46 protein-coding genes (2 of these 46 only partly in view) are annotated in these 57,671 nt (G+C 62.1%); 28 read left to right on the forward strand and 18 right to left on the reverse strand.

Annotated elements, in window-relative coordinates; translation table 11 throughout:
- Positions 1-714, reverse strand: partial view of an NAD-dependent epimerase gene (locus C8N35_RS11510; RefSeq protein ID WP_107989834.1) — the 5' portion only. The gene continues 297 nt to the left of window position 1, outside the view; the window shows 714 of its 1,011 coding nt (coding positions 1-714); the start codon lies at positions 712-714; its stop codon lies beyond the left edge, outside the window.
- A gap of 149 nt (positions 715-863) precedes the next feature.
- Positions 864-1,691 carry an ABC transporter permease gene (locus C8N35_RS11515; protein ID WP_107989835.1) on the reverse strand — a complete coding sequence of 276 codons (828 nt, stop codon included), beginning with the start codon at positions 1,689-1,691 and terminating at the stop codon, positions 864-866.
- 141 nt (positions 1,692-1,832) lie between these two features.
- Between C8N35_RS11515 and kdsA the strand changes: the two genes are divergently transcribed.
- From kdsA to eno, 3 genes are all read left to right on the forward strand, one after another.
- Positions 1,833-2,684 carry a 3-deoxy-8-phosphooctulonate synthase gene (gene kdsA / locus C8N35_RS11520; protein ID WP_107989836.1) on the forward strand — a complete coding sequence of 284 codons (852 nt, stop codon included), beginning with the start codon at positions 1,833-1,835 and terminating at the stop codon, positions 2,682-2,684.
- 101 nt (positions 2,685-2,785) lie between these two features.
- The gene (locus C8N35_RS11525) at positions 2,786-4,099 is read left to right on the forward strand and encodes a UDP-glucose dehydrogenase family protein (RefSeq protein WP_107989837.1); all 1,314 of its coding nucleotides are present in this window, start codon (positions 2,786-2,788) and stop codon (positions 4,097-4,099) included.
- 125 nt (positions 4,100-4,224) lie between these two features.
- Positions 4,225-5,499, forward strand: coding sequence for a phosphopyruvate hydratase (eno, locus tag C8N35_RS11530; protein WP_107989838.1), 1,275 nt, complete (start codon positions 4,225-4,227; stop codon positions 5,497-5,499).
- A 41-nt stretch (positions 5,500-5,540) separates the two neighbouring features.
- On the opposite strand, the gene C8N35_RS11535 is transcribed toward eno, so the two are convergent.
- The 4 genes from C8N35_RS11535 to C8N35_RS11555 form a co-directional block, all read right to left on the reverse strand.
- Complete coding sequence (locus tag C8N35_RS11535) at positions 5,541-6,215, reverse strand: DsbA family oxidoreductase (protein ID WP_107989839.1); 675 nt, start codon at positions 6,213-6,215, stop codon at positions 5,541-5,543.
- 263 nt (positions 6,216-6,478) lie between these two features.
- The gene (locus C8N35_RS23650) at positions 6,479-7,765 is read right to left on the reverse strand and encodes a DNA-binding transcriptional response regulator (protein WP_146177383.1); all 1,287 of its coding nucleotides are present in this window, start codon (positions 7,763-7,765) and stop codon (positions 6,479-6,481) included.
- A 313-nt stretch (positions 7,766-8,078) separates the two neighbouring features.
- Positions 8,079-9,725 carry an AMP-binding protein gene (locus C8N35_RS11550; protein WP_170122080.1) on the reverse strand — a complete coding sequence of 549 codons (1,647 nt, stop codon included), beginning with the start codon at positions 9,723-9,725 and terminating at the stop codon, positions 8,079-8,081.
- A 28-nt stretch (positions 9,726-9,753) separates the two neighbouring features.
- Positions 9,754-11,598, reverse strand: coding sequence for an extracellular solute-binding protein (locus C8N35_RS11555; protein ID WP_170122081.1), 1,845 nt, complete (start codon positions 11,596-11,598; stop codon positions 9,754-9,756).
- A gap of 408 nt (positions 11,599-12,006) precedes the next feature.
- On the opposite strand from C8N35_RS11555, the gene C8N35_RS11560 reads away from it, so the two are divergent.
- Positions 12,007-12,624 (forward strand): invasion associated locus B family protein, encoded by a 618-nt coding sequence (locus tag C8N35_RS11560; protein WP_245926763.1) that lies wholly within the window; start codon positions 12,007-12,009, stop codon positions 12,622-12,624.
- 208 nt (positions 12,625-12,832) lie between these two features.
- Here the strand turns inward: C8N35_RS11560 and metC are convergent, their stop codons facing one another.
- On the reverse strand, positions 12,833-14,017 hold the full coding sequence (gene metC, locus C8N35_RS11565) for a cystathionine beta-lyase (protein WP_107989845.1): 1,185 nt from the start codon (positions 14,015-14,017) through the stop codon (positions 12,833-12,835).
- Positions 14,018-14,316: 299 nt separating this feature from the next.
- Here metC and C8N35_RS11570 point away from each other — a divergent pair, with 299 nt between their 5' ends.
- From C8N35_RS11570 to C8N35_RS11630, 13 genes are all read left to right on the forward strand, one after another.
- Entirely contained in the window at positions 14,317-15,288 is a 972-nt protein-coding gene (locus tag C8N35_RS11570; protein WP_245926764.1) for an amino acid ABC transporter substrate-binding protein, read from the forward strand.
- Positions 15,289-15,588: 300 nt separating this feature from the next.
- Positions 15,589-16,779 (forward strand): amino acid ABC transporter permease, encoded by a 1,191-nt coding sequence (locus C8N35_RS11575; protein WP_107989847.1) that lies wholly within the window; start codon positions 15,589-15,591, stop codon positions 16,777-16,779.
- A 9-nt stretch (positions 16,780-16,788) separates the two neighbouring features.
- Positions 16,789-17,913 (forward strand): amino acid ABC transporter permease, encoded by a 1,125-nt coding sequence (locus C8N35_RS11580; protein ID WP_107989848.1) that lies wholly within the window; start codon positions 16,789-16,791, stop codon positions 17,911-17,913.
- 38 nt (positions 17,914-17,951) lie between these two features.
- Entirely contained in the window at positions 17,952-18,743 is a 792-nt protein-coding gene (locus C8N35_RS11585) for an amino acid ABC transporter ATP-binding protein (protein ID WP_107989984.1), read from the forward strand.
- Positions 18,744-18,889: 146 nt separating this feature from the next.
- Positions 18,890-19,189, forward strand: coding sequence for a hypothetical protein (locus C8N35_RS11590; protein ID WP_146177384.1), 300 nt, complete (start codon positions 18,890-18,892; stop codon positions 19,187-19,189).
- A gap of 409 nt (positions 19,190-19,598) precedes the next feature.
- Positions 19,599-20,585, forward strand: a complete 987-nt coding sequence (locus C8N35_RS11595) for an ABC transporter permease (protein WP_107989850.1) — start codon at positions 19,599-19,601, stop codon at positions 20,583-20,585.
- Between the two features lie 95 nt (positions 20,586-20,680).
- Positions 20,681-21,703: a sugar ABC transporter substrate-binding protein gene (locus C8N35_RS11600; protein ID WP_107989851.1), complete on the forward strand. Its 1,023-nt coding sequence runs from the start codon at positions 20,681-20,683 to the stop codon at positions 21,701-21,703.
- 147 nt (positions 21,704-21,850) lie between these two features.
- A complete protein-coding gene (locus C8N35_RS11605) occupies positions 21,851-23,974 on the forward strand; it encodes an ABC transporter permease (protein WP_107989985.1) in 2,124 nt (707 codons plus the stop codon).
- Positions 23,971-25,047 (forward strand): NHL repeat-containing protein, encoded by a 1,077-nt coding sequence (locus tag C8N35_RS11610; RefSeq protein WP_107989852.1) that lies wholly within the window; start codon positions 23,971-23,973, stop codon positions 25,045-25,047. The genes C8N35_RS11605 and C8N35_RS11610 overlap by 4 nt, the downstream gene beginning before the upstream one ends.
- Positions 25,044-26,549, forward strand: coding sequence for a sugar ABC transporter ATP-binding protein (locus tag C8N35_RS11615; RefSeq protein ID WP_107989853.1), 1,506 nt, complete (start codon positions 25,044-25,046; stop codon positions 26,547-26,549). Before C8N35_RS11610 ends, C8N35_RS11615 begins: the two co-directional genes overlap by 4 nt.
- 26 nt (positions 26,550-26,575) lie before the next feature.
- Positions 26,576-27,703, forward strand: coding sequence for a zinc-dependent alcohol dehydrogenase family protein (locus C8N35_RS11620; protein ID WP_107989854.1), 1,128 nt, complete (start codon positions 26,576-26,578; stop codon positions 27,701-27,703).
- 30 nt (positions 27,704-27,733) lie between these two features.
- Complete coding sequence (locus tag C8N35_RS11625) at positions 27,734-29,230, forward strand: aldehyde dehydrogenase (protein ID WP_107989855.1); 1,497 nt, start codon at positions 27,734-27,736, stop codon at positions 29,228-29,230.
- A 361-nt stretch (positions 29,231-29,591) separates the two neighbouring features.
- A complete protein-coding gene (locus C8N35_RS11630) occupies positions 29,592-30,536 on the forward strand; it encodes a LysR family transcriptional regulator (RefSeq protein ID WP_107989856.1) in 945 nt (314 codons plus the stop codon).
- Between the two features lie 8 nt (positions 30,537-30,544).
- On the opposite strand, the gene C8N35_RS11635 is transcribed toward C8N35_RS11630, so the two are convergent.
- The 4 genes from C8N35_RS11635 to C8N35_RS11650 all read right to left on the reverse strand — a co-directional run bounded on the left by C8N35_RS11635 (position 30,545) and on the right by C8N35_RS11650 (position 39,579).
- Entirely contained in the window at positions 30,545-31,366 is an 822-nt protein-coding gene (locus C8N35_RS11635) for an HTD2 family dehydratase (RefSeq protein WP_107989857.1), read from the reverse strand.
- Positions 31,363-32,694 (reverse strand): MmgE/PrpD family protein, encoded by a 1,332-nt coding sequence (locus C8N35_RS11640; RefSeq protein WP_107989986.1) that lies wholly within the window; start codon positions 32,692-32,694, stop codon positions 31,363-31,365. The genes C8N35_RS11635 and C8N35_RS11640 overlap by 4 nt, the downstream gene beginning before the upstream one ends.
- A gap of 386 nt (positions 32,695-33,080) precedes the next feature.
- A complete protein-coding gene (locus C8N35_RS11645; protein WP_107989858.1) occupies positions 33,081-37,358 on the reverse strand; it encodes a translocation/assembly module TamB domain-containing protein in 4,278 nt (1,425 codons plus the stop codon).
- Between the two features lie 253 nt (positions 37,359-37,611).
- On the reverse strand, positions 37,612-39,579 hold the full coding sequence (locus C8N35_RS11650) for an autotransporter assembly complex protein TamA (RefSeq protein ID WP_107989859.1): 1,968 nt from the start codon (positions 39,577-39,579) through the stop codon (positions 37,612-37,614).
- 304 nt (positions 39,580-39,883) lie between these two features.
- Here C8N35_RS11650 and C8N35_RS11655 point away from each other — a divergent pair, with 304 nt between their 5' ends.
- Both C8N35_RS11655 and C8N35_RS11660 read left to right on the forward strand, forming a co-directional pair.
- On the forward strand, positions 39,884-40,357 hold the full coding sequence (locus tag C8N35_RS11655) for an Rrf2 family transcriptional regulator (RefSeq protein WP_107989860.1): 474 nt from the start codon (positions 39,884-39,886) through the stop codon (positions 40,355-40,357).
- 405 nt (positions 40,358-40,762) lie between these two features.
- Positions 40,763-41,665: a methylenetetrahydrofolate reductase gene (locus C8N35_RS11660; protein ID WP_107989861.1), complete on the forward strand. Its 903-nt coding sequence runs from the start codon at positions 40,763-40,765 to the stop codon at positions 41,663-41,665.
- 83 nt (positions 41,666-41,748) lie between these two features.
- On the opposite strand, the gene C8N35_RS11665 is transcribed toward C8N35_RS11660, so the two are convergent.
- The 3 genes from C8N35_RS11665 to C8N35_RS11675 all read right to left on the reverse strand — a co-directional run bounded on the left by C8N35_RS11665 (position 41,749) and on the right by C8N35_RS11675 (position 46,283).
- The gene (locus C8N35_RS11665) at positions 41,749-42,777 is read right to left on the reverse strand and encodes a calcium-binding protein (RefSeq protein WP_107989862.1); all 1,029 of its coding nucleotides are present in this window, start codon (positions 42,775-42,777) and stop codon (positions 41,749-41,751) included.
- Between the two features lie 252 nt (positions 42,778-43,029).
- Positions 43,030-45,285 (reverse strand): type II secretion system secretin GspD, encoded by a 2,256-nt coding sequence (gene gspD / locus C8N35_RS11670; RefSeq protein ID WP_170122082.1) that lies wholly within the window; start codon positions 45,283-45,285, stop codon positions 43,030-43,032.
- Positions 45,286-45,503: 218 nt separating this feature from the next.
- The gene (locus tag C8N35_RS11675; protein ID WP_146177385.1) at positions 45,504-46,283 is read right to left on the reverse strand and encodes a type II secretion system protein GspK; all 780 of its coding nucleotides are present in this window, start codon (positions 46,281-46,283) and stop codon (positions 45,504-45,506) included.
- Positions 46,284-46,507: 224 nt separating this feature from the next.
- On the opposite strand from C8N35_RS11675, the gene C8N35_RS11680 reads away from it, so the two are divergent.
- Both C8N35_RS11680 and gspG read left to right on the forward strand, forming a co-directional pair.
- A complete protein-coding gene (locus C8N35_RS11680; RefSeq protein ID WP_170122083.1) occupies positions 46,508-47,053 on the forward strand; it encodes a prepilin peptidase in 546 nt (181 codons plus the stop codon).
- 64 nt (positions 47,054-47,117) lie between these two features.
- Positions 47,118-47,570, forward strand: a complete 453-nt coding sequence (gene gspG / locus C8N35_RS11685) for a type II secretion system major pseudopilin GspG (RefSeq protein ID WP_107989987.1) — start codon at positions 47,118-47,120, stop codon at positions 47,568-47,570.
- 31 nt (positions 47,571-47,601) lie between these two features.
- On the opposite strand, the gene C8N35_RS11690 is transcribed toward gspG, so the two are convergent.
- From C8N35_RS11690 to C8N35_RS11705, 4 genes are read right to left on the reverse strand one after another with little or no spacing between them, the layout of a single operon-like run.
- Positions 47,602-48,195, reverse strand: coding sequence for a type II secretion system protein GspJ (locus tag C8N35_RS11690; RefSeq protein ID WP_107989866.1), 594 nt, complete (start codon positions 48,193-48,195; stop codon positions 47,602-47,604).
- Positions 48,192-48,620, reverse strand: a complete 429-nt coding sequence (locus tag C8N35_RS11695; RefSeq protein WP_107989867.1) for a PulJ/GspJ family protein — start codon at positions 48,618-48,620, stop codon at positions 48,192-48,194. Before C8N35_RS11695 ends, C8N35_RS11690 begins: the two co-directional genes overlap by 4 nt.
- A gap of 2 nt (positions 48,621-48,622) precedes the next feature.
- Positions 48,623-49,831, reverse strand: a complete 1,209-nt coding sequence (locus C8N35_RS11700; protein WP_107989868.1) for a type II secretion system F family protein — start codon at positions 49,829-49,831, stop codon at positions 48,623-48,625.
- 14 nt (positions 49,832-49,845) lie between these two features.
- Complete coding sequence (locus tag C8N35_RS11705) at positions 49,846-51,549, reverse strand: GspE/PulE family protein (protein WP_170122084.1); 1,704 nt, start codon at positions 51,547-51,549, stop codon at positions 49,846-49,848.
- Positions 51,550-51,673: 124 nt separating this feature from the next.
- Between C8N35_RS11705 and C8N35_RS11710 the strand changes: the two genes are divergently transcribed.
- The 7 genes from C8N35_RS11710 to C8N35_RS11740 all read left to right on the forward strand — a co-directional run.
- Complete coding sequence (locus C8N35_RS11710) at positions 51,674-52,810, forward strand: PilN domain-containing protein (protein ID WP_107989988.1); 1,137 nt, start codon at positions 51,674-51,676, stop codon at positions 52,808-52,810.
- Positions 52,803-53,372: a type II secretion system protein GspM gene (gene gspM, locus C8N35_RS11715; protein ID WP_107989870.1), complete on the forward strand. Its 570-nt coding sequence runs from the start codon at positions 52,803-52,805 to the stop codon at positions 53,370-53,372. The genes C8N35_RS11710 and gspM overlap by 8 nt, the downstream gene beginning before the upstream one ends.
- Complete coding sequence (locus C8N35_RS11720; protein ID WP_107989871.1) at positions 53,369-53,890, forward strand: hypothetical protein; 522 nt, start codon at positions 53,369-53,371, stop codon at positions 53,888-53,890. The genes gspM and C8N35_RS11720 overlap by 4 nt, the downstream gene beginning before the upstream one ends.
- A 266-nt stretch (positions 53,891-54,156) precedes the next feature.
- Positions 54,157-55,074, forward strand: a complete 918-nt coding sequence (locus tag C8N35_RS11725) for a LysR family transcriptional regulator (RefSeq protein WP_107989989.1) — start codon at positions 54,157-54,159, stop codon at positions 55,072-55,074.
- Positions 55,075-55,436: 362 nt separating this feature from the next.
- Positions 55,437-56,423 carry an isopenicillin N synthase family dioxygenase gene (locus tag C8N35_RS11730; RefSeq protein ID WP_107989872.1) on the forward strand — a complete coding sequence of 329 codons (987 nt, stop codon included), beginning with the start codon at positions 55,437-55,439 and terminating at the stop codon, positions 56,421-56,423.
- Positions 56,420-57,250: an alpha/beta fold hydrolase gene (locus C8N35_RS11735; protein WP_210203492.1), complete on the forward strand. Its 831-nt coding sequence runs from the start codon at positions 56,420-56,422 to the stop codon at positions 57,248-57,250. Before C8N35_RS11730 ends, C8N35_RS11735 begins: the two co-directional genes overlap by 4 nt.
- On the forward strand, positions 57,247-57,671 hold the 5' end (the start) of the coding sequence (locus C8N35_RS11740) for an ABC transporter substrate-binding protein (RefSeq protein WP_107989873.1). The gene runs 568 nt beyond the window's last position; only the first 425 of its 993 coding nucleotides appear in the window; the start codon lies at positions 57,247-57,249; its stop codon lies off the right edge, out of view. The genes C8N35_RS11735 and C8N35_RS11740 overlap by 4 nt, the downstream gene beginning before the upstream one ends.

The following is a 57,671-nucleotide window of genomic DNA, read 5'->3' on the forward strand; positions in this document are numbered from 1 at the left end:
CGCGGCCGGCTTTTGCGAAATGCGGACGATGCCCTCGACGATGTCGTCGACGAAGGTGAAGTCCCGCACCATGTCGCCGTTGTTGTAGAGGTCGACCGGCTCGCCAGCGAGTATCGCCTTGGTGAACTTGAAAAGCGCCATGTCCGGCCGGCCCCATGGGCCATAGACGGTGAAGAAGCGCAATCCGGTCACCGGAATCCGGAAGAGGTGGGCGTAGGAATGCGCCATCGCCTCGTTGGCCTTCTTAGTCGCCGCGTAAAAGGAAACCGGATGGTTCCCGCCCCGATGCTCCGACAGCGGCATGGCGCCATCGAGCCCGTAGACCGAAGAGGTGGAGGCGAAGACGACATGCTCCGGCTTGAAGGCGCGGGCCGCCTCGAGGATCGAAAGAAAGCCGGTTATGTTTGAATCGACATATGCCTGGGGCGCTTCCAACGAATAGCGCACGCCAGCCTGTGCTGCGAGATGGATGACGCGGTCCGGCTTGTGGCGTTCGAAGATCGAGAACACCTTGTCGCGTTCTTCCAGCGAGATCCGTTCCTCGATGAACCTGTCGCTGGCCTTGAGCCGCGCCAGCCGGGCTTCCTTCAGCGCCGGATCGTAGTAGCCGTTGAGATTGTCGAGGCCGATAACGCTATCGCCCATCGAAAGCAGTCTCTCTGCCACGTGAAAGCCAATGAAACCGGCCGAACCGGTTACCAGTACGCTCGCCATTCGTTTGAAGCTCCCGTCGCACGAGGCAGAGAAATCGGAGTAACCTGCATTCGCGCATGAACGCGCTCGGGCAAGCCCTACTCCTGTTGGCTCCGACCTATCCCGAGACTCGTTGAAAAATCAACGTCCGATGGAGGCGTCGTGGTTCACTATTCGAGGATCTTGTTGCGGAAGACCCGCTCCAGCACGAGAGCCAGGAACAGACCGCCGAAGGTGAATGACAGGACATATCCGACATCCACCACCGTGCTGTGAAATTCGGGAAAGAAGCCGCTGCGCAGCCATTCGATGCAATGCATCATCGGGTTCCAGGAGAGGACGTATCGCGCTTCAGGAGGCAGCGTATCTGCGACGAAAAAAATCCCTGACAAGATGAACAGCGGTCGTGAAATGATGCCCCAGATCTGCTCCCAGGCATGAAAATGCGCCGTGATAACGCAGTTCAGGATGCCCACATTGAAACCCATGATCGCCAATAGCGCGAACGGGATGATCACGTTGATCCAGTCCGCACGCGGTATCGACCCGTATACGAAGCTGTGGGTACCAACGATGATCGCAAAAACCGTGATCTGCGTCAGTGTTTCCAGAACGGCGCGCGAGACGAAGGCGTCGATCGGCTTGATGATCGGGAAGAACAGCAGCGGCTTGTTCTGCTTGACCGCATTGCGCACGACATTGCCCGTGTCCTTGAAAGCCGAGAAGGGTACAAGGCCCGTCGAAAAGAACATGACGAAGCTGTCGCCCACCGGCGGCACATGGGACCCCATCGCCAGGAAGATGGTGGACATCATCAAGATCCAGCCGAGCGGTTCGACGAGCGCCCAGACGTAACTGAGCTTCTGTTCGCCAAACTTTGAGCGCATTTCGCGCAAGACCATTGAGGAGGTGTTGCGAATGAAGATCTGAAGGGGGGAGCCCAGATTGTTCATCGGTTCCGTGCGTTCGATCGATTTTGCAAAGCCGGTCTGGTCCATGCTGGCGGACCTCAGTCTACACCATGCCGCGCGGCGAAATGGAAACCCTTTTCGTCAAGCCGCATTAGCCACGCCATTGCGTCGTCGCTGGTCGCGCGGTATCAGTCCGGGCGTCGCGACGCGCGCGCACGATACGCAGTCATGAAAGGCAGACTTGTGACGCACTGCAATGCCACTGTCGAGATCGGATCGACCCGTTTTTCGAACACTCTTCCGCTCTCGCTGATCTGCGGCCCGTGTCAGATGGAAAGCCGCGAACACGCTCTGGAAATGGCATCCGCGATCAAGGAAATCGCCGACAGCCTCAACATGGGTGTGGTCTTCAAAACGTCCTTCGACAAGGCCAACCGTACAAGCCTGACGAGTGCCCGCGGCCTGGGCATGGAAAAAGCCCTCCCGGTTTTCGCCGAGATCAAGGAAACGCTCGGTATGCCGGTTCTGACGGATGTCCACGAGCCTGACCAGTGCGCGGCGATCGCGGAAGTCGTCGACGTGCTTCAGATCCCCGCATTTCTGTGCCGTCAGACCGACCTTCTTGTCGCCGCGGCGAAGACCGGCCGGGTGGTCAACGTCAAGAAGGGGCAGTTCCTTGCGCCGTGGGACATGCGCAACGTGGTGGCGAAGCTTGTCAATTCCGGCAATGCGAACGTGCTGCAAACCGAGCGGGGGGCGAGTTTCGGCTACAATACCCTCGTGTCGGACATGCGCGCACTTCCGATCATGGCGCAGAACGGCGCGCCGGTGATTTTTGACGCGACGCATTCCGTACAGCAGCCAGGTGGGCAGGGGACGTCGTCGGGGGGGCAGCGTGAATTCGTTCCCGTGCTCGCGCGTGCCGCAGCGGCCGTGGGCGTCGCCGGTGTCTTCATCGAAACCCATCAGGATCCCGACAAGGCGCCGTCCGACGGCCCCAACATGGTGCCGCTTCACGCGCTGAAGGATCTGCTCAAGACGTTGCAGGCGCTCGACGGGATCGCCAAGGCGGCGGTCTAGCAATTCGCGAAAGCCCGCCAAAACAGGCCGGCGAGTAACGCTGTCCCTTTCCCGCCTCCGTTGAGAGGCACTGTAATCGACCCAATCCCCTGGGGGTTCTTATGCGCGTGACAATGATTGGAACCGGCTATGTGGGTCTGGTTTCCGGCGTGTGCTTCTCCGAATTCGGTTTCGATGTGACCTGCGTCGATATTGACGAAGCGAAGATCGCAACGCTCAACGAGCTCAAGTCGCCGATCTACGAGCCCGGCCTCGATGAACTGATCGAACGCAACCACACAGCCGGCCGGCTGACTTTCACGACCGATTTCGAGAATGCGGTCGCCGAGGCGGATGTGGTCTTCGTCGCTGTCGGGACGCCTTCGCGCCGTGGAGACGGTGAGGCCGATCTCAGCTACGTCTTCGAGGCGGCCAAGCGCATCGCTCATGCCATGCGGCCCGAAACGGTCATCGTCATCAAGTCGACGGTCGTCGTGGGAACGTGCCGCAAGGTGCATGACATTATCGCCGCCGAGCGTCCCGGCGTTGCCTTCTCCATCGCCTCGAACCCGGAATTCCTGCGTGAAGGGTCCGCGATCGAGGATTTCATGCGCCCCGACCGGGTCATCGTCGGTGTCGAGGATGAGCGTGGCGAGAAGGCTCTGCGCCATCTCTACCGGCCGCTCTATCTGCGCGAGACGCCGATCCTGATAACGACGCTGGAAAACGCCGAGATCACCAAGTACGCGGCGAACGCCTTTCTGGCGATGAAGATCACCTTCATCAACGAGATCGCCGACCTGTGTGAAAAGGTGGGCGGCGATGTGCAGCAGATCGCAACGGGAATCGGTCTCGACAAGCGTATCGGTTCCAAGTTTCTTCACGCTGGTCCTGGCTATGGTGGATCCTGCTTCCCAAAGGACACCAATGCCTTTGCCGCCACCGGCCGCAAGTCGGGCGCACCGCAACTGCTCGTGGAGACGACGATCGCGGTCAACGAAGCGCGCAAGCGCGCCATGGCCGATCGTATTCTGGAGGCTCTCGGTCCCAATCCGGCAGGCAAGACTGTCGGCGTTCTCGGCATCGCCTTCAAACCCAACACCGATGACGTGCGCGATGCGCCGTCGCTGGTCATCGTGCCGCGGCTTGTCGGGGCCGGCGTCAAGGTCCGCGCGCATGATCCTGAAGCGCGCGAACAGGCCGCGCCGCTGCTGCCAGGAATGGAATGGTGCGAGCAACCCTATGATGTTGCCAAGGATGCGGACGTCATCGCGGTTCTGACCGAATGGAACGTGTATCGCGGCCTCGACCTCAAGCGTATCGGCGAGGCGATGGCGGGCAAGACGATTGTCGATCTGCGCAACATATATCGGCCCCAGGATGTTGAAGATGCTGGGCTCGGCTACGTGAGTGTCGGTAAGAAAGGAATGTTCTGACCTGCTTTGAGCGGGTCAGCTGATCAGCGATCATCCAGTGTGCGGCCGGGTATCGTCCGGCTGTCGCAATCGAATGAAATGCCGGCGACGCCACCGCGTCGAGGCTTTTGGAACGGGAGTGCTCCATGACCGCCATCATCGATATCATCGGCCGCGAAATCCTCGATAGCCGGGGCAACCCGACGGTCGAGGTCGACGTCACGTTGGAAGACGGCAGCAAAGGCCGCGCGGCGGTTCCTTCGGGCGCTTCCACCGGCGTACACGAGGCCGTGGAACTGCGTGACGGCGAGGCGCGCTATGGCGGCAAGGGTGTGCGCAATGCGGTCGATGCCGTGGATGGCGAGCTTTTCGAGGCGCTGGTCGGCATGGACGCCGAATTTCAGATCGGTATCGACGAGACCATGCTGGAACTTGACGGCACACCCAACAAGAGCCGCCTCGGCGCGAACGCCATCCTGGGCGTTTCCCTGGCGGTCGCCAAGGCCGCGGCCGAGGCGAGCGGCCTGTCCCTCTATCGCTACGTTGGCGGCACAGGTGCCCGGATCCTGCCCGTGCCGATGATGAACATCATCAATGGCGGCGTGCATGCCGACAATCCGATCGACTTTCAGGAATTCATGATCATGCCGATCGGCGCCGACAATATCGCGGAAGCCGTGCGCATGGGGTCGGAGGTCTTTCACACGCTGAAGAAGGCGCTGAAGGATGCCGGCCACAACACCAATGTGGGCGATGAAGGCGGCTTCGCACCGGGGCTCGGCTCGGCAGACGAGGCGATCGGCTTCATTCTGAAGGCAATCGAGACTGCTGGCTACACACCCGGCGATGACATCTGCCTGGCGCTCGATCCCGCTTCCAGCGAGTTCTTCAAGGACGGCAAGTATCATCTCGACGGCGAGGGCAAGGTTCTGGCGCCCGAGGAGATGGCCCAGTATTATGCCGATCTCGTCAAGCGGTATCCGATCATCTCGATCGAGGACGGCATGGCCGAGGACGACTGGACGGGCTGGAAGGCCGTCACCGATCTCATCGGCGACAAGGTCCAGCTGGTTGGCGACGATCTCTTCGTCACGAATTCCGAGCGTCTGCGGAAGGGGATCGAGATGGGGGTGGCCAACTCCATCCTGATCAAGGTCAACCAGATCGGCACGCTGACCGAGACGCTCGACGCGGTTCATACGGCTCACACGGCCGGCTATACCGCCGTGATGTCGCATCGTTCCGGCGAGACGGAGGATTCCACCATCGCCGATCTCGCGGTCGCCACCAATTGCGGGCAGATCAAGACCGGTTCGCTGGCCCGTTCCGACCGGTTGGCGAAATACAACCAGCTTATCCGCATCGAGGAAGACCTCGGTCCCCAGGCGCGCTTTGCCGGTCGTTCGGTGCGCAAGGCCTGACAGACGGGCCTTGCGGCGCATCGTTGCGCGGATGCCGGCCCTCACATCGCGTGTGCGGCCGGCTCCCTCGCGGCGCCTGCCTCTGCCGCGGCCTTGCGGATAGCGGCAGCAAGGTTTTCGGGTGTTTGTGCGCCCATCAGCGCGTATTTTCCGTCGATGATGAAGCAGGGCACGCCGGTCACGCCGATGCGCTGCGCGGTTTCGATCTCGGCCTGTGTCTCGGCCACGTCCGCGTCGCTGTCCAGCAGTTCGGCCACGAGCCTTGCATCCATCCCGACATCGCCGGCGAGCGCGATCAGGTTGTCGCGCAGGGTCAGGTCGACCCCTTCAAGGAAATAGGCCGCGAACAGCCGTTCCACCAGCGCATCCTGGGCTCCGTCATGTTGCGCCCAGCGCACCAGCCTGTGACAGTCGAGCGTGTTCGGCGAGCGGGTGATGCTGTCGAACGCGAACTCAATGCCGCTTTCCCTGCCGACGGACGAGATGCGGGCGCATATCGCTTTCGCGCGTTCCGCTCCGCCGAACTTTTCGTGGAGATAGAGGGTCCGATCCTTGCCGTCGGCCGGCAGGTTCGCGTCGAGTTGGAAAGGACGCCAGCGGATGTCCACAGGCACGCCGGTCAGCGCACATGCCTCCTCCAGTCGTCGTTTCCCGATAAAGCACCAGGGACACATGATGTCCGAGATGACGTCGATCGTAAGCGCATGTCCGTGCACGCCGGGTCTCCCTTGGCATGGCTCTGGGCCGTTGCTTGCAGTCTCCTCCCGGCGTCACGTCTCGTTCTTTGCGTGCGAGAACATCTGTCCTTACCGAACAATCTAGTGACTCACGGCAATCTGCCAATCCGGTTTAACGCAGTGTCGCAGCACGAATGTTTGATGGGACTGAGTCCTATCGCCGCGCACGATCGGCAATTGACCGGTCACGTGCTCCGAAAAGCGGCGCAATCGACCTCTAACTCACTCATCTTCAAGAAATTTCAGGCGGCGGTATGGACTTCTGCGATTTTGGCAGAGGCATCAAGTCGCAGTGGCGAGGCGCCGATTTCGAGCGTCACCTGCGTGTTGCGCAAAACGCCGCGAATACGCGCGAGCGAAAGCTCCGCGCTTGCCTTATCCGTGTCGGGGAAGACGGTAACGATCCCGGTTCCCTCGACGATCACGGCCAGATCTTCCATACGAACGAGCCGCCGGATCAGCCTGAGCGCGGGCCTGTCGACCTGAAGTGCCTGCGTTTCGGTCAGTGGCTCGCAAACCGGTTCGATCGACAACCGCATGACCGTAAGCGGCTTGTTCTGATGATGAGCGGCATTCTTGGCATTGTGGAGATAGAACCGGAATGACTTGGCGGAGATCGCTCCGTTCGCACCTTCAAGCGCGTCCTGGCTGCGCAGCAGCATTTCCTGTGTCTGGCGATCGAGACGACGGGCTCGAATGCTCGTGGTGAGACGCAGGAACAGGTCCGCTTGTGTGGAGCGAAGCGTGAGCACATCGTTGGCTTGGGACCGGTACGCCTCTTCCGCTGTCTCCTTGTCGAGACCTTCCGTTAACAGGATCACGGGCAGGTCATGATGAACAGGGTTATTCCGCAACAACATAAGCGTGTCGATCGCGTCGGCGTTTTCCTGGTCGAGGACCACAGCGTCGAAGAATTTCCAACTCAGGTAGAGGTTCGCCATATCGGCGCTAAGTGCGGCAACAAGCTGGATCTTCACACCCAACACGGATTCGATTTGCGCGAAATTGCCGCGCGTTCCGACGACGAGCAGGGATGGGCGATTGTCCGCCTGGCCACCCGAGACAGACATCGAGGGGCGTGGAACGTCATTTCCCAGCTGCTTCAACGTGTCGATGCGAACGCCGGCTTCGCGCTTCCTGGTATTGAGGCGGATGAGCGAATGGATCTGGCTTGCGACCGCTACGGGAGGAATTGGGTGCGTGAGTATAGCGTCGGGCCTGAGCGTCTCGGCCCCATGGAACGGACCCGCCGCCAGGCAGACGAGCGGAATGTCTTTATCTCCAAGGACGCGTTCTGTCGCATGAGCGAGCCGAACGAAATCCTCGATCGGCATGCCGAGGCCATCGACCACCACTGCCTCGACGGCTCCGTCGCTCTGAAGGAGTTCGTTCAATTGCTCAGGGCGCGTGAAACGATGAAGTCGGCCGATCATATGGCCGAGATCGTCCCAAAATTCATCATTGCCGCGGCCCGGCTCACACAAGGCGGCAACTGTGCCAGTCAGCGGCATTTTGCGATCAACCTTCAAGGAGCATCCTGACAACACGATGTCACGAGGCACTTAAGGGGAGGCTAACGCAGAAGTAAAAACACGAAGGCAAGATAGGGAGTTAAGTCGTCTCGCATATTGTATTGGTCGATTGCTTATTTTGGCGTGCGCTCAGCTGGTTCGGCACGAGCATCGCCCATTCGCCGCCGCACCGTTCGCACTTCCTCAGTAGAGAATTTCGGCTCAGTGGAGACGGCCGGAGAGGGATCCCCGGCCTCGGGCCACAGGTGGCAATTGCAAGTGAAGGAAAGCCCGTCGGTGGGGGGCCGAATGCGCTCCGGGGCCGCGGGTCTCAAACGGCTTTTCGAACGTCTTGCAGCAAGGCTTCCAGAGCTTTTCTGTTGACGAAACCGCTCTCGGAACGCGGGATCGCATCAACCATGACGAAATCCGCCGGCCGTCCCTGAAGCCCGATCTTGCGTCCATCGAGAAAGGCGTCGAAGGCGACGCGGTCGAAGGGTTTTCCAGATCCGCGCACCAGCGCTGCGTAGAGGCGCGTGCCAAGGATGGGATCGCGGCCGAGAAATGCCGCGGCATCCAGAACCCCGTCGAATTCCTTGTAGAGCGTATCGAGGGAAACGAGATCCAGGCTGATGCCACCGATCAGACCGGAATTGCCGAGGAACGGATTGACGTCGAGATGCGTGACGTGGTCACTGTCGCCAAGACCCATCAATCGGGTGCGCAGGTAACCGTCCGCGGCATCGGGCCAATCCACGCTCGGAGCGCCGGGCCATGCGCATTCGGGCACCATGGCCCCGCGCACGAGAAGGCTGGCTGCGCCGCCGCCCCTGGTGGCTCCGCCATCAGCCGTGTCGAGCTTCAATTCGACAACCGAGATCCCGTTACTTCCTTCACGCACCCTCAAGGGGAGTGCCTGGGAATAGGTGCCGTCTTCCCGTCGCTGGGTTATCGCAGCGAATTCCTGGATAAGCGTGACGTCGACGACCGTGTGGCCGGAAATCGGGTCGCCCTCGCGCTCCGTTCCCGATTGCCAGATTGCTGCCAGCGTCGTTGCCTCTTTCAGGTGTCGGGCGGTGCGCGAGGCCAGTTGCCCGGGCACCACAACCAGATCTGCCTCCACCGCCTTTGCGTGACGCGCGATGCCCGACAGATCTTCTGGATGGTGCAAGTGCAGCGTGCCCCCCGAAAGAAGCCACGGTACGATGCCGCAGCCCAGCCCCGCGAGGCCTGTCATCGAGTAGGGCAGGACGATTTTCGCCCCGTCCGCGATCCGGCTTTCCAGTATGGTGGCCAGCCCGGCGGCGACCCAGTGATTGTGTGTGCGCGGAACGGGAAGGGGGCGGCCGGATGCCCCGACCGTCCAGGTGAGGGTCGCGAGATGATCCGCCGCCCTGTCGCCACGGATGATGTCGGCCGGCGGAATCTCGTCGCCGACTTCGGCGAGGACCGTCGAGAGCGAGATCAGGCCATCGGGAAGGTTGTCGCCCAGGCCCAGAACGTAGCGCAGTCCGAACACCTCCACCGCCGCATCGCGCATCCAGTCCGCCGCCGCCGCACCTTCCAGCCGGTCGGTGGTGATGACGGCCTTCGCACTGGCCATCGAGAGCGCATCCGCGATTTCCCGGCCGCGCCAGACCAGCGGGATGGGCGTGACGATGAGGCCAGCGCGCAGCGCCGCGAGTATGATCACGGCGGCATCGGTCGTATTGGGAAGCTGCAGGCCGATCACGCTGTCGGGCGTCAGTCCAAGCGCCTTGAAGAGCCCGGCGAGGCGGGAGATTTCCCGATCCGCCTCCTCGTAGGTGAGGCTGCGGGCATCACCGCTCGTCCAAGAGGCGCGGTTTGGCTCGTCCACGAGCGCGAGGCGCTCGGGATGCTTCTTCGCGGTCTTGCGAAACAATGCGTCGAGTGCCACCCGGCCCCAGACGCCGGATGCATAGTTGCGCTCGATTGTGGACGCGGGCGAAAGGATCATGCGCCCCTCCTCGACAATGGGGTTGGGCTCATTGAACCGTGTCATCATACCACCAGGTGTCCAAGCGATAGCCCGTGAGCGGGGTGGTTTCGGTCGGCACGACGTGGCGCCATCTGGCAATCCAGTCTGCGGGCAGGTGAAAGAGCGGCACGACATAGAAGCCGGAAATCAGGACCCGGTCGAAAGCGCGCACGGCCGTGACGAAGTCCTTCCGGCTGCGAGCCTTCAGCATGGCTTCGATCATTGCATCGAGAGCGGGTTCGCGCGCGCCCGCGAAATTGAACGAGCCTTCCTGATCGGCGCTTGCCACCGACCAGCGCAACGTCTGCTCGTTTCCCGGCGAAAGCGATGCCGTCCAGGTCGCGACCGTCATATCGTAGTCAAAGGCGATGCGCCTTCGCTCGTACTGAGCGGAATCGACCGTGCGCACGGAAACCTCGATACCGATCCGCTTCAGCGTTCGGGCATAGGCGAGGGCCAGCCGCTCCTCGTCGGACGAACGTGTCAGGATCTCGAAGGCCAGCGGTTCTCCGGTCTTCGCGTCGACCATCTTGCTGTTTCTGATCGTCCACCCTGCCTCGCGCAGCATGGCGACGGCGTTGGCGAGGGGCGCGCGGTCCGTTCCGCTTCCGTCCGTGTGAGGAGGGCGCCAGGTGCCGGACATGACTTGTGGGTCGACGGCCTTCGGGAACGGGGCAAGCAGAACCTTTTCTGCGTCCGATGCTGGCCGGTCGATCGAGGAAAGGTCCGATCCGTCGAAATAGCCTCGGGTGCGCTCGTAGAGACCGTAGTAGAGATTCTTGTTCACCCATTCGAAATCGAACAGCTGAACGAGCGCCCGGCGGACGCGTATATCGGAAAAGATCGGCCGGCGCACGTTGAACACGAAACCGGTCATTCCGGCGGGCTGGTTGTTCTCGAAGCTCTGCTTGATCACGTCGCCCTTTTTCACGGCCGGAAAATTGTAGCTTTGTGCCCAACGCTTCGGGTCGGTCTCGATCAGAAGGTCGATGATGCCCTTCTTGAAGGCCTCGAAGAGCGAGTTACGGTCGCGGAAGTATTCAATTCGGATTTCATCGAAATTGTCGTGTCCCACCTTTACCGGCGCGTTGGCGCCCCAGTAGTCGGGGTTGCGCTTCAGTACGATGGAATTGCCGGGATCGACCTTGTCGACCGTATACGGTCCGGACCCGATCGGAAGGGCGAGCGAGGACTTGTCGAAATCGGCAGGGTCAAGCGCATGTTCGGGCAAGATCGGCGCGAGGCCGATCAGGAGTGGCAACTCGCGATCCTTGCCGTCTTCGAAAATCAGCCGCACGGTGCGTGCATCGCGACTTTCCATGCGCACGATCTTCTTGAACCAGGTACGGTAGTGCGGACGGCCGGACTTGCGCAGGAGCGCAAGGGAAAAGATCACGTCTTCCGCCGTGACCGGCGTGCCGTCTGAGAATTTGGCCTCCTTGCGCAGACGAAACTCGACCCAGTCGCGCTCCGGCGGCGTCTCGACGCTTTCGGCAAGCAGGCCGTAGAGAGAGAACGGTTCGTCCCGATTACGTACAAGCAGGCTCTCGTAGACGTTGTTGCCGAATTGATAGTCCCACAAGCCCCGCGCCGCCACGCCCTTGATGATAAAAGGATTGAGGCTGTCGAACGTGCCCTGGACGCCTAAGGTTATGGTGCCCCCTTTGGGCGCGTCCGGATTGACGTAGGGGAGGTACTTGAAGCCTGCGGGCAGGGTCGGGTCGCCATGCATCGCAATGCCGGCAGCGGGGTCTGCCCGGCTGGGCGTTGCGGCGAGGCCGAAGGCCATCGCGCCTGCGATCACAAGGGTGGCAAGTGAAGCCAGGAGAGGGGCCTGTCGCAGTCCTCGCATCGACGCACCCAGCAACGCCTGGCCCGGACGTGACTGCCGCACCCTGCACACGAAAGCATTTACCATAAACAGCGTCGCCGTCATGTCTAACGCCCGGCCACGTGCCCGGTTTACCCTGCATGTGACCGGCGAACTGCGAAAAAACCGTTGATTCTGATGCGCATCCTATCACACAAGAGGGCCGCTCGGTCCTTCGTAGTAGTCGGAATGACTGGCATTTGAGGAATTGAGCCGTTATTCATGCGGCGCAACACGAAGGCAGTCACCGTCTCGCCGCAATTGGCGGCGATGGAGGACCCGAGATATCGGGGCGGTAACGCAAGGCGGGGCCTGAACGGGGCCAGCTGCCGGGAAACAGGGAAGCAAGGACGAATTCGTATGGCCAATAGGTACTCCGGAGTTCGAGCCGTGGCGCAGGGAGCGCTCGCCGCGCTGGCCGTGCTCGGCTACACCAGCATAGCATCCGCGCAGTCCTCGGACGCGCCCGCCGCTCAACCCGGGGCCGAGTCCGCTTGGACCAAGGTTTGCAACACCGATCCCAAGAGCAAGAAAAAGATCTGCATGACCTTGCAGAACAAGGCGACCGATACGGGGCAGCTTCTGGCCCAGGTCGCCATTCGCGAGATCGAGGGAGAGGACCGCAAGTCCATGGCGGTTATCGTGCCGCCGGGAATGCTCATCCAGCCGGGTCTGCGCGTCCAGATCGACGGCGGCCAGCAGAAGGCAGGCAAGTACAACATCTGCTTCTCCAACGGCTGCGTTGGCGAATTTCTGATCGACGATGCCTTCATCGCAGCTCTGAAGAAGGGCAGCAACCTCGTGCTGACCACGCTGAACCAGCAGAACAAACCGGTACAGCTTGAGCTGACGCTGATCGGCTTCACCAAGGTCTTCGAGGGTGAGGGGCTGAGCCCGCAGGATCTGCAGGCCAAGCAGCAGAAGCTCCAGCAGGAGCTGCAAAAGCGTGCCGAGGATGCCCGCGAAAAGCTGATCGAGCAGCAGAAGAAGGCGACGCAGTCCGAGTGATTGCCGCCGAGCGTCACCGCTAGAGCAAATTTCGACCGGATCGAATCGGTCCGGTCGATGAGAAACCGCTCCAAGATCTGCGCGGGCGACTTCTGTAGCGAGAATGCGGGTCTCAACGGCTCGTACGGAACAAGAAAACGGCGGCGCCTCGATGAGACGCCGCCTTTTTGTCTGCTGCCGGGGGCGCTGCCTGCCGCTCGCGCCGTGATCAGGTACGTGCCGCATTGAAGGCGGCGAACCCGCCTTCCAGATCGGCGATCAGATCGGCGGGATCTTCAAGGCCGATATGAAGCCGCAGCAGCGGGCCTGCGGCATCCCAGGAGGTGGCCGTGCGGATGGCCTTCGGCCGCGGCCAGGTGAGCAGGCTTTCGAAGCCACCCCAGGAATAGCCAAGGCCAAATATCTCGAGGGCGTTGATAAACGCCTTCACAGCATCGTCCGATGCGGGCGCGAGTTCCACGGAGAAGAGGCCGCTGGCGCCAGCGAAGTCGCGCTTCCAGATCTCGTGACCGGGCGCACCGGGCAGTGCCGGGTAGAATACCTGTGCAACCTCTTCTCGTCCGGAAAGCCAGCCGGCGACTTCCAGCGCGTTTTTCATGTGCCGTTCCAGCCGTACGCCCATCGTGCGCAGGCCGCGCAAAGCCAGGTAGATGTCGTCCGGTCCCGCGCACATGCCCATGTCGCCATGCGTCTTTTCAAGCGCTTTCCACGCCCGCTCGCTCGCAGCAACCGTTCCGAGCATCACGTCGGAATGTCCGACGATGTATTTCGTACCTGCCTGGATCGAAAGGTCCACGCCATGTTCGATCGGCTTGAAGTAGAGCGGTGACGCCCAGGTGTTGTCGTTGAGCACGATCGCATCGCGCTTGTGCGCCATCTCCGCGATCGCGGGAATGTCCTGCATTTCGAAGGTGAGAGAGCCCGGCGCCTCGGTGAAAACGGCCCGCGTCTCCGGTCGGAAGGCGGCTTCGAGGGCGTCGAGATCAAGCGGATCGTAGTAGCTGACGGAGACGCCGAAGCGGTTCAGCACGGAATTGCAGAAGTTGCGGCACGGGCCGTAGACGGAATCCGCCACCAGCAAATGGTCGCCCGCCGACAGGCACGATTGCAGGGCGACCGCGATGGCGGCGAGGCCGGAAGGAGCGAGCCGCGTTCCCGCCGCGCCTTCCAGTGCGCTGACCGCCTCTTCAAGCGCATCGGAAGTTGGGGTGCCGCGCCGGGCGTAAGTGTAGCGCTGTCCGCCTTCGATCATCGTCTCGATGTCGGGAAACAAAACCGTAGAGGCATGTATGACAGGCGGATTGACGAAACCGTGATTATCTTGCGGGTGTCGCCCGATATGGGCGAGCAGGGTATCGGGGTGAGTTGTAGTGTCTGGCTTTTTCTTGGTCATGTTCACGATCTGTGCAATTGCAAATGGGTGATGTTTGAGCAGATGTAACGCATCTGGGTCGCAGGCTAGAGGATGCTCTTGACCCGACTTTCCAAATGTCCTCGAATAAGTCCATGGGGCGACCATGGATAGCCGCGCCGGTTGGGCGGAGAAAAACGTACTGGCAGGCGGTCTCTTTCTCATTATACGAGTTTGTACTTAGTCGCCCCCAATACGCTAATGCATCAACCGGGCAACAGAAAAGGCTTCAATCGATGACAATTAAATTATTGCCGCTCGCATTGGGAGCAGCGCTTGGAATGGCCGTTACGGCTGCAAGCGGCGCGACGTTGGACGATGTCAAGGCAAAGGGGTTTGTTCAGTGCGGCGTGAGCCAGGGGCTGCCGGGATTTTCTAACCCGGATTCCGCCGGCAATTGGTCCGGCCTTGACGTGGACTTCTGCAAGGCGATGGCAGCCGCCATTTTCGGCGACCCTTCAGCCGCGAAGTACACGCCGCTTTCCGCCAAGGAGCGATTTACGGCGCTGCAGTCCGGCGAAATCGATGTGTTGCCGCGCAATACCACCTGGACGATGACGCGTGACACCACACTCGGGCTCAATTTCGTTGGCGTGAACTATTATGACGGCCAGGGCTTCATGGTCCGCAAGGCGCTTGGTGTTTCCTCCGCGCTGGAACTCTCGGGAGCCTCCATATGCACCAATACCGGCACGACAACGGAACTCAACGTGGCCGACTATTTCCGCGCCAACAACATGCCCTACGAAATCGTCGCCTTCGAGAAGTCCGATGAGGTCGTTCAGGCCTACGATTCCGGGCGTTGCGATGTCTACACGACCGATGCGTCCGGTCTTTATGCCCAGCGCCTCAAGCTCACCAATCCGGACGACCACATGGTTCTGCCCGAGATCATCTCCAAGGAGCCGCTCGGACCGGTCGTGCGCCAGGGCGACGACCAGTGGTTCAATGTCGCGAAGTGGACCCTTTTCGCGATGATCAATGCCGAAGAGCTTGGCGTGACCAAGGCCAATGTCGAGGACATGAAGTCGTCCGACAATCCCGCGGTCAAGCGGCTTCTCGGCCTTGAAGGATCGTACGGGGAGGCCATCGGTCTTTCGAACGACTGGGCACTGAACCTTATCAAGGCTGTCGGCAATTATGGCGAGGTCTTCGACAATAATGTCGGTCCGGATACCCCGCTCGGCATCTCCCGCGGCCTCAACGCCCTGTGGTCGAAGGGCGGCATCATGTACGCCCCGCCGATCCGGTAAGGATCTGCTTCGCCCGGCCGGATGTGATCCGGCCGGGCGTTTCATATGCGGACCGGGCTGACTGATACGAAGTTGATTGCAGGGGCCTCCTGCCGCGAAGGCGGTCGGGAGCGAGCTTCAGGCATCTGCGTTCCGAAATTTCAATTGGAACGCGGCCTTTGGCGACTGTCCCGCGCTCGGGATCCGGCAATGAAGACCCGGCAATGAAGACATGGTGCGGGCCGGTCGGGCGGTGCCCGACGGAGCTTTGTGCACTCAAGACATCCGAGGGGCGGCTGTCGCAGGAAATGGGCGAGAACAATGGCTGTTCAGGAGCATTCTTCGGCGGATGAACCGCCGCGCGGATCGATTTTGAATGATCCCCGGGTCCGCAGCGTATTCTACCAGTTGGTTGTGGTGGCGATCATCGTCATCCTGGGATGGGAGATCGTCTCCAACACCATGGCCAATCTGAAGAGGCAGGAAATCGCCTCGGGATTTGGCTTTCTCGAGAATACTGCCGGTTTCGGCATCATTCAGACGCTGGTCCACTACACCGAGACATCCAACTACGGCAGGGCCCTGCTTGTCGGCCTGCTGAACACGATGCTCGTTGCGGTCATCGGTGTGGCGATGGCGACGATCATCGGCTTCATTGTCGGCGTGGGGCGGCTTTCAAGTAACTGGATCATTGCCAAGCTCGCCTATCTCTATGTCGAGATCCTGCGCAACATCCCGCTGCTGCTGCAGATCTTCTTCTGGTATTTCGCGGTTCTGAGGGCAGTGCCGAGTCCGCGCAACAGCGTTACCTTTCTCGATAGCATCTTCATAAACAATCGAGGCATCTACGGCCCCAAGGCGCTCTTCGGTGAGGGGTCTGTCGCCATCGGCATCGCGCTTCTGCTGGCAGTTGCTGGATCCATCGTCCTGCACGTGTGGGCGCGCAAGCGCCAGGAGGCGACGGGACAGCGATTTCGCTCGGGTCTTTCCGCGCTTGGCATGATCATCGGCTTGCCGGTTGTCGCGTACTTCGCAAGCGGAATGCCTGTATCGGTCGAATATCCGGTGCTGCGCGGCTTCAATTTCGTCGGCGGCTTGCAACTCACGCCGGAATTCGTGGCGCTTGTTCTCGCGCTGTCGATTTACACCGCCTCGTTCATCGCGGAGATCGTGCGCGCCGGCATTCTGGCGGTGAGCCATGGCCAGACCGAAGCGGCCGGCGCGCTTGGGCTGCGGCCCGGGCCGACGCTGCGGCTCGTCGTCATCCCTCAGGCGATGCGTGTGATCATTCCGCCCCTGACCAGCCAGTACCTGAACCTCACCAAGAACTCGTCTCTGGCGGTCGCTATCGCCTATCCCGACCTCGTCTCCGTCGGAGGAACGGTGCTCAACCAGACGGGACAGGCAATCGAGATCATCGGGATCTGGATGTTCGTCTACCTGTCCTTGAGCCTCATCACGTCGGCATTCATGAATTGGTACAACCAGCGCATGGCGCTGGTGGAGAGGTAGGAGGACGCAATGGCTGCAACCGACGTTCATTACGTCCGAGATGAAATGGCCCCGGTTCTGCCGCCGCCGGCGGCGAGCGGCGGACTGCTCGGCTGGATGCGGGCAAATCTGTTCTCCTCCCTTGGCAATACGGCGCTGACTCTGGTCGGCGTCCTGATCCTCTGGCTGCTGTTTGAGCCGCTGATCCGCTTCGCTCTGATCGATGCGGTCTGGACGGGAGCCAACCGGGAGGCGTGCCTCGGTCATCACGGTGCCTGCTGGCCTTATGTTGCAGACTACTTCTCGCAATTCATCTATGGCCGCTATCCCCTCGGAGAGCGCTGGCGGGTCGATATCGTCTTTGCCGCATTTGCCTTCGGCCTCGTGCCGCTGCTGGTCCCCTCCGCGCCTCTCAAGCGGGCGAATGTCATCTTCATGCTGGTCGTGTTTCCCGTCGCCGCCTACTTCCTGCTTACCGGCGGTTTCGGGATGGAGATCGTGGAGACGGCAAACTGGGGCGGGCTTCTGGTCACGCTCGTCATTGCGGTGACGGGCATTGTTGCCTCCTTGCCGCTCGGCATCGTCCTGGCGCTCGGGCGGCGGTCGCAGATGCCGGTGGTCCGGTTGGCCTCGGTCGTCTTCATCGAGTTCTGGCGGGGTGTTCCGCTGATCACCGTGCTGTTCATGTCTTCGGTGATGCTGCCCCTGTTTCTTCCTGAGGGCGTGACGTTCGACAAGTTGCTTCGGGCGCTCATCGGTGTCGCGCTTTTCGCCTCCGCCTATATGGCGGAAGTGGTGCGCGGCGGCCTTCAGGCGATCCCGAAGGGACAATATGAAGGAGCTATGGCACTGGGCCTGCGCTACTGGCAGATGATGGGCCTGATCATTATGCCGCAGGCGCTGAAAATGGTCATCCCGGGTATTGTCAATACTTTCATCGGGCTGTTCAAGGACACCACGCTGGTGCTAATCATTGGACTGTTCGATCTTCTGGGCCAGATTCAGTCGTCTTATACGGATCCGACGTGGGCGACGCCGACGCAAAGCCATACCGGATACCTTTTTGCGGCGGCGATCTACTGGACCTTCTGTTTCTCGATGTCGCGCTATTCCATTTTCATGGAGAAGCGGCTGCACACCGGGCACAAGCGATAATGGCCGGCGGGCCAGGAACAACCTTTGAGGGTGAAAACATGAGTGAAACGGCAGCCATGACCGCCGAAGCCAAGCCGAAGATGGCCGTGTCCGAGACCGATGTCGCTATCGAGATCGTCGGTATGAACAAGTGGTACGGTGATTTCCACGTCCTGAAGGATATCAACCTGAAGGTGATGCGCGGTGAGCGGATCGTCGTTTGCGGGCCGTCCGGATCGGGCAAATCCACCATGATCCGGTGCATCAACCGTCTGGAGGAGCACCAGAAGGGCGATATCATCGTCGACGGCATCACATTGACGAACGACCTCAAGCGCATCGACGAGATCCGCCGGGAGGTCGGGATGGTGTTCCAGCACTTCAATCTCTTCCCGCACCTGACGATCCTGGAAAACTGCACGCTTGCGCCGATCTGGGTGCGCAAGATGCCGAAGAAGCAGGCGGAAGAGGTCGCCATGCATTATCTGGAGCGGGTCAAGATCCCCGAGCAGGCGCTCAAATATCCGGGCCAGCTTTCAGGTGGCCAGCAACAGCGTGTGGCCATCGCCCGTTCGTTGTGCATGAACCCGCGCATCATGCTCTTCGATGAGCCGACTTCGGCGCTCGATCCGGAAATGATCAAGGAGGTGCTGGACGTGATGGTGGGCCTGGCGGAAGAGGGCATGACCATGCTCTGCGTGACCCATGAAATGGGCTTCGCGCGTCAGGTCGCGAACCGGGTCATCTTCATGGATGCGGGCCAGATCGTGGAAGAGAACGCCCCCGAGCCCTTCTTCACGAACCCGCAGCATGAGCGTACTCAGCTGTTCCTGAGCCAGATCCTGCACTGATCTGTCGCTGAACAGTTCGGTCTATTGCGAAAGGCACGCCAAAAAGCAGGGGTGCCTTTTCCTTGACCGGTGTTCTCCGCCATGCCACGCGCCCCGTCGGTAGATTTGTTCCTGCCTGTTCTCCTGCTTTGGTTCTGGGGGCTTTCATGCGGATGGAATTTGGTTTCAACGGTGTTCCTGCCGCCTGTGCGGTTTTGCTCTTCGGTATCGCACTCGGCGGGTGCAGTTCCGCAGCCTTCAAGGAATCGACCACGACCCAGCGGGCAAAGGTCTATGGCGCTTGCGTCAGAGAGCATAATGGTGGCGAAGGCATCCGCTTTTCCGCTCACGTCAGCACTGAAAAGAAGTTCACCTTCGACGACTTCACGCCGCTTGAACCGCTGACGGATGAGCAGACCGTGCTGATCCGCACCTGCTACGAGGCCCGCGCGGCGGGTATCGAATAGAGGCTGGCAGGCCGACGGCGCTTCCCGGGCGACGCCGCAGCTTTTGGCGACCGCAAGACGGAGATCGACCTTTGTCGCTGCACTCTCTGAAATCGGCGCAATTTCCGCAGTGTCCCGTACATATCCCATGCGAACGTGCCTCAGGGGATCCGCTCTTTTTCGTCGCAAGGATGAAGCGGGAGCGATCGTCTTCGAGCCTCTTTGAGGCAGGGAGCCCGCTGTTGCGGACTTGAACTGTACGCGTTCGCGGGCTCCATCGGGCTTCGGCCTCACCTGACGAAAGGCCATAAGAGGAGACTATGGGTCTCAAAGGAAATTCGGATTAACAGCGACGAACGTCTCTGCACGACACTTCCCCTACGTTCGAACAGCAGGAAAACGCGGCGAACGATCTCGGGGAGGGGAAAATATGCGGTTTCCGAAGCGTCTTGGCTCATTGAGCCAGGAGCAGATCGTATTTCTGATCACGATCTGCATGTTTCTTGTCTTCTCGCTGACGCTCGACAATTTTCTCGCGACCAGCAACATATTGTCTCTCCTGCGCTCCGTCGCGGTTCTAGGTATTCTTGGTCTGGGAATGCTGATCGTGGTGCTGGGGCGCGGGATCGACCTCTCGATGGTCGCCAACATGGCGATTTCCGTCGCCTGGACGATCCAGCTCGTGCGCGTCGGCATGCCGCTTGGCTGGGCCCTGACGACCGGGCTCGGCTTTTCGCTGCTGATGAGCGCCATTACCGGTGTGCTCATCGCCTATGCCGAAATCCCGGCGATCTTCGCAACGCTCGCCATGGGAACGTTCATCTACGGTTTCGGCCGGGCGCATCTGATCACGGGGACCGACGTCGTCTACCTTCCCGCCGAATTCGGCTGGGCGAGCGCGATCGGGCAGGGAAAGCTCGCCGGTATCCCGGTCCCCATCCTTCTGGCGATTGCGATGGCCATCATCGCCTACCTGTTCCTGCGGTATTCGAAGCTCGGCTGGAACATCTTCAACATCGGCGACAATCAGTCCGCCGCGCGTATCAGCGGCATACCCGTGCGTCCGGTCATCGTCCTGAAATACGTGCTGAGCGGCGGGGCGGCTTATGTCGCCGGACTGATCACGGCGACCGCTGTGCAGTCGATGAACACGCGCATCGTCAATTCCAACATGATCTACGACGTGATCCTGATCGTCGTGCTCGGCGGCGTCAGTCTGTCGGGTGGTCGCGGCAGCGTGCGCAATGTCATCGTCGGCACGCTGCTCATCGGCGTGCTCGTCAACGGCATGACGATCATGGACATCCAGTACACCATCCAGAACGTCATCAAGAGCCTGATCCTGCTGCTGGCGATCGTCGCCGACAGCCTGATCAATCCGCGCGACGAACAGACCGGACAGCAGGGAGATATCTGACGCGCGAGGCACGTCTGACCGCCTTGGGAGGGGCGGGACGTGCTTCGTCAAGCTAGCGGCCCGGCTGCACCGGGCCGCATTGGGAGGAAATAACCATGAAATCGAATCGATTGAAGAAGCTGGCGTGTGCCGCCGTGGCCGCGCTGCCGTTGACCGTGGCCGCCGTCCACGCCCAGGAACCGAACGATCCGTTCCGCGGTCCCGCGCTTGAAGCGCTCAAGGGCAAATGGGTCGCCTATCTGCCGATTTCCGCCGGCTTCGATCTCGCCCAGGCCTGGGGCGGCGTGGTGAAGACGGAGGCCGAGCGCTACGGCATGAAGTTCACCATCCAGGATCCGAACTGGTCGACCGACGCGATGTCCCAGGGCATGACGTCGCTGATCGCGGAAAAGCCGGATGTCATCGTCACTCAGAACCCGGACACCCAGTCGCTCGCCCGCCTCATGATGCAGGCCCAGCGCCAGGGCATCGCAGTTATCCAGCTCAACATGCAGGGTGCCGTCCAGACCGATGCGTTCGTCGGTCCGGACTTCATCGCGCTTGGCCGGCAGGTGGCCAACATGATGGTCTCGAAATGCGGAGCGGACAGCAACACCTCGCACAAGATCTCCATCGTGCAGGGCGTTCTGACCGGTGGCGTCTCCTACTTCCAGATCCAGGGCATCATGGAGGTGCTGAAAGAGCATTCCGAAATCAAGATCGTCTCCAGCCAGGCGGCCGACTGGGATGCCTCCAAGGCGCGTGCGGTGACGGAAACGGTGCTTCAGCAGAACCCCGATCTGTGCGGCATCATCGATGTCTGGGACGGCCAGGCGATCGGCACGGGCTCTGCGGTCAAGCAGGCCGGCATGTCGGACAAGGTCTATGTCGTGACCTCCGGCGGCGGCGCCAAGAGCACCTGCGATCTTCTGCGCGACGGCACTTTCTCGGCGGTCGTCAACTATGACGCCCCCGGCATGGGACGCGATGCCTGGACCGCGATCATGGTCGCCATGCAGAACGGCGGCGGGGCTAAGATGAAGACGCAGATCTACTCGCCCAGCTTCGTGATGACGAAGAACAACGTGGACGAGGCCTCCTGCTGGAACCCGGAAAACTACGCCAAGCTGCTTCGCTAGCTTCGCAATTTCACGAGCATCGCCGCGGGCTGGGAGGGAACAGCCCGCGGCAACGTGCGCCCCATCAGGCCATCCGGCCCATCAAAACAACAAGCACTACCACTCGGGGAGGGACGGCGCGTGTCGCTGGCAACGAACCTCAAGAAGATGCGCTATCGCTATTTTCCGGACCACGTGGTCGGGGAAATGCTGTCCAAGAACTGGATCGACAATGCGATCCCGTTCGCGATCATGGTTGTCGTCGTGCTGGTCTTCGGCGCGCTTCTTCCCAACTTCTATTCGGCCAGCAATCTGGGCATTCTCGGGCGCCAGTACGGCGAGCTGGGTCTCGTCGTGCTGGCGATGACCACCGTCATTCTCGTCGGTGGCATCGACCTGTCGGTGGGCTCCAACTTCGCCCTCGGCAACTTTCTTATGCTCTACTGCCTGAATCTGGCGCATCTGCCGGTCGGCGTCTCCGCGCTGATCGTCGTCGCTGTGTGCGGTGGCGTCGGCCTCATCAACGGCCTGCTTGTCGGCTACCTGCGATTGCGCGCCTTCCTGACGACGCTGGTCACGCTGATCATCGTGCGCGCCGTGGTCGATCTCCTGCTGCTGGAATACGCGCAGGACATGTCGATGAGCTTCTATTCCTCGACATTGTGGGACCTGATGGGCCTTGGCGGGCTGGGCCAGATCCCGTTCAGCTTTCTCGTCCTCGCGGTCATCGCCGTTATCGGCCACATCGTGCTGAGCCGGTCCGGTCCCGGCTGGCGGCTTCTCGCCATCGGCGGCTCGCGCCGTTCCGCCTACAACATGGGCCTGCCGGTGCGCCGCATCGTGTGTTCCGCCTATGTGGTCTCGGGAATGCTGGTCGGTCTGGCCGGCATTCTCTATGCCGCCCGGCTTTCCGGCGCCGGGTCCGATACGGGCATGGGGTTGGAAATCTCCGCGCTCACCGCCGCGATCCTCGGCGGCAACAGTCTCGGCGGCGGCCGCGGGTCGGTCGCCAAGGCTTTGATGGGTGCACTGACGGTTCTCGTGCTGACCAACGGTGTCCTGCGCCTTGGGCTGAACAGCGGTTCCGGTCCCATGGTGCTCGGTCTTGCTCTTCTGTTCGCCGTTTTCATCGACGTGCGCTGGCTGAAGAACCGGCACAAGCTTCTGAACAAGGTCTACGTCTCGCCGACGCTCATGGAGATGCCCGAACCCCGAACGACGGCTGAGGGCCCGCTCACCGTCAATGACCGGCTGAGCGATGTCGAGGTGATCGCGCTTGGCGAGGTGGAAAGCCCGGAAGACGTCATTCTTGATGAGGACGACTACCTCTATTCCGGCTCGCGCCACGGCGACATCATCCGCTACGCCCCGCCGGACTACAAAACGCACGAGGTCTACGCCCATATCGGCGGTTCGCCGCTCGGCATGAGCTTCGACAAAGATGGAAACCTGCTCGTCTGCGTTGGCGGCATGGGCCTCTATATGGTGCGCAAGGAGGATCGCAGCGTCCATCTTGTCACCGACGAGACCAACCGGTCGCTGTTCTCGGTGGTCGATGACAGCCGGCTGCGGCTGGCCGACGATCTCGACATCGCACCCGATGGCAAGATCTATTTCTCGGAAGCCACCATCCGCTACGAGATGCACGACTGGCCGGTCGATGCGCTGGAGAGCCGGGGCAACGGCCGCATTATCTGCTACGACCCGAAGACCAGGCGCACCCGCACGCTGATCCGCAATCTGGTCTTCCCGAACGGGGTCTGCACTTCGCACGATGGCAAGTCGGTCTTGTTCGCCGAAAGCTGGGGCTGCCGGATCAACCGCTACTGGCTCGAGGGCCCGAAGAAGGGCCAGCTCGAAGTCTTGCTCGACCGTCTGCCCGGCTATCCCGACAATATCAACCGCGCCTCTGACGGCACCTATTGGGTGGCGATCATGGGCATGCGTTCGCCGGCGCTGGATCTGGCGCTGCGCATGCCCGCCTTCCGCCGACGCATGGCGCGGCGCACGGCGGCGGACCAATGGCTCTATCCCAACCTCAACATCGGCTGCGTTGTCCGTTTCGACGACAACGGCGAGATCCTTGAATCGCTCTGGGATCGCAAGGCCGCGAACCACCCGATGATCACCTCCATGCGCGAGCACAAGGGCTGGCTCTATCTGGGCGGCATCACCAACAACCGCATCGGCCGCATCCGGCTGGAGGGCCGCGACGAAAACTGGAGCGGCTGGTCGAGTTACTGGGGCCCGAACAGGGGCCCGAACAAGGGCAAGGGGAGGCCGGCGGCATGACGAACGCACTCACCCGGTTCACCGACCGGCTCATGGGCCGCGCGTCGGCGGCGGTTACGGTGCCGGCGCTCGACGGTGCGCTGAAGCCCAACAACGTCCTGGAAGAGCTGCCTCCCGGTATCGCGGGCGAGGCGCCGGACAACATCGTCATCTGGCAGGGCGCGCCGTTGTGGTCGCAGGGGAAAACCCTCCTCACGCCGGATGGGCCGTGCGCCGATCTCGGCTCGCCGGTCACCGCGATTGTCGCAAACGGCACCCGCGTTGCTGTCGCGAGCGGCGAACACGGCTTGCGTCTTCTGGACCGGGATTTGCGCGATGTTTCTCCGCAGTGGACGCAATCGGTGCGCAACGTCACCGCGCTCGCTTTCGCTCCCGATGGTGCCCTCTGGTTTTGCTCTGGCTCCAGCAGTAACGCGCCGGATGAATGGCGTCGCGATCTTATGGAAAAGAACCGCTCAGGCCTTGTTGGGCGCGCCGACCCGGAAAGCGGCGATATTCTGATCCGCGCCGAACGCCTCGGCTATCCCAACGGCCTCGTCATCGATCCCGACGGCGATATCGTCGTCTCTGAGGCATGGTCGTCGCACCTTTTGAAAATCCCTGCCAGGGGCGGGGCGGGCGAGATCGTGCTTGACGAGATCCCGGGCTATCCCGGCCGCATCGTGGCGCGCGAAGAGGGCGGATACTGGCTCTCGATCTTCGCGCCGCGCGGCCAGCTCATCGAATTCGTTCTGCGCGAGCCGGGTTATCGCAAGGCCATGTTGCGAGAGGTGGCCCCGGAATACTGGGTCGCTCCCGCCTACAGGAGCGGCGACAGCTTCATGGAGCCCCTGCAGGGCGGCGCGCTGAAGCAGATGGGCATTCTGAAGCCCTGGGCGCCGACCCGTTCCTATGGGCTCGTGGCCGAGCTTGGTCCTGATTTCGTTCCCGTTCGAAGCTTCCACAGCCGCGCTGGCGGGCGGCGCCATGGCATCACATCGGCTGCCGAGGTGAGCGACAAGCTCTGGCTGACCAGTCGCGGGGCCGGTGAGGTTCTGACCATCGATCTGGGCTCGAAGGGGGAAAGCGCATGAAGACGACGCCGCTTGTCGAGCTTCGCGATGTGACGAAGGAATTCCACGGCAATCCCGCCATCAAGAATGTCAACTTCGAGCTCTACCCGGCTGAAATCCATTCGCTTTTGGGAGAGAATGGGGCGGGCAAGTCGACGCTGACCAAGATCATCGCCGGTGTTCATGAGCCGACGGCAGGCGAGGTTCTGTTCAACGGTGAAAAGGTCAATTTCGCCAATCCGCAGGAGGCCATGGAAAACGGCATCGCAATGGTGTTCCAGGAAACGAGCCTCGTGCCGTCGCTCACCGTCGCGCAGAACCTCGAACTTGGTAACGAAAAGCTGCTCAGCCGCTTGAGGGGACTCTACATTTCCGCCCAGCAGTTCCTGCAGTCGCTGAACTTCGAGGTCGATCCGACCATGCAGGTCTCGCAACTCGGCGCCGCCCAGAAGCAGATGGTCGAGATCGCCCGCGCCGTACGCCATCAGGCAAAAGTCATCATATTCGACGAACCGACGGCGACACTGACGCCGGAGGAAAAACATCACTTTTTCGCGCTGGTGAACCGGTTGAAGAAGGACGGCGTCTCGATCATCTTCATCAGCCACGCGCTGGAGGAGGCGCTTGCCGTCTCCGATCGCATCACCATCCTGCGCGACGGCGAGCACGTGGTGACGGATGTTGTTTCCGCCTTCGACCGCGACAGCATCATCCGCCACATGGTCGGCAGAACCCTGTCGCACGAGATCTACGGGGAGGCGGGCGACAAGCGCCAAGCGCGCCCGATGGGGCGGCGGGTCCTGTCGGTCCAGAATCTCTCGATGGGCGGCATCGTGCGCAACACCTCGTTCTCGGTGTTCGAAGGCCAGATCACCGGCGTCTTCGGGCTGATCGGCTCGGGACGTACGGAAACCTTCAAGATCATCTCCGGCGTGCTGAAGCGCGATTTCTTCCACGGCGGCGAGGTTCGGCTCAACGGCAAGCCGGTGCGCTACCGCGTGCCCCGGCCGGCGATCCATGACGGCATCGTCTACGTCACGGAGGACCGCAAGCTGGAGGGCTTCTTCGAGACAAAGTCGATCGCCCAGAACATCTATTCGGGTCTTCTGGGGGCGGACCTGAACAGGGCTCCGGTCATCAGCTACAAGGAAATGGCTGACCTCGCCGAGGTCTGGACCAAGAGGCTCAACGTCAAGGCGATCGACAACAATTCGCGGGTGATCGAGCTTTCGGGCGGCAACCAGCAGAAGGTCGTCGTGGCCAAAGCTCTGGTACAGAAGCCGAAGCTGATCATCCTCGACGAGCCGACGCGCGGCGTGGATGTCGGGGCGATTTCCGAGATCCACCACGTCATCAACGAGCTGGCTGACAGCGGCATGTCGGTTGTCGTCATTTCGTCCTATCTGCCGGAAATTCTGAAGCTCTCCGACCGCGTCCTGGTCTATCGTCTGGGTCGTGTGGTGGAGGAGTTCTCGGTCGAGGAAGCCACTGAGGAAAAGATCATGTACGCGGCGGTTCACTGAGCCGGACCGCGAGGGGAGGAAAGCGCATGAAGATCAAGGCTGCGGTTCTGGAGGAGATCGGGCGTCCGGGCCCCTACGCCGAGACCCGCCCACTGACGATCGGCGAGATCGATCTGGAGGGGCCGCGCGAAGGCGAGGTGCTGATCAGGATCGCGGCGGCCGGCCTCTGCCATTCCGATCTTTCCGCCATCAACGGCGACCGCCCGCGGCAACTGCCGATGGTGCTCGGCCACGAGAGTGCAGGGGTGGTGCAGGCGGTCGGCCCGGGTGTGGACCGGTTCGAGCCGGGCGATCATGTCATCACGGTCTTCGTGCCGAGTTGTGGCCACTGCGGGCCGTGCCAGGCGGGGCGGCCGGCGCTGTGCGAGCCGGGCGCGGCGGCCAACGGCAAGGGTGAGCTGATCGGTGGCGGCACGCGGCTCGCCCGCGACGGCAAGCCCGTCTATCACATGACAGGCGTGGCCTGCTTTGCCGAATATGCCACCGTTTCGCAGAACTCCATCGTCAAGATCGCCTCCGATATTCCCCTCGACATCGCCGCGCTGATGGGCTGCGCCGTGCTGACCGGGGCGGGCGCGGTCTTCAACACCGGCGATGTGAAGCCCGGTTGCTGCACGGCCGTGGTCGGCCTCGGCGGCGTCGGGCTTGCCGCCGTCATGGCGGCGCGCGCGGCGGGCGCCGACAAGATCATCGCCGTCGATCGCCTGCCGGACAAGCTGAAGATCGCCAAGGAACTCGGCGCGACCCATGTCGTCAATTCCGCTGAAGACGGCGCGCTCGAAGAGGTGCGTGAGCTGACGTCCGGCGGTGTCGATACGGCGATGGATTTCACCGGCAACGTCCACGCGCTGCGCTTTGCCTATGACGCCACGCGCCGCGGCGGGGCGACGGTTACGGCCGGGTTGCCGAACCCCAAGGCGATGCTGGAAATCCCGGCGGTGAGCCTGACGGCGGAGGAGCGCACGCTGAAGGGCAGTTACCTCGGCTCCGGCGTGCCGAGCCGCGATATTCCGCGCTTCCTCGCGCTCTATTCGCAAGGGCGCCTGCCGGTCGATCGCCTGATGACCCACAAGATCGGGCTGGAAGAGATCAACGAGGGCTTCGACCGTCTGCATGCGGGCGAGGCGATCCGACAGGTCATTCAGTTCGACTGAGCCGCAACAAGCAACAAGAGGGAGGACGATATGGAGCGTATCCGGCAGCGCCAGAGCTACAAGTGTTTCATCGGTGGTGAATGGGTGCCCGCCGCATCGGGCCGGACCTTCGAGACCGACGATCCGTTCACCGGAGAGGTATGGGCGGAAATTCCCCGGTGCGATGCCGAGGATGTCGACCGGGCGGTCGCCGCTGCGAACCATGCGCTGGAGAAGGGCGAATGGGCGACGATGCACCCGTCCGCCCGCGCCCGGCTGCTGCACCGGCTTGCCGATCTCCTTGAGCGCGATGCCGATCATCTGGCCCGCATCGAGGTTCAGGACAACGGCAAGCTCTATGCCGAGATGCGCGGTCAGACCGGCTATATCCCGAACTGGTTCCGCTATTTCGCGGGGCTCGCCGACAAGATCGAGGGTGCGGTCATCCCGATCGACAAGCCCGACATGTTCACCTACACGAGCCACGTTCCCGTCGGCGTCGTCGCCGCGATCACGCCGTGGAACTCGCCGTTGCTGCTCACCACATGGAAGCTGGCGCCAGCACTTGCCGCCGGCTGCACGGTGGTGCTGAAGCCGTCCGAATTCACCTCAGCCTCGACGCTTGAATTCTGCCGGCTGATCGAGGAAGCGGGCTTTCCGGCCGGCGTCGTCAATGCGGTGACGGGCTATGGCGTGGAAGTCGGCGCGCCGCTGACCGAGCACAAGCATGTTCACAAGGTGGCCTTCACCGGCGGCGATGCCAGCGGCCGCCACATTGCGCGCGCGGCGATGGGCACCTTCAAGCGGCTGACGCTGGAACTCGGCGGCAAGTCGGCCCAGCTCGTCTTTCCCGATGTGGACGTGAAGGCCGCCGTGCGCGGGGTCGTCTCCGGCATTTTCGCCGCGACCGGGCAGACCTGTATCGCCGGTTCGCGCGTGCTGGTGCATGAGAGCATCCACGACGCCTTCGTGGAGGAATTCGTCGCACTGGCGAAAACCGCGAGGATCGGCGATCCGATGGACGCCGCGACCCAGGTCGGCCCTGTCACCACGAAGCCGCAGTTCGAGCGGATTCTCTCGTGCATCGACATGGCGAAGAAGGAAGGCGCGGAATGCGTGCTCGGCGGCGCTCCCTCGACGCGAGCCGAATGCGGCGCCGGGCGCTTCATCGAGCCGACGGTCTTCACCGGGGTCGTCAATTCCATGCAGATCGCCCAGCAGGAGGTCTTCGGTCCCGTCCTGTCGGTCATCCGCTTCTCCGATGACGAGGAAGCCTACGACATGGCCAACGATACCGACTACGGCCTGGCGGCAGGCGTGTGGACGAAGGACCAGCGTCGCATGTTCCGGGCGGCGAAGCGGCTGAGAGCCGGCAACATCTGGACCAACTGCTACCGCGCGGTGTCCTACATGGTGCCCTTCGGCGGCTTCAAATCGTCCGGCATCGGCCGTGAGAGCGGGCAGGAGGCGATCAACGAATACCTGGAAACCAAGTCGATCTGGATGGACTACGGCGATGGCCCCGCCAATCCGTTTGTCATGCGGTAGGTGAGGGCGCGCGCATCTCCCCGTTTCCCCAGCCTCACCGTCGTCATCACCCGGCGCAGTCCGGGTGATCCACCTTTCTTGACCGACACGCCGTGTCGCTTGATGGATTGCCAACACGAAGCCGGGCAGTGACGGTGGAGACATCGGTTTGGCAGGCTTGGCGCAATGACGCACCGCGAACACGGTGGCGCGCCGCCCGCACCCGCGAGTGTCCTGCCCGCACCCGCGAGTGTCCTGCAAGAAAACACCCCTTTGGAAAATCCTGCGTGTATTGTCATTCGCCGGAACGATTCAAATGGACCGTCATCGACCGGCAGCCGTCCGGTCACGAAACGGTTCCGCAGGAGCGAATGCAGACGTCTTGAATATCCGCCAACTCCGCTATTTCATCGCCATCGCAGAGGCGCGTTCGCTCTCGGCCGCCGCGCAAAAGATCGGCGTCGCCCAGCCTTCGCTCTCACAGCACCTCGTCAACATGGAAGAGGAACTGGGCGTTCGGCTCGTTGATCGCTCGCCACGGGGCTCGACGCTCACGCCTGAGGGCAGGGTGCTGTTGCGCCACGCCTACGACATCTGCAACAGCCTTGAACGCTGCATCAGCGAAATCCGGGATCTGGGGCAGGTGGTTCAGGGTACGGTCCGGTTCGGCATGCCGCCGTCCGTCTCCATGGTCATGTCCGTGCCGCTGGCGGAGACGGTGCGGATCGAACTGCCGCTTGTTCGCCTGCGCGTCAGCGAGGCGATGAGCGGCTTCATCAAGACATGGATCGATGACGAGACCGTCGAGATCGGCTTTCTCTACGATCTTCAGGGCGTTGAGCACTTCCATGCGACCCATGTGCTGAACGAGCACCTTTATTTCTTCTCCGCGCCGGACGCCTGGCCGCTTTCCACGCCACCGGGCGCGCCGGTGCGCATGCACGATCTGGAAGGGCTGGAAATGGTGCTGCCGGGCGAGCCGCACGGGCTCCGGCGCATCGTGGAGGTCTATGCCGCCAAGTCCGGCGTTTCGCTCAACGTCGTCACCGAGCTCGACGCGATGACCCAGATCAAGGAGCTTGTCGCGCGCGGTTCCGGCTACACCATCTTCGCGCCGGCGGCAGCTCATGACTTCGTCATGGCGCGCAGGCTGGTCAAGGCGCCGGTCATCGATCCGGTCATTTCGCGCCCGGTCTATCTGGTACGCAATCCGGCAACCGCCATGACGCGCGCCTGCGCAGAAGTCGAGAAGATCACCATCAGCGTCGCACGCGACATGGTTCAGCGCGGCGTATGGGAAGGCGAACTGGTCATCGCTGACCCGTGAGGGAGCGCTCAGGTGGCGCTCGCCTGCATGGTGACCACGTTCGTTTCGCCGTTGCGCACGCGAAGCTCCAGTCCCGTTTCCGCCTCGCGCGCTTCCACGATCGCGGGGGCTCCGCAGATCAGCGGTGACAGCCCGCGATAGGCGAAGGTGCGCAGCGTCCCGCCGACGAGATCGCTCGCCATGTTCAGCATCCAGGTCGCCTGCAGCGGGCCATGCACGACGAGCCCCGCGTAGCCCTCCACTCCGGTCGCATAGGGGTGGTCGTAGTGGATGCGGTGGCCGTTGAACGTGAGAGCGGAATAGCGGAACAGGAGCGTCGTGTTGGTCTCGATGTCTGCGTGGCAGAGCGTTCTCCAGGGAGCCGCATGTGGCGGCACCGGCTGGGGGAACGCGGGATCGGGATCATCCCGGTAAACGATCATCTGTTTTTCGTGCAGACGGGTTGCGCCGTCCACGGCATGGTCGTGTTCCACCGTCACGAAACCGAGGTCGCCCGTCCGTCCCTTCTTGAAGCGGACGTCCGTTATGGTCGAGGTGCGGGTGACCGTGTCGCCGGCATTCAGGCTTCCCGCAATCTCCATCTCGCCGCTCGCCCACATGCGGCGCGGCAGCGGCAGTCTGGGCAGGAAAAGACCCGTTTTCGGATGGCCGTCACGGCCGAGATCGGCCGGCGGATAGGCATCGGGTGCCAGGCACCAGTGAATGCCGGGCAGATCGCCGGTGCCGGCCAGCATCCTATCCAGCGTCAGGCGGTAGTGGTCCGCCAGTCGCTCGCTTACCGTATCCGTGGCGGTGCGCTCAAAGCCGATCCAGGTGTCGTAATCACTCATGCCGCATCTCTGATCATTTTTCCGATCGCGCGCGCGTCCATGTCTTCAAGATCCCATATCACGGCCTGTAATGCGGCAGCTTCGGTTCCAAGCAGGGCTTGCGCCTTCGCAATGAGCTTTTTTTCCAGCATATCAACCGGCAGAGCTCGCGCGAGGTCATGGGAGAAGGAAAGTGTCTCTCCGCTCGACAGCACGATCTCACCTTCCGCCTGCATGTCGTCCACGTTTTCGTCGCCGATGATTTCGACGTGTTTGGCAAAGGCTATGAGCGCGGGGTCGGCGGCAAGCGCATCGGTATAGACGGTGTCTATGCCGGTCGGGCGGTCATCGATGACCATGCCGGCGAGCCAGCGGTAGCTGAACTTGACCTCCAGCCCGGTCGCGGGAGCGGGAATGTCGCAGACCCGCAGCCAGCGTGGATTGGTTCGCAGCGTGATCCGCGTGACGGTCTCGAGCGATACAGGGCGTTGTCCGAGCGCCTCGATGAGCCCTTCAATCATGGCATGCGTGCCGTGGCAGCAGGCATGGAATTTGTATTTCACGTCATCGAAGAGGAACGCGGGGAGCGGGGCGACCTCCGCCACGGCCGTATCGCCGTGGCCCGAGCTGTGGCCGGGGCTGTGCGTGGGAATGAAGCCCTGGGGGCCGTCTAGTCCGTCGGCACAGGAGGTGAAGCCCATCCGCGCCAGGCTTGCGCTTTCGATCCCGTTGGACGCGGCGATGCCGGCATTGTACGGCTTGCCCATTGTTCCGAACTGCGACTTGAGGCCCGAAGCGCGCGTGGCGCAGAGCCCGATCGCGGCGCGGGTTTGAGCACGATCGAGGCCGTAAAGCCGGGCTGCCGCGATCGTCGCCCCGAAAGCGCCCGCTGTGGCCGTCTGGTGAAAGCCGAGATTGTAGTGGGCCGCGCCAAGCGACACGCCGATCCGGATAGCGGCCTCCGCCCCCGCCAGGAACGCCTCGGCGACATCCGGCCCGTTCGCGCCGGTTTCCTCCGCAACCGCGATCGCAGCCGGATAGATGCCGACGGACAGATGCCCGACATGGGCGAAATGCGTGTCGTCATAATCGAGCGCATGACTGGTTGCGCCATTGACCAGTGCCGCCATGCGGGCTGGATATCTTCCGCCGCCAAAAGTGGAAGCGGTCGGGTGGCCTCCTTCATGCGTGGCAAGCTCTCTGAGCTTCTGCGACAACGGCTCGCCTGTCCCGGCCCTTCCGCAGACCAGCCAGTCGAAAAGGGAAAATCGGGCAAGCTTGAGCGAATGTTGCGGCATGGCCGTGCGCTCAAGGGTGCAAATATCGAGCACGGTTTCAATGAGGCTCATGGCCGCTTTTCTCCCCTCCGCCGTCATGCGTTTCCGTTGGCGATCGGACCGGTTTCCGAGGATCGGCAAAGCGGTGATCTCGCAGCGGCGCACCCTTGATTTTTCAAGCCGACATTAGAGGAAAAGGCCAAGCCCCGGGACATAGCAAAATTCTATGACCGATCACATGCGCACCTATCGAAGTTCGTTTCGGCCAGTGCTTCCGTCCTGCTTTTCACGGAAGCCTCCGGTCCATCCAGAGCATGAATGAGTTTGCGAGGTTCGCGCAGTGTCGGACTGGTGAGACGGGCCCAGGCCGTCCTGGCGCTGCCGTGAAGAAATTGGCCCACAGCGCTACCCTCCCGTGGTGGCGTCAACCTACACCAGCCCACCGTGGGACTGAACGCCTAATACTCTTTCTCGAAGTAAATCCCGGCCTTGGACCCCCCATCTTCTCCAACCTCGCCCCGGGCGCGCAAGGTCTTGTTGATATCAAGGTCGATTGTCACACGGCTGGAAGAGGATGCCGTGCCCTGTTGCACGCCGAGACGCAGCTTGTCGCCGATGTTCTTGCCGAGATTGACCGACGTGTTGTTGTCCTCGTCGGTCGTCAGGTTGATGCTGTCGACACCGAGTGTCTGGCGCAGGCGGTCAAGCGGATCGTTGCCGCCGAGTGTCGCGAGTGCGCTCGCCAGCTGCGCGATCTGGGCGGCGGACAGGTTCGAAAGGCTCTGTCCGAACAGGAGCTGGGCAAGAACCTCGTCCTGCGGCATCTCTGGCGAGGATGAGAACGTGATCTTGGGATCCGACGCGTTGCCGGTGACGGAAACCGTAACCTCCGCATCCGAGGTGGAGGTGGTCGCGGCGAAGTCGAGCCGGGGATCGAAGCTGCCGAGGAAACTTATCGTGCCCTTGGTGAAGGTGAGCTGGCGGGACAGGACGCCGAGCGTTCCGCGGCGAAGGGTGAAGCCGCCGGCCGTCGTCGGCGCCGCGGTTGTCCCCGTGATCTGCACCGTGCCGGCAAGTTCCGCCTGAAGCCCTCGTCCGCGAACGAATATCTGCCCAGGCGCATGCACACTCAGATTGAGCCGGATCGCACCGCCGCCGCTGTTTCCGCTCCCGTCACCCTCGTCGAGCGCCTTCGTCTGGTTGCGGACACTCTGCGGCGCATTGATATGCTTGACCGAAAGCGGAGAGATCTTTCCCGAAAGTGTTTCGGGAATGGTGATGTCGGTGCGTTTCAGAAGGACATTGCCGGATAATTCCGGCGAGCCGGCGAGGGGACCGACAAACGTCATGTCCGCATCGAATCGGGCCTTGACGATCGCTCCGTCCTGATAGGTCGCGTCGCTGATCTTCACGGCAAAATTGGCCGGCATGCCCTGGCCCAGCCCGAGTGTGCCCTTACCCGACAGCTTGCCGCCGCCGAGTTCTCCCGTGAGAGATGTGACTTCAAGCTGCTGCGGCGAGAACCGTGCCGTCACATTCAAGGATTTGAGGGTCACGCCCGTATCAAGCCCGATCGCCGTCAGGTTCGAGCCGGAGATCGTGCCGCCGTAATCTGGTTTCGCAGTCGTTCCGCCGATGCTCATGTCGAGATTGGCGGTTCCTTCCATGCGCAGGCCGGCATCCAGGAGGCGGCGTTGGGCTATGGAGAGCGGCAGCGTGCCATTGACCTTGATATCGAGAACGGCAGGCTGTGCGGAAAGATTGACGTCACCCTTAGCCGTCAGCTGTCCGTCACCGATCGAGGCGACTGAGGTCTGCGTGACAGTCTTGTCTTTGAGGTGGCCCTGGCTTTTCACCGTCATGGCCGGCAGTCCGTAGGTGGTGGCCTGCGCTGCTCCGGCATCGGACCAGGTGAGGTCCCAGCTCGCCTGCGGATCAGATGCCGCGCCAGAGGCGTGACCGGTCCCGGAAAGACTGCCCTGCAGGCCGAGGCCCGGGGCAACCGCGTTTGCAAGGCTCATCGGAACGGATTCCAGGCGCAGATCGATATCGAGATCTGATCCGGCGGAACCGGAAACCGTTGCCGTGCCGTTTCCGAGTGCGAGAACCACATCGTGCAGTGTCGCGGTGCTGTTGGTCACGACAATCTTCGCCGGGGCCTTCAAACGGGTCTGCAGCCCCTTCCATGTGCCGCCGGCATTGGCGAGGGTGACGGCGAAGCCGTCACCTTCAGGCTCAAGCTTTCCATCGAGCGCAAGAGCTCCGTCTTCGAGATCTGCCTTTGCGGTGAATTCGGTTACGTCGCCGTTATGGTTTGCGTTGCCGGTAAGTGTCGTGACCGTGACGCCACCTTGATGGATACCGCGCGCCGCGATCGTTCCCTCAATGCCCGGCGTCGCTAGCGGATTGGTGATGGTGGCGTCGAGGTCCGCTGAGGCAATCGTCAGATCCGCCCGCTTGAGGTTCTTTGTGCGAACCGAAATCCGGGCCGTGTCCTGACCGTTCGATGGCCCGACATCCACGCGCGCAGTCAGCGAGCCGGCGAGGTCCTGCAGAAGCAGCGGCGCGATCTCGGCAAGGTCGGGCGCATTCAGATTGATTGTCCCGTTGGGCCGGCCGTCCGCGCCAAGCGCCATGTGCCCCTCGAGCCGGCTGTTGGCGGCTTCCACGGCGATGTCGTTGAAGTGGCGGGTGCCGTCCGCATCGCTCTTGAGTGTCACGGTTGCCGAAAGCGGCTGACCGCGGAACGTGGCGTCGAGTTCGGCACGGCCTTGCGCGCGACCGTCCGGTGCGCTGCCCTTGACGGTCGCCTCGAGGCCTTCCACCGGCTCGCCCTGCATGACGAGCCGTTCGCTGGACAGGCGGGCATCGATATCGGGAGAGGACAGGGTTCCGGACACGGTTGCCTGAAGGCTCAATGCGCCTGAAATGCGTGCGTCGAGCGACTTGAGTTCTACGATCCGCACCGAGGCTTTGGCGTTCACCGTGGCGAGATCGGTCTTGCCCGACACTTTTGCCTCGACGCCGGAGCCGGAAAGCACCGCGTCGGATATCTCTATTCCACCCGCAGTGTCGCGAGCGAGAGTCGCGGTGAGCCTCGTCTTTCCGCCCAGCAGGGCGTTCAACCGGTCATCGCCCGTCTCAAGACCCTGAGCCGTGGCGTTGAGCTTCAGCGTGCCGGCCTCGCTTGAAGGATCGCCTTCGATATTGACATGGGCTGTCACATCGCCGCGAAGGGGCCGTCGCGCCACACCGGAGAGCGCGCTCAGGTCCGTGAACGCGATGTCGCCCGCAAACGCCGCGTCTTTCCGCGAATAGGTGCCGGAAAGCGTCGCTTGAGCAACGGCGGTCCGAATGTCGAGCGTATCAAGGTCGAACGCGTTCCCCGCTCTCAGCCGCCCCTTGGCATTGATGCTCAGCGGGCCGGCGAGAGGTTGCAGATCCGGGCGGGAGAACGCCGCCAGCGTTGCGTTGCCGTCGAAGGAGATCGGTACATTCAGGCTCTCGGCGCGCAAGTCCGCGCTGTCGCCGCCGGCCTTGAGCGAAAGGCTCTCGATGTGGCCCTGGGGCGCGGAGATGCCAGCTCCGTTGACGGTCGCGCGCCAATCCGCATCGGAAAGACTGCCGGAAGCATGGGCCTGGACCTCCAGGTCGTCCGCCGCGATCCTTGAATTATCCTCGCCCCAGCTTGCGGGACGTGAGAGTTTCGCATCAAGATCGGCCGCGAGCCGGTTGCTCTCGCGATCGTAATCGCCTTTGGCGGAGAGGGTGATGGCATCGGACGTCATGTCCAGATGCCCGCCGAGAGGCGTGTAGTCCTCGTCCAGATCGGCAGTGCCCTTTACGTGAAGAGCGCCGGCAAAGACGTCGCGCATGGCGGGCGGGAGGATCTCCGCAAGGGCTCCATCAAGCGACAAGGCGAGCTGTCGTTTGTCGGCACTGCGTGTCAGATCGAGGCGCCCGGTCACAGTCTCGCGCCGGTTGAGCGCCACCGACAGACGGCCATGCCAGGAATCGAGCCGGCCTTCTCCCGAAAGCGTCGTGTCGACGGCGGGAAGAGCCTCGATGCGGAGCAGCCGGGCCATCAGCCCGCCCCTCGGTTCGCTCGCGCGCAGGTCGATGCGCAGGAACGGATTGTCCTGGACGTAGCCGACGGCCGCATCGAAACGGCCGGACACGTCGTCGTCGCGCTCCACATGGACAGCGGCTTCGATGATGGCAGGGTCGGCCCGCAGGCGCACGCTGGCGCGTGCGGTCAGGCGAATGGGCGTGCCCGCAACCGCGTTTGCAAGCCGGATATCACCAATGATGATCTGAGGAATATCGACATCAATCGGCAAGCCGCCATCTTGCGCGGGCTTTGCCGATGCCTGGACTTCGCTCTCTCCAAGACCGTTCGGTCGACGTGCAACCTCGATCTCCTCGATCCGCACCGAGCCGATGGAAAGTCGCCCTTCCAGCAGTGCGAGCGGTGACCAGGTGGCACGGATGCCACGAGCCTTGAACCAGGTTCCGTTGTCATCTGCGACCTCAAGCGAGGCCGCGTGTATGGTGCCGTCCCAATCGATGCGCAATGCACCGAGATCAACATTGCGCCCCTTGATGGTCAGAGCTTCCGCCACTTTGCGTTCGGTGAAAGTGCGGGCCGCTTCTGTCTGCAAGGCGGCCAGCAAGGCGAGCGGCGCCAACACAACGAGACAGAGGAGCGCTGAGATGATGAACAGGATACGGCGCATGGTTCCCTTCAGCCAATGAGTCGCCCGCGCATCTTAGCAGGCCGCAGGAGCTTCATGGCTTTTTGTCGGACGGTGTATGTGTTGTTGTCTCCAGACGGTTACGCAGCCGGATTGCTTTGAGATCACCTGCGTCTCTCAAAGAGATGGCAACGTGACATAGCGGCACAACAAGGACGAAAAGGGGCGCGCCTCGTAATTCGTATAGGGCAGTACCCATCAGCCGGGAGGGGAAAGCGTGCTTTCGGTGAATGGATCAGAATGCCTGGCTCAACCCCAGATAGAGAGCAAAGCTCGGATCATCCGGACCCGGATCGAGCGGGACGGCGACGTCGAGGCGCAGGGGGCCGATTGGCGTGTAGTAACGCAGTCCGACCCCCGCGCCGACTTTCAACGGTTCGGAAAAGTCCGGAATCTCGTTGGAATAGGCCGCGCCGACATCGACAAAGGGCACGACGCCGATCGTATCGGTTACCTTGATGCGGGCTTCGGCGGATGCTTCGAGAAAGCTCAGCCCGCCAACCGTTTCGGTGCCCGATGAGGTGTTTACGCGCGGCCCTACGTTGCGGTAAGCGTAACCGCGCACCGATCCGCCGCCTCCAACATAAAAGCGTCTGCTTGGCTGGATATCCGTCAAGGAGGCGCCGATGACGCTGCCTGCCGCAACGCGTCCGGCTAGAACAAAGCGTTTGGCATCGTCGACTGCGCGGTAGGCGGATGCCGATCCCTTGACAAAGGTCATCAGGCCGCCTGTTTCAACATCGTAGGCAGGTTCCAGCGTGCCGGAGACGCGGAAACCTTCTGTCGGGTCCAGGATATTGTCGCGCGTATCCCAGGTTATCTCGCCAAAGACGCCAAAAAGCGCATAGTTTGCCGCGCCGAGAGCGTCCTCTTCGCGAGCGTAGGAAATTTCCGATCCCAAGCCTGCGGTGAGGGACTCGCTCAGGTCCCTCGTCGCGCGCACCTTGCCGTAGACCGAACGGGACTCGTAGGTTTCCGGCTTTTCCTGCCGGGCCCCGACGGTGGAACTGAAACTGGTCGCCGGACCAAAGGCGCCGGGCTTGGTGAATGTGACGTGGGCATCGTATTCGAGATCGTCCGCGCCGCCGTTTGTGAGCCGGCCGACGGACCCTTCCACGGCGAGTTGTTCGGCTCGGCCGAAAAGATTGCGGTGACGCCAATAGGCCTCCAGCCCGACGCCCTCCGTGCTGGACCACGACGCCCCCCCGCCGATAATCGAACGCTTGCGTTCGCTCACCTCGATGGTTAGCGGCAGATGCCCATCGCCATCCAGTTCTTTAGCCTCAACCACGCGCGCACTGGAGAATATGCCTAGATCCCGCAGGTTCTTTTCCGCCTTGCGCAGCGTGTCAGGCGTATAGGGAGCCCCTTCGGGAATGGCGGCCTGCTGCAGAATGAAATCGGTGTCTGTCCGCTTCGCCCCTTCCACGGTCGCGCTTCCGAAAACCGTCCTGGGACCGGGAGCGGCGTGGAGGGTGACGTCAACCGTTCGCGTCGCGTGATCAGCCACGATCTCACGATCGAGAACCTTGGCAAACGGATAGCCGCGCTTCTTTAATGTCGCCACGATCGCGGATTCTGCATCCAGAATTGTCCCCGAGCGTGCGGGAGTTCCCTTGAGAAGCCCGAAGGTCACCGGATCGAGCGGAGGCGTCTCTACTCCTGCGGCCACACGGATGCTGGTCTGACCGAAGGAGAAGAGAGGGCCAGCGGCGATACTCACGACAACCTTGACAGGCTTTCCGGCGGAATGGGGGAAAGTGCCGGCATTCACGACTTGCGTCAGAGGCTGTCCGGCAACGGTGATCTTCACAGTGCCGCCGTAACGCGCTGCTCCGTACAGTCTCGCGATGAGCTGTTCCTGATCAGCCAGGGCGCGAGCGATCAGCCCGGGTTCGCCCGAGGGCGGGGTGTCCTGTTTTGCCACGAGCGTCGAGTTGTTTTGGAGGGTCTCCTCAAGGTCGTCGTCTCCGCCCTTCAGGTCGAGTGTCGCTTCGTAGGGAAGCGGATCTGGAACGGGAGTGACCTCTTCCTCTTCCGACTCGAAGAATTTGTGGCCGAAAATTTCGAAGGCTGAGGCAGTCTGAATGCCGAACGCGACAACGAACAGGGAGAGGAACGCGACAAAGACCGGGTGGCGGACATGGGCCGGCCCGGTACTCTCACACTCTCGGATGCACGGGTCGCGTCGCCCAAGCGTCATGCCGTTACGCTCTACCTACTCGTCGGCGCGCCAAAAAGCTCGTGCGCGCAAAGCATTATCAGCCGGAATGCTGCTTCTGGCCACAACGCGGGCGGAACCGCCCGACTGTTCGCAGCCCAGCCGACTATGATGAACGAAAAGTCTCTATCAGGTCTTACCCGCACTGCAAAGGCGAGGGGTGATCCTATGCCGCGCCGGAGCAGGGGCTCAACCATTGAAACTTCGGCCGCGATCGCCTATTCCAAAGGGGAGAGAGACCGAACAAGGTAGTGTGAACCGGGGGCCGGTTCGTGAGGGAGCCACCATGCGATTGACGCTTCAGGCAAATTACGCTGTCCGCACCTTGCTCTACTGCGCGGCGAACCCTGACAAGCCGAGCAAGGTTCCGGAAATTGCTGCCACCTACGGCATTTCGGAAACGCACCTGTTCAAGGTGATGAAGATTCTCGTCGATAACGGTTTCATCAAGACCTTGCGCGGTCGCAATGGCGGTATCTTGCTGGCGCAGCCGGCAGACGAGATGTCGCTCGGCGCGGTGATCCGCGCGGCGGAAGAGAATTTCTATCTCTCAGACTGCTTCGATCCCGGCAAACGCGATTGTCCGCTCATCACGTCGTGCGAATTCAACCGTGTGCTCTACGAAGCGCTCGCGGCGTTCTTCGATGTCCTGGACAGCTACACGATCGCGGATATCGCCCGCAACCGTCAGAACCTGAGGTCGCTGTTGAGCCTTGAGGTGCCGGCTCATCCGATGCTTGAGGCGGCGGATCTCTCCTGAATCCTGGCGGTCCTCAGCACATACCGAAAGACTGTTTTTCGAGCCGGCGCCTTGCGTCGGCTTTTTCTTTCGTTCGCGTGGCGCGCGGCGCGCGAACGAAGCTATGAGCCGCCCAAATTAAAACTTGACTGTAAAACTCAACTAAAATAGATCTTGGTCCGGGCGCTGTCGCTGGCTGTCCTGTTCGGTCTTTCTCCCATTTCTCCGATCCAAGCCAGCGGCGGCGCCTTCTTTTTGGCGCTCCCTTCCTCCCGCGCGCGGCCGTCTCTGGTCCGCTCGTTTTTGGTTTCCGGTGGCTTTCGCCGCGCTCACGCTGCATTCTCTCCTTCAAAGCAGGCTTGGGAGGCTGTAATTTGCCGCGATGTCCGATAGGACAGACCGCTGCTGGTCGGGGGGGAGGAAACCGTGACCGAGATTCGCAGTGAGACTTTCGCAAAGGCGCAAAATGCGACTGCGCCCAGGCGCCTGCCATTGTGGCTGCGCGGCTGGTCGGTAGAGGCGACGATGCCTGAGAAAGCGCAAATCGCCGCTCTTGAGGGGGTTTTGGAGCCGGGCTGCGAAATCTATCTGAGCTCGTTGCCACGCATTCAGCTTGAAGACCAACTCGCCGCAGCGGTCGCTGTCCACGAGGCCGGCTTTGTTCCCGTGCTCCACCTGGCCGCCCGCAAGTTCGTCAGCGAACAACAACTCGCTGACCACCTGGGAGCGGCTGGCGAACGCGCGGGCGTGCGCAAGTGTCTCGTCATTGCCGGAGATCTCGATGTTGCGCGGGGGCCGTTTGGCTCAAGCCTGGACCTTATCGACAGTTCTGCCTTTGCCCGATCCTCGGTCGTGGAAGTTGGAGTGGGCGGATATCCGGAAGGCCATCCATTCGTGGGTGAGGAGAGCCTCGCACAATCGTTGGCGACCAAGGTCGAGACCGCGCGCGCGGCGGGAATGGTCCCTTATGTGGTGAGCCAGTTCTGCTTCGATTCCGTTCGCATCCTGCACTGGCTTGGCTGGCTTCGCACATTCGAGCCGACATTGCCGGTCAAGCTCGGCGTTGCCGGGCCGATCGGCGCAGCGACATTGATGAAAATCGCTCTGCGCTGCTGGGTCGATGTTCCGTCGTCAGGGGTGAGGGCGGTGCCGCAACTCGTGCAGAAAGGTGCTCCGGACCGGATCGTGGGGGAACTGGATGCCGGTTTGAAGGCATTGCATGAACAAGGTGCCTTGCAACTTCATCTCTACACGTTCGGCGCGATCGAGCGCACGGCCCGTTGGGCCCGCGCCGCGCAAACGACGGTCGAACTCGCCTACGAAATGTGAGAAGGCGAGGGGGAAGACGGGACCGATTGCCGGTCTTCCTGTGCGCTGGTCTGCCTGTGCGTTGTCGGCGGTGAACCCGCTCATCAGGCAATTGGGCTCTCGCTTGCGCCGCGTTCGAGCGACCTTGTGGTTCCGTCCGCGAAGGAGAGAGTGATGGCAGTGTCGGGCGCCGGTCGCTGGACAGTGATCGTTTCCTCGGAGCCCGCAAAACCGATCGTGGCTGTTGAGCCTTCGTAGCTCACCTGAACTGAATCTGCCGCGACGCTGTCATCGAACCTTATCGCGAGTGTTCCCCGTGCCGTGATGGTGTCGCTGCCGTCTCCAAGCGCGTAGTTGACCGTTCCCGATCCACTTACCGTGATCTTGTCGTCACCCGTGCCGCCCGTGACTTCGCTGTCGTCTCGCACGGAAATGATATCGTCGCCGCTGCCGCCGTCGATAACGCTGCCCGACCAGCCGGAGATGATATCGTCACCCGCGCCGCCAGCGGCGTAGCTGTCGCTCCACACGGCAATATTGTCGTTGCCGTCACCGCCGTCGACCCAGCTCTGCGACCACGCATCTATCCTGTCATCGCCGTTGCCGCCTTCGATCCGGCTTTGCGACCACCCGGAAAGTCTGTCGTTGCCGTCACCGCCCGAAATGCGGCTCTGGGACCATGCGGAAACGAAGTCGTCGCCATTTCCGCCTTCGATCGCCGAGTTGGACCAGGCATAGATCGTATCGTCGCCATCTCCGCCATTCACCGAAGCGGCCGACCCGACGGCAATGTGGTCGTCTCCATCGCTCCCGTTCACGCCGGCGCCAGGAATGAGATTGAGATGATCTTCACCGCTGCCGCTGAAGAAGCCGCGTTCCTGGAGCTGTGTGAGGAAGTTGAGGAATGTCTGCGCGACTTCTGGACTGGCGGTTGTGAGCCGAGATGTGTTTTCCCTGTCCTGCGAGCCATTCGCAGCACCCGACGTGGTGGAGGAGGGCGTTTCCGTATCGCTGGGCGATGGATCCTGCAGGTCGTTGCCCGGCTCTTTGGGTGCCTCAAAGTGAAACTGCGGCCGCTGTTGCGAAATGGCAATCGGCACGAGCGGCAGGCGGTGGAGGTCGGTGATGTTCATGGAAAAGTCCCTTACGCAAAAACGACATGCGTGACTGGCAAAAGCACGAGCCGCGCCAGAGTGGCGATCTCGGAAACGTTTGGAAATACGAGGAAATTTGGCGCGTATTTTGTGGAGGGGGAGGTAATATGTGCCGTATGAAGAAAAATGTGCCGGCAAGCCGGCGCTATTTGCCGGGTTTCAGCTGCCGGACGCGATGTCCCTATCGCGACCGGTTCAATACAGTCGACGACATGCCGGCTGGTGGTCGTCTCAACGCACCAGGCGGTTGAGCTTGTGCTGCAGATCATTCCCCGGCTTCCCGCCCAGCGCACGCAGGCCTCCGAGCTGACGGCGGAATTCGTCCGTCACGTCATTGGCCTCCTGGAAGTCGCGCACGACATGTGGCGTGATCAGGATCAGCAGTTCGGTGCGCTTCTGGGTGTCGTCCTTGTGGCGGAAGAGATTGCCGACCAGGGGCACATCCCCCAGCACCGGAACCTGTGATTTGGTCACCTCCGCACGCTGCTGGATAAGGCCGCCGAGCGCCAGGCTGTCGCCGTCCTTCACCACCACTGTCGTGTTGACCTTTCGCTGGCGGATGGTGGGGCTGTCGATGCCCGATGTCGTTGTTTTGACGACGTCCGAGACTTCCTGTTCGATATCGAGGATGACGCGACCACTGTCATTCACCCTTGGCACCACGGTCAGAATGATGCCCGTATCCTTCAGTTCGATGGTGTTGACGACGGTATTGATGCTCGTCGTGTCGATCGCCTGTTGCGTGGCGATCGGCACCTGATCGCCGATCCTCAAGACGGCTTTTCGATTGTCGAGCACCATCAGGTTCGGCGAGGAAATGATGTTGACGTCGGTGATGGAGGAAAGGGCGTTGAGCGCCACCGCTGCCTGGCCGCCGGAGAACAGGAACGAAAGGCCGGGAAAGGTCGAGCCCACGGCACCATCGGCCGCATCGGTGAAGGACAGGCTGTAATTGCCGTTTTCGAAGAACCAGCGCAGACCGAATTTCAGCTCGTCGCTCAGCGTCACCTCGGCGATGGTCGCTTCGATCAGCACCTGGTTTGGAAGCGAGTCCAGTCGCTTCAGCATCGCCAGGATGGCGTTGTACTCGTCGGGCGTGGCGTAGATCAGGATGGCATTGTTGGATTCGTCGGCCACCACACGAATGCCTTCGCTCGTTTCCGCCGGATTGTTTGCCAGCCCCGTCGCCGTGAAGCTCGCGGGCGTCGCTGCGGCTGTGTTGGTGAGCCCTGCCCCTATCGCAGTCCCTGCGCCTGTCGATTGGCCGATACTCGTGGTCGTTCCGCCGGTCGAGGTGAGGGCGTTTGTTCGTGCGCTGGCGGCTGCCTGAAAGGCGGCATTGACGCGCCCGCTGCCGGTACCGCCGCCATTCGCCTCGTTCCCTTCCGCTGTTCGGGTCTTCGCGTTCGGGTCGGTAAGAATATTACCAAGCAGCTCCGCGAGTTCGCTCGCCTCACGGTTCTGGATCGAATAGACGAACAGCTGCCGCTTGGTGCCGCCGGCGATGCGGTCCAGTCGTTCCACCCATTTTTGCGCTTCGCGCAGGTAGCGCGGACGGGACGAGATCACGAGGATTGAGTTTAGCCGCTGGTTTGGCACGAACCGGACCACGCCCTTCAATGCGCCACCGTCCTCGGTGGAAAATATCGTGTCGAGTTCGGTGACAATCGCTTCCGGGTCTGCGTTCTTCACGGGAAGCAGAGCGAAGGACATGCCTTTCATCTGGTCTATATCGAACAGATTGATGGCGTCGAGCGCGGTGGCGATCTCGCGCGGATTGCCCCCGATGATCAGGATGTTCCGTCTTTCGTCCACGTGCAGGATCTTGTCCGCGCCGATGATGGGTTGGAGCAGTCGCTGCATTTCGCGCGCTGAAACGTACTCGAGCGGGACGACCTTCGCAGACAGGCCTATCCCGCGCGCCGATGCGTGCCCTGGCGCCGGATTGTTGAGAGCCAGCACGCCGGGCGAGGACGCGGGGACGATACGCACCAGATCGTCGCCAACGACAATGGCCGCATTGGAGAACCGCAGGAGTGCGTCGAACGTGTCGAGCAGGGCGCTCTTCGCGATGGCGTTCGTGGTCTGGATTGTCACCGTGCCCTTGACGCGCGGGTCGATGATGTAGTTGCGGCCCAGGATGTCTGAGACGATAACCTTCGTCGCCGACGCGATGCTGGCATTGGCGAGGTTCAGATGGACGCGGTCATCATCGGCGATCGAAAAGGGCGCGCTTTCGGTGGTGCCCACGAACTGCGCCGTGCCGGGATAAAGTTGCGCACCGGGTGAAAAGGCGCGCGCCGCGCTGCGGGCGGCTACGTTCGCGGGGAGGTGAGAGCGGCTGAACCCGCTGGGCGTCACGTCCCGCGTCCTCGGTCCTTCCGCCATATCCGACAGATCGCCGGCGCAGCCGGCCAGTACCAGGGGCGCCAGCAGCCCGGTAAACAGCAAGAGAAGCCGGTATACCGTTCCAATGCCAAAGCCCAAACGCCAAAACTCCCCGTACGCGTCCTCATCCGAAACCGGACCACCGCAAGGCATAGGCGTTTCGTAGCGTCGTGTGATATCAATTCGTTCTTATCCACACGGCATCAACAGGAAATATCCGGAAAACGTTAGGGTAACAGGCGATATCCGGATTTATACGCAGGAAAACCATTTCGGGACCGGCGGATCTTTGCGGCAAGCTTGCAGGCGCCGTAGGTTCAAGTGCTGGTGCACGGGGATTGGTCCCGTGTGCGCCGTGGTTCCGATAGCCATTCCGCATAGGGCGAGGTCGCATTGTCAGCACGGACGATGTGTCCGTTCCACGACAGCGCTCGGTAGACGGGCATCCGCCCCGGTCTTATCTCAATAGTCGTCTCAATGAGATAGCCGCGTCCCGGTCCTGTCCGTGCCAAAACGCTGACAGCGAATTTTCTGCCGTCGGGCGATGAGGCATAGGCGATATCATCCGCGATTCCGGCCCGGGCGAGCTGCCCGCGAAGGTCTGGTGGGGTGGAGCGCTTGTCGAGGGCAGCGCGTCCGCTGTGGACGGTGAGGCCCGAACGCAGTCTTTCATAGAGCGCGCGATCAACCCCGGGCAATTGCGCCAGTTCCTCCACAGTGCGGAACTGATCGTCGTTGCGGCGGCTCATGATCGCGGCAATGAGCCTCGACGCCGCGTCGGGCTTCATCGCCCCGTCGAGAACCGCGAGGAGCAACTCTCGCGATGCCGTGTTGAGATCGAGCCGGCCCGCGACATCCTGCATGGTGATGACAAGCATGATCCCTTCGGCGAAGCGACACGAGAACGGGGTGCCATCCTGGGCATTGCGGCCGGGGGTGTCCTCGGCCTCGGCCGCACCCGCCAGAAGGGCTGCGACAGCGATGCCGATGCCGCCGTCGGCCGCCCGCGCGCCCGCAGCCGCGTGAACCTCGCGGGCGATACGTGCCGTACGGTTCTGGACCACGCTGGCAAATCCCGCCAGAATGCTGGCAAGCAAGGTCAGACTCAGCAGGACGGTGAGTATCGAAAAACCGCGTGAGCTCGACCTGCATCGGCGTGCCGAGGCTGAAAACAGGCTTCGCAACAAGGGGGCAAGGCGTTTCATCTGGTCCGGCAGGTCGCGCATCCATCATGACAATCGATCAACGACGATTCATAGCAGAGCCGGACGTCAGGGAACATGTCCACGGCCCGATGCGGCACGGCCACAGACGTCGCTGGATGGTGACGGCTCTTGTCTTTTTCGCTCTTGCCGTTGCTATCGGTGCGCTGGGGTGGGTGATGTTCGGTGCGATGCCCGCACAGGTGGTCCTGGCCAGTATGGTGCTGGCGATACCCCTCGCCTGGGGGGCGGCGGTCGATTGGCACGACTTCATCGTCCCTGACAGGGTCAGCCTTGGGCTCATACCGCTGGGACTTGGAATGACATGGCTTGTCAACCCGGCCGTGCTGTCGGCTCATATTGTTGCTGCTCTGGCGGGCGGCCTCTTGCTGTGGGTGGTCGCGCAAGGGTACAGACGTTTTCGAGGTGTCGCGGGGCTCGGGCTCGGCGACGTAAAGCTTCTTGCGGCGGCCGGGGCATGGCTCGGGCCGGAGGGGCTGCCGGGTGTGCTTCTGATCGGTTCACTTGCAGCAATTGCCGCGTTGCTGGTGCGCAGGGGATTGACCGGGCCGCGCGCCTTGCGCGGCCGCATTGCCTTCGCACCGTATCTCGCGCTCGGAATATGGGTGACCTGGATATTCGGCTCCATTACGTGGGGCGCATGAAAGAAACGACGGCAGCGGTCATTGGCCGGCCCTTGGAGGATGAATGGTGGATGTGGAGCCTGCGATGAAGGACGAGAAGAGACGCGTTTCTCGCTCCCGACGGCGGCGCGCGTCCAGAAGGGGATTTTCACTTCTGGAGGTGCTCGTGGTTCTCGCCATCATCGCTCTGGTGGCAAGTGTCGTCGGTCCGCGCGCCATTTCCTACTTCTCACGCGCGAAAACCAAGACGGCCGCCCTGCAGATCAAGGAGATCGAGAGCGCGCTTGAACTGTATTTCCTCGATACCGGACGCTATCCGGGCGAAGATACCGGGCTCTCTGCCCTGGTGACGCCGCCGCCGGCGGAAACCCGCTGGAACGGCCCGTATCTCAAGCAGGCTTCCGCCCTGACCGACCCCTGGAACCGTCCCTATCGCTACCGCTACCCCGGTCAGCACGTGGAATTCGACGTCTACACGCTTGGCCGGGACGGCCTGGAAGGTGGCACGGGAGAGGATGCGGATGTCGGCAACTGGTAAGCGGTGGCGGTCGGCTCTTTGGTAGTCGTGTTCAGTGAACTTTCGGATGGACGAGCAACATGCGGTCCGTCTGGTGGCCGTCGTCCTCGAATCTGAGCGATATCTCGATCAGGTCCGGCAGATGAGGCTGGTCTTCCCAGCTTTCCTGCCAACGGATCCGATCCTGATCGAGTAGCCGGCCGTAGTAGCGCACGGAAAAGCCCTTCAGATGATCCAGGATAACGCGTTCCTGCGGCTGCACGCGGCCGGTGAACGGGGGAGAGAAGCCGACTGTCAGGTGGTCCGTTCCCGCAATGCGAGAAAACGAGATATGCCACGGCTGTTCAGCGGCCAGCCCTTCGGCAGGGCGTAGCATCACGATACTGATGGAATTCGCCTGCCCTTGGAACGTGGTCTCGTTGTTGCCTGTCTTGGGGAAGACAAGCGCCTGGGAGAGGCTGTCGCGAAGGAACCCGATTTCGCTGAGACGGCGCCCGTTATCCGATATCCGGTTCGTTCGCTCCCAGACCCGGTTTCCGAAGGCAAGCGAACCCGCAATGAAGCTTGCGATAACGCCCAGAAGCGCCATGGCGATGAGCATTTCCATCATCGCAAAGCCGGCGCGGGACTGTGAACGTGCATTCACGATCCAGACCTCCCGCGTTCGACGCGCAATGTTTCCAGATGGAGAACGGGACGGGCGAGGTTGATGTCGTCCTTGCGGTAGATGGCGATGTTGATGCGATAGAGGATTGTCTGTCCACCGCCCTGCCGGGCCGCGCGAACCTGGCGGATCGTGCGCACGCGCGTGAATTCGCCGGCAAAGGCGGTCGTTTCCGTTCCTGGCGTGAGGGGAGGGCCGGCCAGCAATTCATCGAGTTCCGATTGCGCCTGATCCAGCACGAGTGCGGCTGCTTCGGCTCTGGCAAGTGTTGCCGCACCCGATCCGGTGATCCGATAGGCGGCTGCGAGCATCACTGCGAGGATCGCGAAGGCGATCAGTGTCTCCAGCAGGATGAAGCCGCGTGTGGCATGAAGCCTTCGGCCTTTCGGGAACGCGCGCCGCATCATGGTCAAAACGCCAGATCGTTGACGCTCAGCACTGCGTCCATGATGACGAGGATGAAGCTTCCCACGCCAAGGCCTATGGCGAGCGTCATGACCGGTGGAACGAGCTGGAAGACGAGCTGGATCTGTCGGCCTGCCTCCGCTTCCAGCACCTTCCCGATGTGATCGAGCATGTCGGGCAGGGTGCCGGTTTCTTCGCCGATACGCACCATTCTGCGCGCGATCATGGGGACATGCGGTGCTTCTTCCAATTCCGAGGCGAAGCTCTCGCCGTTCCGGATCCCGGATATCGCTTTGGCAATCGTGGCGCGGTAGCTGCGGCTTGAAAGCGTGCCTTTCGTTGTCTCCAGTGCCTGTTCGAGCGAGACGCCGTTGCGCAGCATGGTGCCCAGCGTCCGGCAAAACCGTGCGATCTCGATGTTCGCCTTGAGACCGGAGACGACAGGCGTAGCGAAGACAAGTCGTTCAAGGCGTGCCCGCACGGCGTCCATCCGGCTGAGCTGCAGGATGACGAGCGCAAATATCGCGACGCCGATCGAAACCGCCAGCCAGTGCTGGCCAATCGTCGCCTTGGTTGCGGTGATGAAGGCGATGATTGCGGGTGTTTTCCGGCCCGCGTTCTCGAAGAGCGGGGCGACCGCCGGCACGAGAATGGTCGCGATGACGAGCACGACCGCAACGGAGGTCGCAAAGAGGATCGACGGGTACAGCAAACCTGCGCGGATACGCGAACGGGTTTCCTGCTCGCGTTCCAGATGTCCGGCGAGTTCGCTCAGCACTGCGGCGAGTGCGCCGGAGCGTTCGCCTGCCAGAATGAGGCTGCGATAGGCTGGAGGCGCGAGGCCGGGAACGCGCTCCAGAGCCTCGGACAGGTCCGCGCCGTTCAGGATGGCGTCGTACACCCTGGTCAGCGCGGCACGCGCCGGAGCTCGCCTTTCCCCATCTCGTGCGATGGCGACTGCGTCGAGGAGCGGCACATGCGAGGATGTCAGGCTCGCCATCATGCGGGTGAAGCGGACCAGCAGCTTCGGATCACGAGCTCCCGTGCTCTCCCTTGCGGCCTTTCGTGGTGCTGCCTGGCCTTGTGCGATCTCCACCGGCACCAGCCCGCGGTCGCGCAAGGTGGCGAAAGCGGCCGTCTCCGTGTCGGCTTCGATCTCGCCGGTAACCACCGATCCGGCCGACGAATAAGCCTTGTAGGCGAATTCGGTCATATGCCTGAAAGCTCCTAGATGCTGCGCCCGGCGACGCTCAGAACCTCTTCCAGTGAGGTCATCCCCTGACGAGCCAACCGCAATCCGTCATCGATGAGACGATCATGCCCCGCCGCGTGGGCTGCGCCCGCGATTTCCGCCTCGCCGTGCCCGGCAAGAACGTGATCGCGCACAACCGCGTCGACAGGCACGAGTTCGCAAATGACCTTCCGTCCGGCATAACCTGTTCCTCGGCAGGCAGGACAGCCAACGGGCATGCGATAGGCGCCTTCCTGCCCCATAGCCTCATCCGCAGCCCTGATGGCCGCAGGTAATTTCGCCGCGTCTTGCGGCATGGCGCAGGTGGGGCAGAGAATGCGGACAAGGCGCTGCGACAGCACCGCTCGCACACAGGCGGCTACCAGATAGGACGCCATGCCCATTTCGATCAGCCGCGTGATCGCGGCGGCTGCATTGTTCGTGTGCAGTGTGGAAAGAACGAGATGACCGGTCAGCGAAGCGCGAATGGCGATCTCCGCCGTTTCCAGATCTCGGATTTCGCCGATCATCACGATATCGGGATCCTGCCGCAGGATGGAGCGCAGCGCGGAGGCGAAATCGAGCCCTATTTCCGATTGAACCTGTACCTGGTTGATCCCGGGCAGCCGGATTTCGACCGGGTCCTCCACCGAGATGAGCTTCTTCTCGCGCGCGTTGATCTGGCGAAGCGCGGTATAGAGCGTCGTGGTCTTGCCCGATCCGGTGGGGCCAGTGACGAGGAAGATGCCGTTCGGGTTTGACAGGACGTCGGAAAGGCGCGCTTGAAGCGCCGGCGTGAAGCCGAGCGTATTCCAGTCGAGGCCGGTTTCGTCACGGCGCAGAAGCCGGATGACCGTGCTCTCCCCATGCATCGTGGGAAGCGTCGAGATGCGCAGGTCCGTGTCACGGCCCCGGATCGTTACCGTCACGCGTCCGTCCTGCGGCAGGCGGCGCTCGGTGATGTCCATGCGCGCCATGATCTTCACCCGCGACACGATGGCGGCCCGGGCTTCGCCGTCAATGCTCTCGAGATCCTGCAGATGACCGTCGATCCTCAGCCGCACAAGCAGCCCGTGCCGGTCGGGCTCCAGATGAACGTCTGAGGCGCCGCGTTCCAGCGCCGTCGACAGGATCGTGTTGACCCGCTGGATGATGGGGCCATCGTTGGCGAGCGCCTTGAGATGCTCCACATCCGACCGGCTGACGGCGGCGCCGGAGGGAGTGCGGGTATCCGTTTCCACGGCGACGGGCTCGTAAAGCGATTTCAGAAGATCCGTGATCTCCTTGCGGCTCGCAGAGACGGGGCGGATTTCTTCGTCGAGCAGATAGCCGATCGCCGAGAGGGCTTTGCGGTCGAGTGGATCGGCCATCGCGACGTGAAGGTTGCCGTCCTTGTGGACAAGCGGCACGACGGCATTGGTGTCTAGGAACTCGCGGGATAGGAGATCTTCCAGGATCGGTCCGTCGGGCCTCATCGCGGAGCCGAAGCGCGGAATATCGAGCCAGCGGGCCCAGAAGTCCGCGAGTTCGTCTTCGCTGAGAAGGCCAAGCTCGGTGAGGATCGTATCGAAGCGGGCAGATGTCTGGATCTGAGCGCGGCGCGCGCGTTCCACCGCGGCACTGTCGAGTATCCCCATTTCCAGCAGCGCGGCCGACATGGTATCAACGAGATTCCCGTGGCTCGATACGACCTTGTTCAACGTTAACGCGCTCCGCATTCTATTCCTGTAATCGAAACGTCCCGCAGAATCCCAGGGTAAGGTGGAAACCTGCCGATGGAGATTCGATATCGAACCTGCATCCTGCCAGTAGATCATAACGTGCATGGCCAGACTAACGGACAATTCCTCACTGCCCGCTCTGCAGAATGCGGTGCTGCGGTTTTGTACGTGGTGGCGCAGTGAACTGACGAGCGCGTTCCATCCGTTGACCCGGCTTTTCAAACCACGGCGTGCCGCGGGGATCACGGTTCTCCTGAGCCGGGGCGGGGACGGCGAGGAGGCTTCGCGAAAGGCGCTGGCGGCGACGATGGAGCCGGATACCTGGGAGGTGCTCGCGCGCAATCTCACGGCGTCTGGCCGGCGCGGCCCGCCATTGGTCATTGATCTGGCGCAGGACCTGGTGTTGAGGCGAAAGGCGAGCTATCCCGGCAGCGCCTTTGCCAAGCTTGACGACATCGTCGCGCTCGACATCGAGAAATCGACGCCGTTTTCGCGCCAGAGCGCAGTATGGAAATGGCATGTCACCAGCCGCGCTGACGGGCAGATCGAGGTCGAAACGGTCGTTCTGCGCCGCGATCTCGTGCTGACCATTCTTTCATTTGCGGCGCGCTACGGCCTCATTGTGGGGGAGGTCGTTTTCACCGGAACGAACGCGCGCCATCCGCTGCGGTTGATGAAACTGGAAACGCCGGCGGATCTCTCGCGTGCGAGATGGCGGCGGCTCAATGCCGCGTTGGCGGGCGTTGCCTTGCTGCTCGCCTTGGCGACTGCGGGCACCGCCTATTGGCAACGCGAGACAGCGCTTGGTATCGCAACGGCGCGGCTTGCGGACGCAAAGTCACGGGCGATACGGCTGCGGCGGTCACAGGCGGAGGCTGTCGCGCAATACGATGCCAGTGTGGCCTTGATGCGCGAGAAGATCCGGACACCGTCGGTCAATGCGGTGTGGAGCGCGCTTTCCGAGACCCTTCCCGACAGTGTTTTTCTCAGTGCTCTGGAATTGTCGGGGGAAACGGGCCGCATCAGCGGCTTTGCGCGTTCCGCGGCACCGCTGATCGAAAAGCTGGAGGGGCTCGATGAGCTGTCGGGGGTCACGTTCGCATCCCCTGTGATGATCAATCCGGATGATCGGCTGGAACGGTTCGACGTGACGTTTACGATCGCGCCGACGGGTAAGGCGGGGCAGGCTGCGGCCCCTGCGGGGACAAACTCCGGACAAGAGGACGCGCAGCATGAATGACCTGGTGCTCGGCATGCGGTCTTTTGGAAGCCGCGTTGCCGCCGTTGGGCTTCTGGGGCTCTGTCTGTGGGGGGCCGGTGCAATGGTTGCCTGGCCCGTCCTTGAGCGGTATCGGCAATTGGGCAGCGAACTCATCGATGTCCGGGCTCAGATGGGGCGTATCGATGCGATCCTGTCGTCATCGAACGAAACGCCGACGGCGAGCGACAGTTCGGGGCAGAGCTGGCGTGGGCAAAGCCGCTCGATCGTCGCGGCCAAGGTTCAGGAATTCCTGCAAGGTCAGGCGCGCCGGCACGCGGTCAGCGTCATAAGCATATCGCCACTGGAAAGGCGTCCCTTCGAGCACTTCGAAGTGCTCGGTCTGCGGATCGAATGCGAAGGCGAGATCGGTGCCGTTCGCGACCTGATCGGCGCCATGGAGAACGCCAAACCGTTTCTCTTCATCACCGGAGTGGATTTGCGCCGCCAGCAGATTTTTGGTACGCGGCGTCCCGATCAGAAGCTTCCGCTCGCAGCCCGCATGGATGTCTATGCGCCGTTCGTGCAGGAGGCGGGGCGATGACGGCGCGCCTTCTACCGGCCCTGACCGCTTTGGTCCTCCTGGTCGCGATCGCTCTTCTGGGATTGGGACTGGTGCGCAGGCTCACGCATGAAACGGATATCTCGCCGATAGCGGAAAACAATGCTGGAGGGCGCGGTGGAGAGGTGACGGCGGGTCCCCTGCCGGACTGGGAAGGACTGGATCCCGCGCGCTATACCGCGATCGTCGAAGCTCCTCTCTTCATAGAAGGCCGGCGTATGCCCGATGATATTCGCGAGGCCGCTTCCAATGCGGCCGAGAGCGAGCCGGAGCCGGAAGCTCCGCCCGCCGCCCCGGTTGCCGAACCCGATGCCAGCCTCCTCGGTATCCTGATTGCGCCCGAAGGCAGCAAGGCACTGGTTGCCTCAGGCGCGCAAGGCGCCGAAACCTGGGTCGTGGAGAACGACCGGTTGGGGGACTGGAGCGTGGACACCATCGCTCAGGATCACATAATCCTGCGGCATGAGAGCGAGTTGCGCCGGTTGAACATGCGCCGTTGAACGTGCGGTTTTCACGGGGATCCTCGAAGCGGCGTCGCCGAGCAGGGGGCAAATCACTTCAGATCGATAATTTGGGCGTGGCATTGTCGATCAGGTTCAACCGATCTGGTCGGATTGCTCGGGCGGGAACCTTCTGACCTGTCCTTGTGATGGCCAGCACGGCCCTTATCACCCGCCAATAGCGCGGATGACAGCCACCGTGCCCCGTTCACACCAACATGGCGGCCGTCTATGGTGCGCCGTTCCTCTCGGCTTTTGGGTCCTCCATGCGTATCCATTCCAGCGCCTTGCAGTATTTCGACGCCGTCCGCCGGGCGGGGTCCATCCGTGAGGCGGCACGGCGTCTCAACGTGGCTTCGTCTGCGGTCAATCGCCAGATCCTCAAGCTTGAGGCGGAGATCGGAACGCCGCTTTTCGACCGGAATCCGTCCGGTGTCACGCTGACCTCGGCGGGAGAGATCCTGGCTCACCATGTCATCGTGGTCTTGCAGGATCTCGACCGCACGAGTGCGGAAATCGAGGCACTGAAAGGCGCGCGCGTGGGCCACGTGGCAATCGCCGCGGTCGAAAGCGTCTGTCCTGCCCTGCTGCCTTCCGTACTCGGCAATCTGAGAGAGCGCGCGCCGCGCATCACCGTGAATGCGAAGATGATGGGCTCTGCCCTGATCCCGGAAGCGCTGGAATCGGGGTTGGCTGATGTCGGCATCGCCTTCAACCTGCCGCGCTATCCCGACCTCAGGCAGGTTTATGTCGCGAGCTTCAAGCTTGGCGCGATCATGGCGCCTGACCACCTCTTGGCGAAACGCGAAGAGGTGAGCTTCGCTTCGTGCAGCGATCATCCGCTGGTGTTTGCCGCAAGCGATCTCTCGATCCACCAGCTTCTGGCTCCCGTCATGCGTCAGGCCAATCGGTCGGTGGAACCAATCATGCGAACGAACTCCATAGAGCTGATGCATCAATTGGCCTTGAAGAAACCCGTTATTGCTTTCCAGACGCCTATCGGATTGGAAAAGCTGATTGCTGCGGGCGACCTTGTGCACGTGCCGCTGGTGGGACCGGTGTGGAGTGATCTGGGCGTCTATGTCCGGGCCGGCCGGTCGCTGCCGGCACCTGTGGATCTGTTTCTCCAGATCCTCACCGGAGAATTACAGGAACGCGAAAGGTTCGAGCACGATCGGCACTGAAAGGTTGTCGACCGGAATGCCGGCGATCCGGTTTTCCTTGCCGTGATGTGCGCGAAAAGGCCGCCGTATGAGCGCCTTGCGCATATCGAGCGATGCTCTCCTCTACAGAAATAATAAATATGTCAGATAGATAGGCCTTTCCTTGAATGCGCCCGGAATGCCCGCCGGATATCCCGGGAAGCTCCCTCGGCGGGGCTTCGGTCAAGGGCGCATTTGCGACTTTAGGTGCCCGACAAATTGGCAGCTCATGGCGCGTGTTTGAGCGATGCTGAAGTGGCATCGCCCTGAACGAATAACGGTGCTTTTTCGCGCACCTGCGTCATAATAGCGTTTCCCGGTCACCGCTTTTCCGGGAACCCGCCATGTCCGCACAAGCACCTCTCGCCGCCCGCCAGATCGATACAGCCGCGCTTCCGGTCGTAAACGTCTCAGACCTTTCATCTTCCGATCCGGCTCGTCGCCAGGCGGTGGGTGAAACGCTGCGGCGGGCCTGTCTCGACAAGGGGTTCTTCTATTGCGCCGGGCATGGGGTTCCACAGGGCCTGATCGACACCGTGTTTGCGGAAACAAAGGCGCTTTTCGCTCAGCCCACCGAGAAGAAGATGGCGATCGAGAAGTCGCTGTCGCGCTGCAATCGCGGGTACGAGGTGCTTGGCGGACAGACGCTCGAAGCCGGGGCCCCGCCGGACCGCAAGGAAGGCTTCTATATCGGCGTCGAACTGCCGGAGGATGATCCGCGCGTCGAGGCTGGGCGGTTCAACCGCGGCCCCAATCAGTGGCCCGATGATCTGCCTGGGTTCCGTCCCGCAATGGTCGCCTATTTTGCGGCACTTCAGGAACTGGGAAGCCGGCTGATGCGGGGACTTGCTCTCTCGCTGGATCTTGATGAGAGCTTCTTCACTCCCTATTGCCGCGACCCGCTGACGACGCTTCGCCTGCTGCATTATCCGCCCCAGCGTGCGGATGCGGAGGAGGGCGAAAAGGGGGCTGGCGCCCATACGGATTTCGGCGGTTTGACCATCCTGCTTCAGGATCAGGTCGGCGGCCTGCAGGTCTATGACGAAGAGGGGGAATTCTGGATCCATGCCGATCCGATCCCCGGCACTTTCGTTTGCAATCTGGGAGATCTGATCCAGCGCTGGACCAACCGGCGGTACCGCTCGAACCTGCACCGGGTGGTGAATGCCTCGGGGCGCGAGCGCTATTCGGTCCCGTTCTTCCATGTTGGAAATCCGGATTACGAGGTCCGCTGCATCCCGACCTGTTTGAAGGAAGGTGATGTGCCCCTCTATGCCCCGATCACGGTGGAGGAACACCTCCAGGCCATGTACCGCAAGACCTACGCATGAGCACGACCAAAATGTTCCGCGACCCGGTCATTCTGATCCACGGCGCATGGCAGGGAAGCTGGGCGTGGAATTCATTCGCGCCCTTGCTGGAAGCAGACGGGTTTGACGTCTTCGCCGCCGATCTGCCAGGCAACGGCAGTGACAGCACGGATCCGGCCGACGTGACGCTGGATGTCTACCTCGACTATTTCGGACGGCTGCTGACCGAAATCGCCCGGCCTGTTTCGCTGATCGCCCATTCCGGTGGAGGGGCCATCGCGACGGCGGTCGCCGAACGGCACGCAGAGCAGGTTGCCCGCATTGTCTACGTGGCGGGGATGATGCTGCCCTCGGGTGCCTCTTTCGCAGATGTGCAGGCGGAAATCGATGGATCTAGCGCCGTGCCATCTGGCGTGACCGGCGAGCTAACCTGGTCGGCTGACCGTCGCGTGACGACCGTGCCACGCGCCGCTGCGACCGCGATCCTTTTCAGCGATTGCGCGCCCGATCTGGCGGCGGCCGCGGCTGCGAAACTGACGCCACAGGGCGAGGGCGGACGCGCCATCCGCGTGATGACGACGCCAGAGCGTTACGGCCGGATTCCGAGGCTCTATGTCGAGGCTACCGAGGATCGGTCTCTGCTTCTGGACGTCCAGCGTCGCATGCAGCAACTCGTGCCCGGTGCGACCGTGATCTCCCTGCCTACGGGGCACGCCCCACACGTAAGCGCGCCGTACCTGCTCGCCGAAGCCATCTTGCCCTTCCTTCAGGGAGGAGAGGCGGAGATGGCTGAACACAACGCCCCCAAAAGCCAAGCAACACCTCTCGCAGACGGAGCTTCCAGATGAAATCGCGCTTTCTGAAATCGGTCCTGGCCACGGCGGCCATCCTGGCCGCTACTGCCGGCGTGGCAAGCGCCGCCGATCCGGTCACCTTCATGATCGACTGGCTGCCCGCCGGCGACAAGGCCCCCATCTACTACGGCGTCCAGAAAGGGATCTTCTCGGATGCCGGTCTTGATGTGACCATCGCGGTCGGGCGTGGGTCGTCCGACGTTGTCACCAAGCTTTCGACGGGGGCTGCGGATGTCGGCAGCGGCGGCCTCTCCGCGCTGCTGCAGGCGGTTGCCACGGAAAAGGCACCCGCCAAGGCCGTCATGACGCTTTACACGAAACAGCCGGATGCGATCTTCACCACCACCGACAGCGGGATCGAGAAGCTTGCCGACGTCGCCGGCAAGAAAGTCGCGACGGCGACCTTCTCCTCCTC

This window comes from Breoghania corrubedonensis, assembly GCF_003053845.1.
In the GTDB taxonomy this organism is placed as follows: Bacteria; Pseudomonadota; Alphaproteobacteria; order Rhizobiales; family Stappiaceae; genus Breoghania; species Breoghania corrubedonensis.

What these genes read in the sequence shown, in the direction of transcription:
- C8N35_RS11515 (WP_107989835.1), bottom strand. Translation starts at nt 1,691, where the DNA reads ATGGACCAGACCGGCTTTGCAAAATCGATCGAACGCACGGAACCGATG.
- C8N35_RS11585 (WP_107989984.1), top strand. Translation starts at nt 17,952, where the DNA reads ATGAGTGAAACGGCAGCCATGACCGCCGAAGCCAAGCCGAAGATGGCC.
- C8N35_RS11580 (WP_107989848.1), top strand. Translation starts at nt 16,789, where the DNA reads ATGGCTGCAACCGACGTTCATTACGTCCGAGATGAAATGGCCCCGGTT.
- C8N35_RS11655 (WP_107989860.1), top strand. Translation starts at nt 39,884, where the DNA reads ATGCGATTGACGCTTCAGGCAAATTACGCTGTCCGCACCTTGCTCTAC.
- gspG (WP_107989987.1), top strand. Translation starts at nt 47,118, where the DNA reads ATGAAGGACGAGAAGAGACGCGTTTCTCGCTCCCGACGGCGGCGCGCG.
- C8N35_RS11635 (WP_107989857.1), bottom strand. Translation starts at nt 31,366, where the DNA reads ATGAGTGATTACGACACCTGGATCGGCTTTGAGCGCACCGCCACGGAT.
- C8N35_RS11640 (WP_107989986.1), bottom strand. Translation starts at nt 32,694, where the DNA reads ATGAGCCTCATTGAAACCGTGCTCGATATTTGCACCCTTGAGCGCACG.
- gspM (WP_107989870.1), top strand. Translation starts at nt 52,803, where the DNA reads ATGAATGACCTGGTGCTCGGCATGCGGTCTTTTGGAAGCCGCGTTGCC.
- C8N35_RS11695 (WP_107989867.1), bottom strand. Translation starts at nt 48,620, where the DNA reads ATGATGCGGCGCGCGTTCCCGAAAGGCCGAAGGCTTCATGCCACACGC.
- C8N35_RS11575 (WP_107989847.1), top strand. Translation starts at nt 15,589, where the DNA reads ATGGCTGTTCAGGAGCATTCTTCGGCGGATGAACCGCCGCGCGGATCG.
- C8N35_RS11600 (WP_107989851.1), top strand. Translation starts at nt 20,681, where the DNA reads ATGAAATCGAATCGATTGAAGAAGCTGGCGTGTGCCGCCGTGGCCGCG.
- C8N35_RS11570 (WP_245926764.1), top strand. Translation starts at nt 14,317, where the DNA reads ATGGCCGTTACGGCTGCAAGCGGCGCGACGTTGGACGATGTCAAGGCA.
- C8N35_RS11620 (WP_107989854.1), top strand. Translation starts at nt 26,576, where the DNA reads ATGAAGATCAAGGCTGCGGTTCTGGAGGAGATCGGGCGTCCGGGCCCC.
- C8N35_RS11555 (WP_170122081.1), bottom strand. Translation starts at nt 11,598, where the DNA reads ATGCGAGGACTGCGACAGGCCCCTCTCCTGGCTTCACTTGCCACCCTT.
- C8N35_RS11680 (WP_170122083.1), top strand. Translation starts at nt 46,508, where the DNA reads ATGGTGACGGCTCTTGTCTTTTTCGCTCTTGCCGTTGCTATCGGTGCG.
- metC (WP_107989845.1), bottom strand. Translation starts at nt 14,017, where the DNA reads ATGACCAAGAAAAAGCCAGACACTACAACTCACCCCGATACCCTGCTC.
- C8N35_RS11590 (WP_146177384.1), top strand. Translation starts at nt 18,890, where the DNA reads ATGCGGATGGAATTTGGTTTCAACGGTGTTCCTGCCGCCTGTGCGGTT.
- C8N35_RS11550 (WP_170122080.1), bottom strand. Translation starts at nt 9,725, where the DNA reads ATGATCCTTTCGCCCGCGTCCACAATCGAGCGCAACTATGCATCCGGC.
- C8N35_RS11610 (WP_107989852.1), top strand. Translation starts at nt 23,971, where the DNA reads ATGACGAACGCACTCACCCGGTTCACCGACCGGCTCATGGGCCGCGCG.
- C8N35_RS11595 (WP_107989850.1), top strand. Translation starts at nt 19,599, where the DNA reads ATGCGGTTTCCGAAGCGTCTTGGCTCATTGAGCCAGGAGCAGATCGTA.
- C8N35_RS11700 (WP_107989868.1), bottom strand. Translation starts at nt 49,831, where the DNA reads ATGACCGAATTCGCCTACAAGGCTTATTCGTCGGCCGGATCGGTGGTT.
- C8N35_RS11725 (WP_107989989.1), top strand. Translation starts at nt 54,157, where the DNA reads ATGCGTATCCATTCCAGCGCCTTGCAGTATTTCGACGCCGTCCGCCGG.
- C8N35_RS11735 (WP_210203492.1), top strand. Translation starts at nt 56,420, where the DNA reads ATGAGCACGACCAAAATGTTCCGCGACCCGGTCATTCTGATCCACGGC.
- C8N35_RS11615 (WP_107989853.1), top strand. Translation starts at nt 25,044, where the DNA reads ATGAAGACGACGCCGCTTGTCGAGCTTCGCGATGTGACGAAGGAATTC.
- C8N35_RS11665 (WP_107989862.1), bottom strand. Translation starts at nt 42,777, where the DNA reads ATGAACATCACCGACCTCCACCGCCTGCCGCTCGTGCCGATTGCCATT.
- C8N35_RS11730 (WP_107989872.1), top strand. Translation starts at nt 55,437, where the DNA reads ATGTCCGCACAAGCACCTCTCGCCGCCCGCCAGATCGATACAGCCGCG.
- C8N35_RS11605 (WP_107989985.1), top strand. Translation starts at nt 21,851, where the DNA reads ATGCGCTATCGCTATTTTCCGGACCACGTGGTCGGGGAAATGCTGTCC.
- C8N35_RS11525 (WP_107989837.1), top strand. Translation starts at nt 2,786, where the DNA reads ATGCGCGTGACAATGATTGGAACCGGCTATGTGGGTCTGGTTTCCGGC.
- C8N35_RS11650 (WP_107989859.1), bottom strand. Translation starts at nt 39,579, where the DNA reads ATGACGCTTGGGCGACGCGACCCGTGCATCCGAGAGTGTGAGAGTACC.
- kdsA (WP_107989836.1), top strand. Translation starts at nt 1,833, where the DNA reads ATGAAAGGCAGACTTGTGACGCACTGCAATGCCACTGTCGAGATCGGA.
- C8N35_RS11625 (WP_107989855.1), top strand. Translation starts at nt 27,734, where the DNA reads ATGGAGCGTATCCGGCAGCGCCAGAGCTACAAGTGTTTCATCGGTGGT.
- eno (WP_107989838.1), top strand. Translation starts at nt 4,225, where the DNA reads ATGACCGCCATCATCGATATCATCGGCCGCGAAATCCTCGATAGCCGG.
- C8N35_RS11720 (WP_107989871.1), top strand. Translation starts at nt 53,369, where the DNA reads ATGACGGCGCGCCTTCTACCGGCCCTGACCGCTTTGGTCCTCCTGGTC.
- C8N35_RS11645 (WP_107989858.1), bottom strand. Translation starts at nt 37,358, where the DNA reads ATGCGCCGTATCCTGTTCATCATCTCAGCGCTCCTCTGTCTCGTTGTG.
- C8N35_RS11710 (WP_107989988.1), top strand. Translation starts at nt 51,674, where the DNA reads ATGGCCAGACTAACGGACAATTCCTCACTGCCCGCTCTGCAGAATGCG.